This window comes from Candidatus Zixiibacteriota bacterium (assembly GCA_026397505.1).
Taxonomy (GTDB): domain Bacteria; phylum Zixibacteria; class MSB-5A5; order GN15; family PGXB01; genus JAPLUR01.
In genome coordinates, this window is the sequence record JAPLUR010000046.1 from 1 (window position 1) to 57,671 (window position 57,671).

Below are 57,671 nucleotides of genomic sequence, written 5' to 3' on the forward strand. Positions count from 1 at the left end.
TCGGCGGCATACTCTCGCTTATTATCGCCTTTTTTGCCTTCAGATTGAAGGCACTTTCCGGAAGCGGCGCCGTAGGAACTGTTCTGGTCGGCACGATTGTCTTTGGATTCGGCGGAATACTTTTCGCCGTTCCCTTAATCTTTTTCTTTGTAAGCTCGAATCTTCTTTCGGCAATAAGAACAGCCCGGAAAAATTCGGTAATCAGTATATTGGGGAAGAGTGGGCCGCGTGACTTGAAACAGGTTCTTGCCAATAGCGCGGCGGCTGCGGCTATGGTTCCCATTTATGCCATTACCGGCGAAATATTCTGGTTTTTTCTTTATCTGGCGGCGGTCTCTGAGGCCGCGGCCGATACTTGGGCAACCGAATTGGGGACGCTCTCAAAGCACAGTCCGATATCAATTGTCACTTTCCGAAAAATCGATCCCGGTCTCTCGGGCGGTGTGACCGTTTTGGGAACTCTGGGGGCAATGGTGGGGGCGGCGGCCACTGTTGGCAGCGGCTATCTGACCATGATGCTGATGAATCAGAAAATGAATATTGCAGATATGGCATGGCCGGTAGTCATGCTTTTCGGTTTTATCGGCTCATTGAGTGATTCTTTCATTGGCGGGGCGTGGCAGGGGCAGTACCGCTGCTCAATCTGCGGGAAGATCGTTGAAAGAACTCTCCATTGCGGGCGGGAGACAATTCTACACCACGGTTATCGTTTTATCGGCAATGATCTGGTCAACTTTTTCGGCACCGTCTCAGGCATGCTGCTGGTCGGGCTGTTCTTGAAGGTTCTCATACAATTTTGAGTGGAGTTTCCCAGTCTGCGGCCAATTGTTCTTGTCATAGTATCCTTATAATGTGGACTGGAAAACGTGATAATTCGGGAGAAGTTATAAATGGATTTTGAATTCAATGAAGATCAACTGGCGGTGCAGTCGCTTTGCCGCGATTTTGCCCGGAAAAATATCGCCCCCGATATTAAGGAAAATGACCGGGAGCAGAAATTTGACCCATCCATTTTGAAGAAGATGGCGGAGTTGAACATTCTTGGGCTCTGTTTTCCGGAAAAATACGGCGGCGCGGGAATGGATTATATCTCGCTCGGCCTGGCCTGCGAGGAATTGGAATATGTTGACACCTCCGCCCGAGTGATTCTTTCGGTGCATATCGGGCTCAATTCGCTGACTCTTCTTTCCTGGGGCAACCAATTCCAGAAGGAAAAATATCTTGTGCCGCAGGTGAAAGGGGAGAAGATTGCCACTTTTGGCCTGACGGAACCGAACGCCGGATCTGATGTGGTCGGCATCCAGAGCACGGCTGTTAAGAAGGGGGGCAAGTATATCCTGAACGGCGAGAAAATGTGGATAAGTCTGGCCGATGTGGCCGACAATTTTCTTATTTTTGCTTGGAGCGACCAGGAGAAGAAAAGGCTTCGCGACCACAGCGGGATAAGCTGCTTTATAGTCGAGCGCTCGTTTTCCGGTGTAAGCAGCGGCCCCATTCATGGTAAGCTTGGAATCCGGGCCGGCAATACCGGCTGGATCGCGCTGCAGGATGTGGAAGTCCCCGAGGAAAATCGTCTGGGCCATGAGGGTGAGGGATTTGGAATTGCCATGTTTTGTTTGGAGCAGGGACGGTACACGGTGGCGGCCGGATCAACCGGACTGATAAAGGCCTGTCTTGATGCCTCTATCCAATACTCGTTCACGCGGAAAACATTTCAAGCGCCGATTGCGGAGCACCAGTTGGTAAAAGAGATGATAGCCAATATGGAAGGGGGTTACCAATATGCCCGTCTTCTCTGGCTTAAAGCCGGCTGGCTAAGGAATAAAGGGTTGCGAAGCACAAGAGAAACTTCGCTGGCCAAGTGGATTGCCTGTCAGGAGGCGGAAAAAGCCTCGGCCGATGCGGTCCAGGTTCACGGCGCCTATGGCTATTCCGACGAATATCCGGTGGAAAGGTTCTACCGCAATTCCAAGGGAGCATCGATATATGAAGGGACGCGGGAGATTCATAAGCTGATGCAAGCCGATTACACCCTTGGTTTCCGGGTTGATAAACCGCGCCGCTGTAACCTGCCCTCGTGGCCATTCCCGGAAAACGTCTGATCAATAATCCCGGGAAAATAGTTCCTATTCTGAGTGCAGCAGCGGGCAACTCCAAGAAAAGATTAGCCCGTCGGCGATTTGATGCGTAATATGACAGATTAGAATGATAAATTGCAGTCCATTTTTGGCGATTTATGAGTATAGAAGAGGAATTAGGACAGAAATGGTTGACAAAATCGATTGGAAATATATTTTAAGATGAATTTCTTGAATCCGGCATCTTTGAGTGAACAATGATTTTTAATATTGGAGGATAAATGTCTGCGAATCAAGCGGCCAATAAATCAAAATTGAAGCAGATCGGTCTCTCCGAAGAAACTCTTCTGGGACTTTATACCAATCTGATGAGGACCAGACTGCTCGATGAAAAATTCCGCAAGCTTTTCCGTCAGGGAAGGTTTGCCGGTACATATTTCTCGGCGGTCGGGCAGGAGGCCACCACGGTCGGGGTTACTTACGGCCTTCGTGATGAAGATATTATCGGCCCCTCGCATCGGGAAATCGGGGCCGCGGTCACCAAGGGAATACCTTTCCGGGAGATTGTCGCTCAGGTTTTTGCACGCTCCAGCTCGCCCGATAAAGGGAAAACCCACCCCTGCCATTACGGCTCACGCGAGAAGGGGATAATCAATCCAGCCTCGACTGTAGCCGGGCAGACAGTGGTTGCCACCGGCTGCGCCATGGCTTTCAAAATTCAAAAGAAGGACAATGTGGCTGTCGCTTTTTTTGGCGAGGGCTCGACCGCCCGAGGCGGGTGGCACGAGGCGCTTAATTTTGCCGGTATCCATAAACTGCCGATGATTTATGTCTGCCAGAATAATCTCTGGGCCGAATCGGTCCCCGCGACTCTTCAGGGCGCTATCGAGCATTTTGCCGACCGCGCTAAAGCGTATGGATTTCCCGGTGTGACAATTGACGGCAACGATGTTGTGGTCGTGCACAAGACTGCTCAGGAAGCAATTGCCCGCGCCCGGGCCGGTGACGGGCCGACTCTGATTGAATGCATGACCTACCGCTGGTACGGCCATTCCGAAATCGATCCGGCCAATTATCGCCGTTCCGAGGAATTGGAAGAGTGGAAGAAAAAGGATCCTATCGCGAGAGCGGAGCTGCTTTTGACGGAGTTAGGCCTTCTTACCGTCGAAAAGCGGGAAGTGCTAGTCGAACGGATTGAGCAGGAAATGGAAGAGGCGATCAAATTCGCCGAGGAATCCAAATATTCCGAACCCGAGGAAGCCTATTGCGATGTTTACTCGGATAAGTTCCCGGTCAGAAGAGAGGAATATTAGGCGGTCATAAGATGAAAATAATTCTGAGAGTTCAGGAGATAAAATGAAAACGACGACATTTATCGAGGCTATTACGGAAGCAATGGCCGAGGAAATGGCACGTGATGAAAGTGTTTTTTTGATTGGCGAGGATATCGGCCTCTACGGGGGTGTTTTCAAAGCGACCAAGGGGCTGATGGATCGTTTCGGGACAGAGCGGGTTATCGATTCCCCCATTTCCGAGGCTTATATAATCGGGGGTTGTGTCGGTGCGGCGATGGTCGGAATGCGCCCGGTGCCCGAAATACAGTTCGCCGATTTCATCACTCCGGCCATGGACCAAATTATCCAGCAGGCGGCCAAGATTCGTTACCGTTCCGGCGGCGCCTGGACCTGCCCGATGACGGTCAGAGTCTGTTGCGGCGGTGATGTCGGCGGCGGATTGTACCATTCGCAGATCAACGAGCAATGGTTCTTTTCTCAGCCGGGTCTCATCGTGCTGATGCCCTCGACGCCGTACGATGCCAAAGGGCTTCTTAAATCCGCCATCCGCGGAGAAGACCCGGTGATCTATTTCGAGCATAAGAGACTGTATCGCTCTATCAAGGAGGATTTGCCCGATGATGATTTCACGGTTCCTATCGGCAAGGCCGCCATTAGAAAAGAAGGGAAAGATATCACGCTGGTCGCCTATGGGCTGATGTGCCATAAATCGCTTGAGGCTGCAGCCGCCTTGGAAAAAGAGGGTATTTCGGCAGAGCTGATCGACATGCGGACTCTTCTCCCCTGGGATAGAGAGACCATTTTTGAGTCGGTGAAGAAAACTTCCAAGGTTGTTCTGGTGCAGGAAAATTCCAAGACCGGCGGTGTCATGGCCGAGGTCGGGGCGTCCATTGCCGAGGAGTTGTTCGATTATCTTGATGCTCCCGTGACCCGGGTTTGCGGGCTGGATGTGCCGATGCTTCCTTTCGCCCCGCCTTTGGAGCATTACTTCCTGCCGAACGCCGAGAAGATTATCCGCGCCGTAAAAAAAGTTCTGGAATATTAGGGAGGAAAGATGGAATATAAAGTTATTGTTCCGCCGCTGGGAGAGTCGGTTGTCGAGGGGACCATTGTCAAGTGGCTCAAAAACGAGGGTGATAAAATAAAGGTCGATGACCCCCTGGTTGAAATCATGACCGACAAGATCAATATCGAAATTCCCTCGCCCCATAACGGGGTGATGAAACGGCATCTGGTTCCTCCCGATACGCTGGTGCAGATCGGGGCGGAAATCGCCATAATGGAGATAGAAGGAACGGCAGTCGGAACAAAAGCTTTCCAGACGCTGCCCGAAAGCGGCAAAGAGGCGATTCCCCGCGAGCAGGATGTCAAAGCGCCGCCGGAGGAGTTTGTCGGCACGACGGCCCATCACGAGCAGATGGGTATCCATGCCGATCAGAATGCCATTGACGCGGGAATCAAGGCGGTCAAGTCATCGCCGGTGGTTCGCCGTTTGGCCAAAGAGCATTTCATCGATCTGCGTCTGGTGCGCGGCACCGGTCGCGAGGGACGAGTCAGCAAAGAGGATGTCATCAGATATATCAACAGCCGCCATCAGGTGGATGTCAAGAAACCCGATTTTGCCTGGCCCGATGACGAACCGGAAGAGCTTATCCCGATTACCGGCGTGCGCAAGGTAATCGCCGACCATATGGTCAAATCGGCTTTTACCATCCCTCATGTTACGACTTTCGATGAATGCGATATGTCGAAGCTGATCGCGTGGCGCAAGGAGTATGTCGATAAAATTGAAAAGATGCACGGTGTGCGTGTGACCTATCTGCCGTTTATGGTCAAAGCGATAATATTTGCCGCCAGGGAATTCCCCTGGATGAACGCTACTTTTGAAAAAGACGTTTTGCATGTGAAGAAATATTTCAATGTCGGTATGGCGGTGGCGCGACAGAATTCGTTGATTGTTCCGGTGGTTAAGCACTGCGAGCAAAAGTCCATACTTCAGATTGCCAAAGAGATGCGCGATCTGGCCGACCGGGCCAATGCCGACAAGTTGACGGTCGGTGAAATAACCGGCGGCACTTTTTCCATTACCAATGCAGGTCTTCTGGGTGCACTCGGTTCGACGCCGATTATTGCTCATCCGCAGGTGGCCATTTTGGGAGTGCATAAGATAGTCGAACGACCGGTGGTGTGGGATGGGCAGATTGTGATCCGGCCGATTCTCAATTTCGGTCTCTCTTTTGACCACCGCGTGGTCGACGGCGCTTATGCCGTCCAGTTCCTGCGCCGGACGATTGAATATCTGGAGAACCCGGATAGCTGGCTTCTGGGAGTTGTTTAGGACACGGATATTTTGTATTATGGTTGAGGCGCATTTATTTGCCTTATACTATTTTGAAAAAGGATATTGATATGGCAGAAAAATATAAACTGGTCGTAATCGGAACCGGCCCGGGCGGATATGTCGCCGCCATCAGAGCAGCGCAGTTGGGCATAAAAACGGCCGTGGTTGAAAAAGAATACATCGGCGGGGTTTGCTTGAACTGGGGGTGTATTCCCTCCAAGGCGCTTCTATATGTGACAGAGTTGAAAAGAACGGTCGAGGGGGCGTCTCGTATCGGGCTGAAAAGCCTGGCAGTGGAAATCGATCTCGACAAACTCCGCAGGCATAAGGATGATACGGTCAAGCGGCTTACCAGCGGCGTCAAATTTCTTATGGAGAAAGCGGGAATAAAAGTATATGATGGTTATGCATCATTTCTTTCTCCGACGGAAATTGAAATTGCCGCTGATGGCGGTAAAACCAAACTCGAAGCCGAATATTTTATCATCGCCACCGGGGTCGAGCCGATAGATCTGCCCATGATCAAGATGGACGGGAAGACAATTATCGGCGCTCGCGAGGCAATCGATATTCGGTATGTTCCGCCGACCATGGGCGTGATCGGTGCGGGGCCGATCGGATTAGAAATGGCAACCGTGTATAATACTCTTGGTTCCAGGATAACGGTCATCGAACTTCTCGATAGCGTTCTTCCCATGCTCGATCCGGAAATATCCTCATCGGCCGAGAAGGCTCTGCGCAAGCAGGGGATGGAATTCTATTTATCATCGAAAGTTGTGGCTTCCCGGAAGAAGGGTGACAAGGTTGAAGTTGATATGGAGAGTCCGCAGGGAAATAAGACTTTCACTTTCGACATGGTTCTGGTGTCGGCCGGGATGAGACCGAATACGGCCGGGCTGAATCTCGACAAAGCCGGTGTGAAAACCGATACCAGGAAATTCATTTCGGTTGATCAGAGAATGCGGACTAATGTGTCCAATATATTTGCCATTGGCGATGTCACCGGAGGATTGCTTCTGGCACACAAGGCCTCGCATGAGGGAATTGTCGCCGCCGAGGCGATTGCCGGTTCGAATATGGGCGCCGACTGGAAAGCGGTGCCGTATGCGGTTTTCACCGACCCGGAAATCGCGGGAATTGGTCTGACCGAAAAAGAAGCGGCCGCGTCAGGGAAAAAGATCAAGGTCGGCAAGTTTCCATATCGTGCGGTAGGGAAAGGTATTGCCACGCTGGCCACGGAAGGTTTTGCCAAAGTTATTTCCGATGCCGAGACCGATGAGATTTTGGGAATACATCTGTTCGGCCCCCATTCGGGGGATATTATCTTTGCCGGAACGGCGCTGATGGAGTTTGACGGCACCGCGGAGGATTTGGGGCATATAATGGGGATTCATCCCACTCTTTCCGAAGCGCTGATGGAGGCCGGCCTGAACGCCAACAAAAAGGCGATACATATAATAAATTAAATCCTGTCGCCGGGTGCACGGGCGCACGATATTACGCTCCAACTCCCTTTTCGGGCCGAAAGGGAAACGCCCTGGTTCTGTTGGATTTTGATTGAAAACCCTCCTTCTTTCACTTGTTTTGAGCAACTTGCCTTCATTATATTCCGTAGTAATAATTAGATGATGGAAAGCGGAATGAAGAAAATTCTCACATTTCTAATGCTACCGTATCAGAAGGAGATTCTCCTCTGGGGGGCGGCGCTGATTGCGCCGGCTTTTATTGACCCGGCGAAGCAGCATTTCTCATTCTGTCTTTTCAGAAATATCGGAATCGATTTCTGCCCCGGGTGTGGATTGGGGAGAGCGATCGCGCTTTTCTATCACGGCGATATCGCCGGTTCCTTTTTGTGTCATCCGCTCGGCATAATTGCTGTCATAATATTGTCACTTAGAATAGTATCGCTTATATGTAAATCGCCGGGTCTGACCGGCCTTAGAATGGGAGAATATCATGGCTGACCTTTATCAGTTGCTACCGGAATTGCAGGTGGACGAAATGATCTTCGTGAGCGGCCTGCTTAAGAATGTCGATGAGGAGACCGCCCGCCGCTTCGCGACCGTATATCGCTCGCGAAGAAAGGAACCTCAAACCGTCCTGTTGATGTCTTTGATCGGTTTTGTGGGGATCGCCGGTGTGCATCGTTTCTATCTGGACCAGATAGGCATGGGCCTGCTATATCTTTTTACCGCAGGCATTTGCTTCATCGGGACAATCATCGACATTATTAATCATAAGGATCTGGCCTTTGAATATAATCAGAAGAAGGCACAAGAAGTTTTTTACATGATTAAAGGTTCTGCTTGAGGCCGATACCGGATCTATTCAGTGTCTTAAATTCATAACCATCATATAGGGATTTCTTGAGCATGTCTTTCGCTTCATGGATAAGGGAATTTCCCGGAGCCATCACTATTTGCAATGCCGATGGTATCATTCTGGAAATGAATGACAAGGCTGATGAGACTTTCAAGCAGGATGGGGGCGCGGATTTGATCGGCAAGAACCTTCTCGATTGTCACCCGGAGCCGGCCCGCAGCAAACTGCGCGATTTGATGAAATCGCGCAAAGTGAACTGCTATACAATCGAAAAGAATGGTATCAGGAAAATGATCTATCAGTCGCCATGGTACAATAACGGTGCATATGGCGGCGTAGTGGAGTTCTCAATAGAAATTCCTACCGAAATGCCGCACTTTGTGAGACAGTAAATCGCTTTCAAGTTTAAGTGCGGCCATTTTGAGTTCGACAAGTCCTGGTGTCCGGGCACTTGATTGGAACCGCGACCGAAACACGATAAGAGGAATCAATAATCCACTTCCTGGTGCATCTGAAACGCCGTTTCGCCATTTGGCCGAAAACGGTAGATCACCAGACCGGCTTGACCGGCTGCGACAAAGAAGGTATTAGCGACAGCGTCGACATCATGAGCCATGTCGGGAGTCGGGATGCTTCCGGCGAGCATGGGATATAGCGGATTTTCTATGTTCACAATCTGCAGACCGCCTTCCCAGCCGTCGGCAATGAAGATATATTTTGAATACAGAGCGAGCGAGAGTGCCTGGCCGGGCGTATCATAACCGGCAACCTGATAGGGATCGCCGGGATTGGAAATGTCGAAGATCATAAGGCCGCCGAAGTTGTCGGCCAGGTAGGCATAATTGCCGACAATGGCTATATCCCGCACCTGATCGGGCGTGCGGCATGTAGCTAGAAACCAGGGGTTTCCAATAACGGAAAAATCGACTACTACCAGACCGGATGCTCCGGCCGCAATGAATACGTAACTTCCGCTTACGGCCGCCCCGTATGCGGCATCTTTGGTTTCATACTTCGAAAGTTCGTGTGGAGTTACCGGATCTTTTAGATCGAGAATCTGAAGGCCGGGGCTGCAATCGTTGGTTACAAAGGCAACATTGGCGGCCAGAGTAACCGAAAGCGCCTGTCCGGAGGTCGCGAAACTCCCGGCAATAATTGGATTCCCCGGGTTCGTTATATCAATGATTTGCAGGCCGCCTTCCTCGGCGGCAATATAGGCATAATTCCCGTTCACATCCAGGTCAAGGGCCTTCCCCGGTGTCGTGATATGTCCTCTGATTTGGGGTTGTCTTAAATTCGTAACATCGATAATCTGGAGGCCCGAGTCATGATCGGCAACATAGGCGAGATCTCCAATTATCTTCACGGCCAAAGCATAGTCAGAAGTCTTGCAGATTCCCAGTTGCTCTATCGCCGTCTGACCCGCCTGAAGTGTTCCCATGGCGACATTCGACACAGAGGACCACTGGGTGAGTTCTTCATCACGGGCTTTCAGAGCAATCCAATAAGTCTCGCCGGGAGCGAGATTGGCGATGAAAATTTCCTCCTGTTTTCCTGCCGCCTGAGGATTGGGCAAGGCGGTCATCTTGACCGCATATTGCCAGGTGTTCAAATTGATGGGGAAATCGGCATATCGCATATCATATTCGGCGGCCTGCCCGGTGTTTCCGTCATCGCCCGGCGCGGTCCAGGATAGCGTCATGCTTTTGAGTTCTGTCTCGACCACAGCCAGGTCGGTGACCGGAGCGGGGGGAATAGTGTCCTGGGGAGTTGTCGTCCGGGCGCTGTCAACAGTTGAAATGGTCGACCAGTTAGGAACCCCATCGGCCGTGCGAAGCGCAAAATAATAAAGCGTGCTATTTGAGAGATTCCTGATTATTAAATTCTCGGGAGAGCCAGCCCTGCCGGGCAATGGTTCGCCCACGGCTCTCAAGGCACTGTTCCAATTTTCTTCCGATATGGGCTCGGTGAAATATCTAACATCATATTCGTCTGCCCGCCCAATCCTGCCATCATCACCGGGAGCCAGCCAAGTAATTGTCGCCGTGGTAGAAGTCGTCGCTTTGACCGCCAGATCGGTTACCCGCGATGGCGGCGTGACATCGGCCGGTATCGGCAGAGGTTCCGTTACCTTCTGGCAGCTGATCGCGAGACAGAAAAGAAGAGATAAGGCCTTGATAAAGCGCATGGATTGAATCTCTGCTGTTTAGTGCGTCTGATTCAGAGACGCCCGAAATGGCAATCCTGTGCAAAACGACCTTGAATCTTTTGGATGCCAAGCTGTTACTAAAGCCCCATAAAGCCGGATACTCAGACTATTTTTATCGCCATACCCAGACCGTCGTGAATTGGGATGAGGGAAGAAAGGATATCCTTTGAGTTGAACAGCCCCCGGTTGAATTCGAGGATAGCCCGGCTGGCCGCAGTCGGTTTTCGATGCAGAATCCGCCCGGACCAGAGGACATTATCGGTGATAAAAATACCCCCCCTGCGGAGGCGCGGAACAGCCAATTCAAAGGCCTCAGGATATGATTCCGTGTCGATATCATTGAGAATAATATCAAAAGGGCCGTCGAATTTTCCGATTATTTTCAGGGCATCGCCTGCGTGAAATTCAACTTTCGATTTACAACCGCCCCGTTCCAGGTAATCCAGCCCGCGCTGACGGTTATCTTCGGACATATCGGTGCAGATTATTCTGCCCCCGCCGGTCATGCCGCCGGCAAACCAATAGGCGGAATAGCCGTACCCCGATCCCATTTCAAAAATTGATCTGGCGTTTGAGGCCAGAGCCAACTGTCTCAGGAAACGCCCCGCCATGGCGCCGATAATGGGGAAATGATGCCGCCGGGCATGGGCCTCCATCTCCTTCAGAACCGGGTCATCAGCCGAGGGCAAATTGGCGATATAATTTTCAATTTTGGGTTCAATAATGTTCATAAAGCACCTTGCTAACTGGGTTCTTCATATCGAACTAAGCATTTACAGCCTAAATAATTCTGCCGGCAGCCAAATCGTTTATGAATTGCGCTGCATTTCTTATCATCTCAATATCATAATCAAAAAGGGTCGCGAAATTCTTGGCCAGGGAATCATTGACCTGCCGCTGACTGATATTTCGCCCCAATATTTCCGATAGCGAGCCGACTGAATAGTCTATTATGCCGCAGGGATTGATTAATCGGAAATATTTGAGATCCGTGGTTACATTAAGAGCCAGACCATGGTAAGTAATCCAGTGGGCGACGGCCACGCCGATAGCGGCCAATTTCTTATCGCCGACCCAAACCCCGGTCAATCCCGATTTTGTCCCGGCCTCCAGCCCGAATTCTCCGAGAGTGGCCGTGACCAATTTCTCCAGATCCCGGAGATACTGATGCAAATCGCGTCCGCGAAAGTTCAGGTCAACGATGGGGTAGAGGACAGTTTGACCGGGGCCATGAAAAGTGATATCGCCGCCTCGTTCGACTTTGAAGAGCCCGATTCCTTTTTCCCGCAAGAATTCCGGGGTGACCAGGAGGTTTTCCATAGTAGTCCCTCTTCCCATGGTGATTGTCGGCTCATGCTCGGTGAAGATAAGACAATCGGGAATTCGTCCTTCATGCCGCAGTGACACCATTGATTTCTGGAGCAGCCGGGTGTCATCATATCCGGTTCGCCCCAAGTCTATCCGGAGCAGCCTTTTGCGTGAAGAACTCGACATATGGTCAATATAGAGGCCTTTTGTCGGATCGAAAAGGATTTTATTAGGGGCCGGGGAGGTTGACAATTCTGAATTGAGCCCGAGGCTCAATGCCTCAAACGTTATTTGAGGCGGGTGCAGTTTCTTGGCGGGTGCGCAAGCTGTAAACTAAAGTCTTGCTTACAGATGTCGAAAATATTATGTGTTATAGGATGTTTTGGGAAAAGTGGGAACCGGGGGCGGGTAATATTGTTAAAGACAAATAGATACAGGAAAGAGAAAGATATTTTGAAAAAAGTTATTTTTTTCTCTTGACAAGATAATGGATAGTAGTTATTATCCTTGCCTGCCTGAAATATGGCAGTTTTTTATCAGACTGGTTCTTTGAAAACTTAATAGCAAGTACCGAGCAAGAAGAATGATTCTTGTCGGTAGTGTGGGTCTCAATGTCTTTAAGACATATTTTGAGATCGTAGTTCGAATAACGAAGTGTTTCGTAAAAGGAACAACCTTCGAGAATATGACATCGCAAATAAGAGATGTAATATTACGGAGAGTTTGATCCTGGCTCAGAACGAACGCTGGCGGCGTGCTTAATACATGCAAGTCGAGCGAGAAAGTGCCCGCAAGGGTGCGAGTAAAGCGGCGAACGGGTGAGTAACACGTGGGCAATCTGCCCTCAAGCCTGGAATAAGCCTTCGAAAGGGGGTCTAATACCGGATAACATCTTCTGACGGCCTCGTTGGGAGATCAAAGGCGGGGAAACCTGTCACTTGGGGATGAGCCCGCGCTCCATTAGCCTGTTGGTAGGGTAACGGCCTACCAAAGCTATGATGGATAGCCGGCCTGAGAGGGTGATCGGCCACACTGGGACTGAGATACGGCCCAGACTCCTACGGGAGGCAGCAGTAGGGAATATTGCGCAATGGACGAAAGTCTGACGCAGCAACGCCGCGTGGGTGACGAAGCTCTTTGGAGTGTAAAACCCTGTCAGCGGGGACGAACCGATCGGAGAGTAACTGCTCCGGTCCTGACGGTACCCGCGGAGGAAGTTCCGGCCAACTCCGTGCCAGCAGCCGCGGTAATACGGGGGGAACGAGCGTTGTTCGGATTTACTGGGCGTAAAGGGCGTGCAGGCGGATTCTCAAGTCGGATGTGAAAACCGTAGGCTTAACCTACGGCCTGCATCTGATACTGTTAATCTTGAGTACGGGAGAGGAAAGTGGAATTCCAGGTGTAGCGGTGACATGCGTAGATATCTGGAAGAACACCGGTGGCGAAGGCGGCTTTCTGGACCGATACTGACGCTGAGGCGCGAAAGCCAGGGGAGCAAACAGGATTAGATACCCTGGTAGTCCTGGCCGTAAACGATGGGCACTAGGTGTTGAGGGTATCGACCCCCTCAGTGCCGCAGCTAACGCATTAAGTGCCCCGCCTGGGGAGTACGATCGCAAGGTTGAAACTCAAAAGAATTGACGGGGGCCCGCACAAGCGGTGGAGTATGTGGTTCAATTCGAGGCAACGCGAAGAACCTTACCTGGGTTTGACATGTACTGCTGGGAACTCTAAGGAGACCGCCGGTGATAAGCTGGAGGAAGATGGAGATGACGTCAAGTCCTCATGGCCCTTACATCCAGGGCTACACACGTACTACAATGGCCGGTACAGAAGGCTGCAAGACCGCAAGGTGGAGCCAATCCGTAAAACCGGTCTCAGTTCAGATTGAAGTCTGCAACTCGACTTCATGAAGTTGGAATCGCTAGTAATCGCGAATCAGCAGGTCGCGGTGAATACGTTCCCGGGCCTTGTACACACCGCCCGTCAAGCCACGGAAGTTGGGAGCACCCGAAGTCGTTTGCCTAACCGCAAGGAGGGTGACGCCTAAGGTGAAACCGATGACTGGGGCTAAGTCGTAACAAGGTAGCCGTAGCGGAAGCTGTGGCTGGATCACCTCCTTTCTAAGGAGTTAGCTCTTGATCTCTCTATAAGAGTGGCAAGGGCTAGGTCGACACACTCCCGGTAGAGTTTTTTTCTGCCGGTACTTGCTATTACCTATAAATCTTGGGCTTAAGATTGGGTTCAAAAGCTTTTGGGCCTATAGCTCAGTTGGTTAGAGCGCGCGCCTGATAAGCGCGAGGTCAGTGGTTCAACTCCACTTAGGCCCAGATTGATTGGGGATGTAGCTCAGTTGGGAGAGCGGTGGCTTTGCAAGCCACAGGTCGCCGGTTCGATCCCGGTCATCTCCATAATAAGGCAAATTGATTTTGCCTCTTAAAGCTCTTTGACAACTTCATATTGTTAGCGTATGTCAATCCTTATTCTGCGGATTGACATACGGGCATCTTCCAATAGGTTGCACAGAAAATACCTTTGGTGAACTTGAGAAAGGTTTTCGATCAAGTTACTAAGGGCACTCGGTGGATGCCTTGGCACGGGAAGGCGATGAAGGACGTGGTAAGCTGCGATAAGCTTCGTCTAGGTGCAAACAACCTTTGAGACGGAGATTTCCGAATGGGGTAACCCATCCGTCTTCATCGACGGATATCGCCCGCTGAATACATAGGCGGGTGGAAGCGAACGAAGGGAACTGAAACATCTCAGTACCTTCAGGAAGAGAAAATAATAATGATTCTCCTAGTAGCGGCGAGCGAACGGGGAACAGCCTAAACCGATTGGCGCGTCAAAGCCTGCGTGCGTTGCGCTGTCGGTGTTGCGGGAACCGGAATCGGTCTGAATGCAGTCAGGCCGGGAAGTTACAAACAGTCTGTTTAGCTGAATGATCTGGAACGATTTGCGGTACAGGGTGAAAGCCCCGTAGGCGAAAAACTGACTGCTTCCCTTATCTGGTTTCCCAAGTATCACGGACTACGTGGAGGTTCGTGTGAATCCGCCAGGACCATCTGGTAAGGCTAAATACTATCCCGTGACCGATAGTGAACTAGTACCGTGAGGGAAAGGTGAAAAGAACCCCGGGAGGGGAGTGAAATAGTACCTGAAACCGTGTGCCTACAAGCGGTCGGAGGAAAGGTTTCTCTTCGGAGAAACCGGACTGACGGCGTGCCTATTGAATAATGATCCGACGAGTTACTTCTCTGTCGCAAGGATAAGCCAAACACTGGCGCATCCGTAGCGAAAGCGAGTCTGAATAGGGCGACCAAGTGGCAGGGAGTAGACCCGAAGCCAGGTGATCTATGGATGGCCAGGATGAAATTTCGGTAAAACGAAATGGAGGTCCGAACATACCAACGTTGAAAAGTTGGATGATGAGCTGTCCATAGGGGTGAAAGGCTAATCAAACCTGGAAATAGCTGGTTCTCCTCGAAATAGCTTTAGGGCTAGCCTCGAGCTATAGAGTAATGGAGGTAGAGCACTGAATGGGCTAGGGGCCCCACAAGGCTACCAACCCCAATCAAACTCCGAATGCCATCACTTGTTCCTCGGGAGTCAGGCAGTGGGGGATAAGCTTCATTGCCGAAAGGGAAACAACCCAGACCGTCAGCTAAGGTCCCCAAGTCGTGCTAAGTGTCAAAGGAAGTGAGATTACTTAAACAGCTAGGATGTTGGCTTAGAAGCAGCCATCATTTAAAGAGTGCGTAACTGCTCACTAGTCTAGTGGTCTTGCGCCGAAAATGTATGGGACTATGCACGGCACCGAAGCTGCGGAATCGTTTCCGGTTCGCCGGAAGCGGTTGGTAGGGGAGCATTGTGTGCTCCTTGAAGGTCGATCGTAAGGTCGGCTGGAGGGCACAGAAGAGATTATGTCGGAACGAGTAGCGATAAGGCAGGCGAGAATCCTGCCCACCGAAAACCTAAGGTTTCCTGGGGAAGGTTCGTCCGCCCAGGGTTAGTCGGCCCCTAAGCCGAGGTCGAAAGGCGTAGGTGATGGAAAGCAGGTTTAATATTCCTGCACCGGTAGAGTCGCGTTTTAATCTATGGGGTGACGCAGTAGTGACGGTCAGTCCCGAGCTGGTTTTCGGGATCTAAGCCGGTAGGTGGGGAGCGCAGGCAAATCCACGCTCCTAACACCGAGAGGTGATGGGGAGGACTTCGGTCCACAAACTGACCTTAATCAGACTGCCAAGAAAAGCCTCTATGATAGTTGCTTTGCCGACCGTACCGCAAACCGCCACAGGTAGGTGAGGAGAATATCCTAAGGTGCGCGAGCTAACCCATGTTAAGGAACTAGGCAAATTGACCCCGTAACTTCGGGATAAGGGGTGCCGTGAGTAAGTGAGGCGGTTTTCCCGCGGAGCTGAAAGCGGTTTCAAAAAAGAGGCCCTGGTGACTGTTTACTAAAAACCCATGTCTCTGCTAAGCCTCATAAGGCGATGTATAGGGACTGATACCTGCCCGGTGCTGGAAGGTTAAGAGGAGAGGTCAACCGCTTTCGGGTGGTGAAGCTTTGAATCGAAGCCCCAGTAAACGGCGGCCGTAACTATAACGGTCCTAAGGTAGCGAAATTCCTTGTCGGGTAAATTCCGACCTGCACGAATGGTATAACAATTGGGGCACTGTCTCAACATGGGACTCGGCGAAACTGTAGCAGCGGTGAAGATGCCGCTTACCCGTATCGGGACGGAAAGACCCCGTGAACCTTTACTATATCCTGGTATTGGTATTTGGTCAAGCATGTGTAGGATAGGTGGGAGGCTTTGAAGCTGGTCCGCTAGGATCGGTGGAGCCACCGTTGAAATACCACCCTTGTTTTATCGGATATCTAACCTTGAGCCTTGAATCAGGCTCGGGGACACTGCCAGGTGGGTAGTTTAACTGGGGCGGTTACCTCCAAAAGCGTAACGGAGGTGTGCAAAGGTTCCCTCAGGCCGGGTGGTAATCGGCTATAGAGTGTAAAAGCACAAGGGAGCTTAACTGCGAGACCTACTAGTCGAGCAGGTGCGAAAGCAGGCTTTAGTGATCCGGCGGTTGTGCATGGAAATGCCGTCGCTCAACGGATAAAAGGTACTCTGGGGATAACAGGCTTATCGCGTCCGAGAGTTCATATCGACGACGCGGTTTGGCACCTCGATGTCGGCTCATCGCATCCTGGGGCTGAAGAAGGTCCCAAGGGTTTGGCTGTTCGCCAATTAAAGCGGTACGTGAGCTGGGTTTAGAACGTCGTGAGACAGTTCGGTCCCTATCTGATACGGGCGCAGGATACTTGAGGGGAGCTGATCTTAGTACGAGAGGACCAGATTGGACCGACCGCCAGTGCACCTGTTGTCGCGCCCGCGGCATAGCAGGGTAGCTGCGTCGGGAAGGGATAAGCGCTGAAAGCATATAAGCGCCAAGCCCACCCCAAGATTAGGTATCCCTTACCGTAAGGTAACTGAAGGCTCCTGGAAGATGACCAGGTTGATAGGTCACAGATGTAAGCATCGTAAGGTGTTGAGTCGAGTGATACTAATAAGCCGTGCGACTTGATCGATTAAATTTCTTTCTCATAGGCCAAAGGTCATTTTCTTTGCAACCTGTTGAGAGATGCCCGCAAATGCGCTTAATGTGCGCGGCAGATGTCCTCATCTGCCGAAATTCGAAATACGCTGACAATATGTCGTGATAAATATTTTCCGGTGGCGATAGCGGAGGGGAAACACCTGTTCCCATTCCGAACACAGAAGTTAAGCCCTCTGGCGTCGATGGTACTGCTCGGGTGACTGGGTGGGAGAGTAGAAAGCTGCCGGGAGTAAATAGAGAAGCCCTCTTGAAAAAGAGGGCTTTTTTATTGACTTTTGCGCGCGGATTGATAGATTTAAACAGGCGTAGTTTTGCCAGAACTGCCTTACAGGTGGGATTTAGAAGTGATTTAATAGCACTCATCCGATGCGCGGATTATTAGTTAATCAAGATGGAAATTCTATATTTATTTATCGGTGCACTCTTCAGCTGGATTATAGCCCATTATTATTACCGGCGCTCTGCTTTAGAGGAGCCAAAGTGGGCGGCGCAATTGCTGAAGAAGCTGCATGAAACAACTAACAGAGCAGACGCGGTTGGTCTGCTTGCAACGACTGCCCAGTCCGCGGCTACTCCCAATTATTCATTTGAATTGATGGCCGACGAAGATCCAATATTGGCGCTTGCTGGACTGAGAATTGAGATTGAGAAACGCCTGACGCAATTGGCCGAAGCTAACAATATAAGTGCCCAGCGTGCTGGAGTAAGTAGATTGCTGAAGATTTTGGGCGAACGTGGCCTGCTTTCAAATGAGGAAGGAATTGTGCTCGCCGATCTGGTGGGATTATTGAATATCGCTGTTCACGGAGGGAAGGTGGATAAGAGAATAACTGCTTGGGGTCTTGATGCAGGAAAAAGATTCCTGGTCGGCTTGGATCGTCGATCGGGGAAAGAATAATTATACACAATAAATGGATGCCCCACTCAATAAAAGGATTTGATATAACATTCGGTGAACAAAATACATAAATGTCGAAACCGCAGAAAATTATAAATTTTTGCAGATGATGGAGGGGTAATACGAATGGGAAAGCCAGAATTGGAAGGACTTTTTAGGTTCCGCGGGGTCTTAGGCTTCCCGGCGTCAAGGAGGAAGGCGTGACCCTGCGGCATAAGAAGGAGGAATGTCCCATTGCATATGAATGATTATGAGTTTTGACCTAGTGCTTGAAATAACAATCCCACAGCCCGCGGTGGCGGGTGGGTTACCCGGCTATTATTAACTGGCGTGAGCAATATCATGAGAAACATTGTCTTCTTATTAGTTCTACTGTCCAATATCTCTTATGGTAAGGATTATGGGATCGGCGTTATCTATTTTTCTGCACATGGAGTAAATTCATCATCATTTCAGACTGATTCTATGTCAATCTTCGCAGAGCCGTCGAGATCTTCAAAGATCATAGCAAAGCTCCGACAAATTGCGCCCAAGGGAGACAAAGCTCCATATCAATATATAGTAACTCCGTCCATGCGGGGCGTTTCAAAAAACATTGTTGAGTTTGCTTACGAGGAGTCGGGATTACCTTTTGATAGTGTCAATGAAACCCGGAATTGGGTAAGAGCTGTCTATGGATTATCAGATTCAAATATCTCTTATAAAGGCTGGGTTGAAGTACAGTCACCTCATACCGAGATTATTTTCTGGTCGGTGAAATTGAAACAGAGGGACGTGTTTTTCCTTTCAATCTCACCTGTCCCTAAGTTTTTTGACGAGCCCAACGGAAATGAGGTCGAATTCCCATTGGTAGAATTTAAATATGGTGAACGTAGGTATAATTATATCATGCATCCCCTGAAATCTGAGGGAAGTTGGCTTCAAGTTCTCGTTGTTACACCAAGTGATTTCTGTGAAAATCCTCTTAATCCAAAGAAGAAGATTTTGTGGATTAGATATTTGGATGATAGTGGTCGCCCCTTGGTGTTTTATTATTCGCGTGGTTGCTAAATGGACCGGTGGCCCGCCATTCATGGTGGGACAAATCCAACCGGCCGGGTGGCCCACCCGCTTGGGGAGTTAAGTAGGTCAAGACCCCTCGGCGGTCTTGACTATCTTCTTGGTTTAATATTATGAACGCTCCGGGTCGCACCTCGCACTCCGTGCTCGGCAAGGCCCCACGCAACCTTGGAATTTGTTATTCGCGCACCAGCAGCACATTTATGGCCTTTACGACAACTCTAACCTTGTCCCCCTTCTTAATACCGAGCTCCTTCAGCGAATCGATCGTCATCACGGAACTCATTACCGAGTCGGCCGGAACATTCACCGTCACCTGACACATCAGCGAACCTTTCTTGATACCGGTCACCTTCCCGATCAACTGATTGCGCGCACCGTATTTCATATTTTCCTCGCCAATAAATGGTTACTGCTATTGTATGCTGTAAAACAAAGCAAAAATTCGTCTTATCGGGCACAATTTATCCTTTTTCCTTTCATGTGGCAAGAGGAAATTGGGCGGGGTCATACCTCGCACTCCGTGCTCGGCAGGAACCGGCGCAAATCCCAATCCAATTTTATTGGAATTTCGGTTGACTTGGCGGTTCGTGGCCGGATTGAAGTCTGCGGCTTACATAATCCGGCAAGCAGATATTGAAAATCCCTTTTCAAATTCCAATAATTGCTTTACTTTATTATTCCTATGGCCCGGAGTTCCCGATGAATTCCCCTTTGAGGAGAGGAATGAGAGCCATGACAATCTTAGTAAGTACTTTAAATTAGGTCCAGAGGAGGATTGATTCATGCCAGCCTATGTTTCATCAGACAATATCGTCTCAAAGTCAAAGGAATGGCTTAATCAGATTGCCGCATTCAATACTCACCAGATGTCGCTAAATATAGACAAGGCCGCCCTGCTGGTAATCGATATGCAGAAATTCTTTTTGGATCCCAATTCCCCAACATACACGGAAAGCGGCCCGGCTATTATTCCCTCAGTCAAACGTCTGATCGCGGCCTTCCGTGCGGCGGGTCGTCCGGTAATCTATACCAAACATGTTCATCATCCCGATTTCATCGATGCCGGAATCATGAAATGGTGGTGGGATGGCGCCTGTCTGGAGGGAAGCCCTGAAAGCGAAATAGATGATGATATTGCCCCGCTCGCGAATGAGAAAATTATCCTTAAACATCGCTACTCGGCTTTCTATAATACCGATCTCGAAACGATTCTCAGATGTCTTAAAATTGAAGATTTGGTGATTACGGGAGTAATGACCAACATGTGCTGCGAATCAACCGCCCGTGATGCCTATTATCGCGATTATCGGGTTTTCTTTTTGGCGGATGCGACCGGAAGCATCAATGAGGAAATGCATAAAGCAAGTCTTCTCAATCTGGCGTTTGGCTTCGCAATGGTGACATCGGCTGAGTCTATTATCAAGCAGATTCAGGCCGGGTAAATCAGGTTCCGAAAACAGGAGGATATTTATGAATGGTTTCTTGAAAGAATGGGATAATACCATTTACCCGGAGATGATCCGCAATCTGCCGGAGGTGGATGTTAAGATCAACGGTATCCGCGGTTGGCTGATGCAGGCAGGGAAGAAGCAGGTGGTTTTCTTTGATATTCAGGCCGGTTCTATTGTTCCGGCGCATGCTCATTGCGCTCAATGGGGAATTATGCTCGAGGGGGAAATGGTTCTCACAATCTCCGGGGAGGCGAAGACATATCACAAGGGTGACAGCTATTTTATCCCCGAAGGAGCGGTTCATTCGGCCACCTTTCCGACCCAGATCAATGTCATCGACATATTCGACTCCGCCGACCGGTACAAGTCAAAATGATTTGAGATAACATAGAAGTGCACGATGGCCATTTTGCCGTTTTCATCTGCACCGGGCAATGAAATATTCGTACGGTCGAGATCGTGAAATATAAGAACGGGCACGAACCGGATGGTTCGTGCCCGCTTGAGGCAAAACAAGAAGGCGTAATAATTCGATTCCAGACGAATCCTTATTTTATAATCAATTCGGCTTCCAGTCGGGATCGAAGGCATGGCCGCTGGAAGTGACGGTTAATCGGGTTTGCCGGCTTCCGTCGGCTTTCATAATGTAAATCTCCATATGACCGTCCCGCCAGGATACAAATGCGATCCGCAATCCGTCTGGCGACCACTCGGCATCATCCTCATTTTGAGAACTGGTCGTAAGGCGCACGGGGCCGGTGCCATCGGCGTTCATGGTGTAAACTTCGAAATTCCCATCCCGGTTGGAAACAAATACAATTTTGCCGCCATCAGGTGACCAGGAGGACCAATAGTCATCGGAAGTGTTGTCCGTCAATTGCACCTGGTTGGCACCGGAAGTATCCATCACAAATATCTCGTAATCGCCGGCAAGCCCGGAGTAAAGGACTTTTTCACCATCAGATGACCATCTTGGCCCGAAGCCGATAGCCGAGCCGACCCGGTGCAGATCACTGCCATCAATATCTACCATCCAGATATCCGAGTGATAGTCGGAAGGATACATCCTGGCGAAGAGCAACTTGGTACCATCGGGCGACCATTGCGGACACCAATCCCAGGCACCGGGAATATCGGTCACACGGGTCACATTGCCGCCGTCGGCATCCATAATAAAAATCGACCAGGTATTTTCGGATTCAAAATGTGTGTAGAATGCTATTTTGCTGCCGTCGGGAGACCATTCCGGGGCCATGTTACGTCCCGGCAGAGCCGTCAGTTGCTGAAGATTGCTGCCATCACAATCTATCGTATATATCTGATTATTTCCGTCCGGTGGAGTAATGGTGTAGGCGATCCTGCCCACGCAAGGGCGCAACTTCTCTATGAAGGCGGTATCGCACCAGTAAATATCTTTGGCCGAACCGTTCCACCGACCATAGAAGAAATATTTGCCGTCCGGTGTAACTGTCGGACAGAAATCGTCTCCCACGGTATTGATACTGCTTCCGAGATTAATTGATTCCGTCCATGAACCGTCTTCGTTCCGGAAGCTGATATAGAGATCGGAGGCACCATACCCACCCGGTCTATTCTGGGCGTCAAATATCATATAGCTTTCATCGGCTGCTATATATGGATGAGCCTCATAGTACCCTTTGTTTATGGCCGTTCCGAGGCGCTGCGGCATGAAGTACTGGCCGTCGACAAATCGCGACAGATATATGCAGGGAGGTACGACGCTAACGTTAGTGAAGTACATATTGCCGTTCGAGCTTTGAGTAGAATACATGACCATTATGTTGTTGAAGGGCACGCCAAGATACTGCGGATCCGACCAATCGGAATCGATTCTGGTGACAAACCAGTTACAATTATAAGGTACCGCCGTTTGGTATCCCGAACAAGGCCGGGTACTGCTGAAATAGAGCCTTTGGCCATCGGGAGTCATTAGCGGCTCCATGTTCTCATAATTGCCGCAGAAAGGTGCTATTGCCGGATTTGTCCATGAACCGTTCACAATTTCAGAGAAATAGATTTCATTTATGTTATCTCCTCCCCTCCGGGTAAAGTAGAATTCCTGGAACGAGGGATCGAAAGATGCCACAAACTCTGTTTCAGAACCGGAGATAAGCCCCGGGGCGAAGATTTGTGGTATGGAGTCAGGGGGGACCTGGCCCAGATATTTGGAGCAGGCCGGCTTGGGGCCGCCCTTATAAAGAAAATTAATCATATAGGTAATATCAGAAATGTTCACGATCCCGGAATTATTGACATCGGCGGCCACGAGCGTGTTAGGTGACTGGCCGCCTTTGTAAAGGAAGTTGATTAGAAAGGTTATATCTTTGATATTAACTATCATGTCATTGTCGGCATCACCGCAAACCGTGGCGGCAATGGCATTGTTAAAAGAAGAAATACCTGTCAAAAAAAGGATTAACAGGAATAAGCGCATCGCAACCAAACGGATTCTCATAATCGTTTCTCCCTAGTTTAAACTCGAATAATGTGTTGTCATAGAATTAGTTTTATGAATATGAGAATTCTTGCAAGTTATTTACCCGGATTTTGAGATTTTCCGATAATGGAATTGCGGAATGATGAAAATCAGCTTGCTATAAAGGGAAAAAGACTATTTTGCGTTTTCAAATACAATTATTATACTACTGCTGAATTAGCAGGTTCGCGTTTATATTGGATATCAACGAGTTACAAAAATCGGCCGTCGCCGGCGGCAATCCCGAAGCGGAAAAGCAGCTATTTCTGGAACTGTCTGCAAGATTCCGTTTCTTTGTAAAACGGAGTATATGGAATAAAGAAGATGGTGAGGAAGCCGTCCAGGACGCCCTCGCTGTTGTTTTTAGCAAGTACAAAGAGATTGTTTACGAAACCAGCTTTGTGGCCTGGGCCCATAGGGTGTTGCAGAATGTGGTTATGAATCACAACTCAAAAAGAGCCCGGCGAAAAAGCGATACGAACAGCTTTGATGAAGATGGTCGAAGCGATTTCGGCCGTGACTCCGACCCTTTATTTGAAGCCACGCTTCTGGAATGTCTGCGGAAAGTAAGCCAGAGGAGCCTTCAGTTTGCCCGCGCCCTTAATCTCAACTATCAGGGTTATGGCGTGGAGGAAATCTGTGCCAGGCTGGAATTGACCAAAAGCAATTTCTATTCGGTGCTTTCGCGCGCACGGGCCATGTTGACACTTTGTCTGCAGAAAGGGAGCTTATAGTCATGAGCCGGTGTATTGATAAGAAGTTCGAAAAGTTGTTGAGCGCCTATGAGCTGGGGATGCTCGATGAGAAGGATAAGGACGCCTTCGAACTTCATCTCTATGAGTGTGAATACTGCTTTAAGAAGGCCACCGAGTTTGAAAAAGCCGCCGGGTATATTCAGAGAAACCCGGCTGTCAAAGATAGTATCCGTCAGATTGCCGAGTCGGCAATGGAAGCGGCAAAAGAGGACCATTCCCTGTGGCATTCCGTTGTCAGCAGAAGAGTGTGGCCGAAATTGGTCCCGGCGGCGGCGGTTGTAATAATCGTTCTGATCTTCCTGATTCTGCGCCCCTGGCAGATAGAGTTTCGGACGCAACAGGATGCTTGGGCGTCGGCCAATCGGTTGGCCATAGTCGATTTCAGAAATCTCAGCGATCCTCAGGATACTTCTCGCCTAGGACTCATCTTATCCAATCTGCTCACGACCGATCTGTCCGAATCACAGTCCGCGAAAGTGGTTTCCAATGAACGCATTAATGATGTTCTAAAATTGATCGGGAAAACACAAGATGATATGGCAAACCGGGAGACCGCCACAAATATGGCTAAGAGGGTTGGGGCACGGTGGATATTGTACGGTTCCTTTATCGACAAGGACGATAAACTGACGGTCACGACGCAATTGACCGAGGCTCGAAGCGGCGAGGTTTTGAAGGGGCGCCGCATGACAGCCGAGGCGAATGAGGATATATTCGCTCTGGTGGACAAGCTGGCGCTTCAGATCAAGAAAGATCTGTCATTTCCGGCTGAAGTCCCCTTTGAGCCGGTACGATCCATATCCGAGATTACAACGCGTTCTCCTGAAGCGTATCGATTGTACCTTGAAGGAGTGGAGAATTATCAAAAACGCTATTACTCCGATGCGAAGGAGTGTTTCAATAAAGCCCTGTCCTTTGATACCAGCATCGCTATGGCCTACTATTATATGGCCAAAATGGGCGACCAAAAAATGATCTTCAAGGCCAAGCATTTCGCGAAAAATGCCACCACTCTGCAACGTCACTATATAGAATCATCCGTCTTGCTGGCCCAGGGGAAAAGAGATACCGCCATCGCCTTGCTGGAACAAATAGCAAGGGATTATCCGGACGAAAAAAATGCCTATCTCGCATTGGGAGGTTTGGAATATCAGAATGTCCGGTATGATTCCGCCATTGCGAACTTCAATGAGGCGATAAAAATCGATTCGCTATTCAAGAATCCCTACAATGAACTTGCTTATGCTTATCAGGCGATCGGCAATGTTGAAAAAGCCCTGGAATCGATAAATAAATATATTGAACTATCTCCCGATGAGGCGAATCCTTATGACACGCAAGGTGAATTGTACGCAACCAACGGGATGCCCGATAAAGCTATTGAATCATACCGGCAGGCTCTTAGAATCAAACCGGATTTCATGACCTCATTCCTGGCTGTCGGATACCTCCATTTGTTGACAAGAGACTATGACAGGGCCGACAGTTGTTACCGGCATCTGGAATCAATCGGCGATGGATATAACCGCGCCATGGGGCGGGTCTATCGGGCTCTCATTCCGTACAATCAGGGGAAAATTTCAGCCGCGCTGAAATTCCTGGACAGCTGTCTGGTGCTGAACAAGAGCGAAAAAATAAAAGGGATAACCCAGCAGATTCTATACATGAAGTCCTTTATTTACCAGGGGAATAATGATTTCACTCGGGCTCTTGCTACATATTACGAAGCTCTGAATACCGAACAGAAAGAGACGCCGGAGAAACTTCAGATGAATGTTGATATATTTACCCAGCTGCTGGCACAGAACGGGAGGCTTGACAGCGCCCGGAATTATGCCGAACAGGTGAATGAATTTCAGAAAAAGAGTGGTTTCGCGCAATATTCATATTGGTATGGGACGGCGGCAATAGCCTTTGCAGAGGGTGATATTCAAACCTGTATTAAAGATCTGGAAAAAATTGGGGATAATTATGGGAAGCGCTATTTCATCGCACACTATCTTCTGGGGAGGGCCTATCTGGTCGCCGGTGATTTCGCCGGCGCAATCAGAGAATTCGAAAATCAGATCAATGTATACAACTATTCACATGCCCGGCACGCGATCTGGAATGCCGACATGCACTACTATTTGGGAGTTGCATACGAGGAATCGAAGCAGGTCGACAAGGCTATCAAGCAGTATCAATTGTTTCTCGATATCTTCAGAAATGCCGATCCTGAGGTAATGTCAAGATATGATGCCGCCCGGCGGCTGGGTCGGCTTCTGAAGAGCCGGTAGTTTCCTATATATTCCACAAATCAGAATGGTGCAAAGCCGGCATCAGACCAATAATCTTCTTTCAACTCGTCCTGCTGGCGAAGCAGCGCGCGATAATGCCCCGATTCCCAATCGGCCAGTTCGGCAAGGAATTTCTTTATGTCGGGGTCAGCGGCGGCGGCAGCCTGATCTTTATAGAAATTCATTGCGTCCATTTCAAGCTGCACTCCGATCGATAGCGCGCTCATCTCGTAATGGGCATCACCAATGCGTGACCGAATGCTATCGGAGAAAATCGGGAATCCTTCCGAGAGGTCGAGACGCGGCCCGAGGCTCAGGGAGCGATCCGGCTTTCCGGTTTTCAGGATGGCGTCATACTGCTTCTTGAGAAATTGCATGTGGTCCATTTCCTCGGCGGCCAGGGTTTCAAAAACCTTCCTCCCCTTGGGATCGCTGGTGCTGTGAGCGGCCATCATATAAAAACTATGGCCGTGACGTTCGGCCTGAATTGCCTGCAAGAGTCCTTCGGTAATCTCCATCTCAAGTCCTTTCCAAAAAAACGGAATTTTATCCCTTAAAACTAATATTCGGCCCCGACTTCCGCAAGATGTTTATGACGCCCGGACATTTTGTCGCTGTATTTAGGAATACCCCGTCGGTCAGGGGCATCCGACTGTTCAAATTTTGCGCATGGCGCCATGATTGGACATTCCGTGATAAAGAATGGGTGTCAAATTCCGAAAATTAGAGTAGGAATTATCATATCCGGCTTTGTGGATAAGTCTCAAATAATATACGGAAGGAAAACTTATGGTATTCAAGTATCCCAACGCAAACAGAGGGTTCACTCTCATTGAATTGGTGGTGATTATTGTTGTTCTGGGTATTCTGGCAGCGATTGCTGTCCCGAAGCTTTTCTCGGTGACCAAAGAAGCCGAGAAAGCCTCGTTGGCCAATATGGTATCCAGTCTGGAATCGGCCCTGGCCACATACACGGCCAGGCAGTTTGTCAAAGGGCAGCCCATCGCGGTTCATAATCCTTTTGACGATCTCTCGAATACGCCCACCAATTATAAAGGTGTCAATGACCCGGTTACCGTGGCCAATACTCCTGATGGCTACTGGTCGTGGCGTCCGAATGGAAATTGGATAATGTACAATCCCAAATCGCCCGTCAGCGGCGGCTGGCTTAATGGAGGCGAGCCTTTCATCATCTATCAGGTACAGGCAGTAACCGATGGGGTCGATACCGTTGGACTTAAATTGACCACCACTCCGGTTTATTCATTTACCTGGTAGAAGCTGTTATAGTTTGACAGGCAGTTGCGATTATTCCGGCGCAGGGTGATGTTCTGGCATTAATCCTGCGCCGTTTGTTTTTTTACTGTTTCCTATTTCTCAAAATATCCTTATCATCCATTTGATTCTTTAAACCACTATAAAGGATAATGCTATGGATACAGACCTGATGATTGGCATTCTGGGAATGGTTTTTCTATTGGTTGCCTTTGCCCTGAATATCATTAAGAAGCTGAGCCAGGATTCGGTCACATATATCGGACTGAACATACTCGGGGGCGGGCTTTCCACCTATTACGCGATTGTGCTTGCGGCCATACCTTTTGTTATTTTAGAATCTATCTGGACACTGGTGGCATTATATAAGCTCGTCTTTGAGAGAAAGAAATAGGGCGGGGAAAATGGATTATACAATTTTACTGGGATATGCGGCCGGAGCGTTAACCACGCTGGCTTTTCTTCCCCAATTAATTAAAGTCTGGAAATCCAAATCGACGCATGATATTTCGCTGGCGATGTTCATCGTCATCTGCACGGGGATATCCCTATGGCTGGTTTATGGTATTCTGATTGACTCGCTTCCGATCATTCTGGCCAATATAGTCACTTTAGCCATCGCCGGGATGATACTGCTGCTGAAAATAAAGTACAAATAGAGTAAGGTCCTGGTTCTTTGCCCGCGTCACATTATCTGTTTTTATCTCTTTCGTTCATGAGTGTCATAATTTGCCTCCGCCCTTTAGTTATAACTCCTTTAAATATTCTTTAACCACTCTGGCGGAATTGACCGCCGCCACTTTGAAAAACTGCCCGATTTCGGTTCGGGCGGTGGCCGAGCCGGAACCACCGGCCAGATCGGATGCGGACCGAAAGATTATGAACGGTACCCCGTTGATAGTGCAAACCTGCGCCACCGCCGCCGATTCCATATCGGTTACCAGCGCGCCAAAATTGGCTGAGAGCCACTGCCTTTTCTCGACATTGTCGATAAAAGCATTCCCGCTGACGCCCACGCCGCCGACTTCCAGGCGGGGAATATGAGAGCCGATACTATCGAAACTGAAAGTATTGAGGGCAAGTTTTGCAGCTTTGTCGAAAAGAATGCTGTCGGTCATAAGATATGCCATCTCGATGATGCTGTCGGCTTCGGGCATGTAAACATCGGGCGGGGAGGGTTTAAACCCCTCGGCGCCCCAGTAGCCGTAATCGTGGGTGGCCCACTTGCGGCAGACAACAATATCGCCGATATGCACGGTGCTGTCGATGCCGCCGGCGATGCCGGTAAATATGACCGCACGGGGATGAAATCGGTCGATAAGCCCCTGGACAGTCATGGCGGCGTTGGTCATGCCGACTCCCGACTCGGCGAGAATGATATCCTTCCCGGATAGTTTGCCGATATGGATCGTCCTGCCGAGGATTTTAGCGGTGGAATCAACCGTCATCTCTTTGGCCAGCAACTGCCCCTCGGTGGAGAAAGCGTAAATAATCAGATATGGACTTAATTGTTCTGCCTGAGTAAAATTGGCGGCGAAAATAAGAATGCCGAGGAATAGAATTGATCTTCTCTTCATACCTGCCTCCCGGATTAGTGGTTTCAGTCAGTAATATATATTTTGTGCCGGTGAGTGCAAGAGAAATGAAAGGAGGCATGGCCGGATTCCTTCTGGTCGTCAAGAGAGACTTTTGACCGCGCGAAATGCGAAGAAAGGGGCTTGCGGACAGAAGTGGATATCTGCCCCGCAAAGAATTAAGGAGGTTCTATGGGTGTGCCTTTCGAACGATGTAATGCACTACTGCTGCGATCCACAATAAAACAGTGGCAATGATTATCGCCACTAGCAATGTTCCTAGAAATGGGTTGCCAGCGCTTCTCGAAAGTAGCATTAATTGCCATGAAGTTACTGCAAATGCCCAAGTTATGCCGGTCTTACCCACTGTCAAGAATAGCCGATGAAATTGTCTGGTGATGATATCCCGATTGTCCTTCCTGCCCATTAGTCGCTCATATATTGTTCTTCCCTTCCAATTCCGATCGGAGAACGATGACAGCAGGATAAGAAGTATATTTCCATTCAGAGATATTATGAAAAATAATATTGCGTATCCCTTTCCCAACGGTGCTCTCCCACTCTGCGACAGTCCAATGATACCGTTGGGTTCAGCGGTCCAGTTCCCCAAGATGATCCATACGAAAAAGATTAGGGCTAGTATAGATAGAAAATCCAAAAATATAAGAAATTTGGAAATGGTATCAATTTTCTTCATATCGCTCTCCGGGTTTGAGCCTAATCCATTAACTGGTATCCCACCCATTGCATATGCTTTGAGTCTGACAGCGCGGAGAAGAGGAGGGATTGAGCTTGCGGGCAGATGTGGAGATCTGCCGCGCACATAGTAAGGAAAATGAAAGGCGGGTGGCCGAATTCTTTCTGGTCGTCAGGAGGGACTCCTGACGGCGCATATAAGATGAAATTTGTAAGCTGATTCACTCGAGCCAATATATCAACACTCCGTTATGAGTTTCTTCATCCTTGGGATATGTTCCCCGGGTACGGATAAACGCATAGTGACCAGTTCTGATAACCTCTTCAATATAATAATTCTTATAGAGACCGCCGGGGTAACGCCAAATCAATTTGGCTTTCAGGTTAAAATAGGGATCATCGAAATTTTCAGCAAGGAGACGGTGTTGAGCGCTTTGGTTACCCACAGCGTCAGCCTCAGCCCAAAGCCGTGAGAAGGCTGTGTCATATACTGGTGATCGCACTGTGTCGGTTGTGAAATTCACAATGAATACGCCATTGACTTGCGATAGATAATGCATGAATGCCAAAGTGTCGCCCACCGTAAGGGCCTTATCCCAAATGGGCACAGTGGGACCGTCCGGAACCGCCGTTTTGTGTTCGGCAATTACTCCCTGAGAACTGAGAGTGAGGTAGTAAATATGCCAATTTTCACATTCCCCCTCAGTAACTGCCATAAATGCAAGCGTACATGTGTCTCCTTCTGTCCTGCCCATGAAAACGAAGGAGTCATAGCATGGAAGCCATGCTATGGTAGGGATTGAGCTGGCAACTATAGCCCCCAGTGTCAGTAAAAGCAAGACCGTCACATATTGAAATTGCTTCAATTTTCCTCCCATAGTTGATAGGCAAAACTGGTACTGGTACCCCACCCAACGGGTGGGAATTTTAGGGTCTTCGGACGGCATCACTTTTCAGCACGCCTATCTATCTGCCAAGATGCAAATCACGCCTGGCAGGCTACGCAATGAGGAGGCGGTTGACTCGCTTCGGATTTCTCATCGCCGCTGGCATGGTGCTTCGGAGCCGGACCTACCGCACTGCGGCACACAACCCAACCCTATACTGCACTTGGTCGTGTGCTGATCTTGAGGCCGATCCTAACTATTACTTTGGCTTACGTTTGGGTTTGGGTTTATCTTTTGGTGGTAATTGTTTCTCTTTCATTTGCGTTTTCACCTCCTTTAATCGCAAGTCCTTTTTGAATATCGAAAATCGTAGTGCATTGCCAGCCGATTTCTCGATTCTTCTTTTCCACGTTCTTTATGTGCGAATAAGCCATCACAACTTCTACACCGGCGTTTATTATGAAATCGTCATGAAAGTACTCCAGTTCCCCGGGCTCCAATTCCGCTTCTTCTTCCGCCCACTCTATTTCATGACTGTCCAACAGTGGCCATTCTATCTCGGACATGTTTTTGTGGACTGAATCATTATTAGTTTCTAAGCCAGCAGTTATTTCTTCTGACAAAGGAGTAATCTGCTGGAGCCATGTTTCGCGGTGACGAAGTTGAATAAGAATTTCACCTATATTATTGAATGTAGTTTTAATATGAATGAGAATTTTGTCTTCAGACAATTTCACGCGGGAAATATCATGATTTATCACAGCTTTGGGGTAAGGCGCTCTTTTCTTTATGAACCGTCGGTAGGTCCAAATGCCGCCTATTACGAGTGCAGCAATTTCAGCAATATTGGTTAATATGTCTGTCCAGGTTTTGGTATCTGCTATTGACAAATACATATTTTAGAGCCTCTGGATTCTATTCGCATTCATCAGTCCTCTATTCCTGGGCTTGCGATACAGGTATTTCCACCTGCCCGGCATTCACTACTTCATTTCCGAATCGCCCTGCTGCTTTATTCAATACCCCCGACAGGAATCGAACCTGTATTAACGGCTTCGGAGGCCGATGCGTTATCCATTACACCACGGGGGCATTCTCTCGGTCTTGAAACCCGATCAATACCACAAATACTACACATTTTAACCCCGCTTTGTCAACTGTAGTTTTCAGAAAAGGGGAGACCGACAGATTAGACCGATTTCCGCCTTGACCCAGGCCGTTTTTATGCCTTAACTTGAGCACTTGAGCCGTTTAGCTCATATAAAACGAAAGGAATCGAAATGAAGAAATTTTTAATGTCACTAATATTTCTCTCTGGATTAGCCGGAATAACGCAAGCTGCCACACCGCCTCTAATAACAAAGCCTGCTGTGCCGAAAATCGCCAACAGATTCGCCGACACACTCAATGCGGCACCAGCCGAGCGTAAATTTAGAGTCTGGGTATTCTTCGCGGATAAGAAGATTTTTGATGAAGCAGCTTATAAGAAAGCGATAGATAATCTGGAAAGCCGCTTTTCTCCCCGGGCAATGGAGCGACGGCAGAAACGTAACGCAAGCCCCACGCTCGATTTCTATGATATCCCAGTCAGCGCCGAATATGTTCGCGCGCTGCAAGAAGCCGGCATGGAGGTCAAAAATGAATCGCGATGGCTGAATGCCGTTTCCGGATATGCCGATTATGAAACACTCCAGAGAATCAGCGCCTTTCTTTTTGTAATGAAGATCAGGCCGGTGGCCGGCGCGGTCAAAGAGCCACTTCCGCCGGTCGAGACGCCGAAACTTGATGGCATCCCCTTGCCCGATTCGCTCTATGGGCCGTCGCTGACCCAGCTTAAACTGATAAATGTGCCGCTGGTACATCGGTTCGGATTTACCGGGAAAGGGGTTCTTATTGCCCTTTTCGATACCGGGTTTCGTCTCGATCACCCTGCTTTCGACAGCCTGCATCTGGTGGCCAAACATGATTTTATCAATAACGATACTTCGGTAGGCGAAACCGTCTGCAGCGACCCTAATAACCCCAATCCTCGCCATGGGACGCTTACTCTCTCGGCCGTTGCCGGATTTGACCCGGGGCATTTGATCGGGTCGGCCTACGGCGCCGATTTCGCGGTAGCCAAGACCGAAGATCCCTGTGATGAGGTGCCCTCGGAAGAGGACAACTGGGTGGCGGCGGCCGAATGGGCCGATTCGCTGGGGGCGGATATTATTTCCTCTTCACTGGGATATTATGACTGGTATACTTATGCCGACCTGAATGGCCATACGGCGGCTATTACTATTGCCGCTGAAAGAGCGGTCTCGCGGGGAATTGCAGTATTTAACTGCGCGGGAAATACGCGCAGTTGCGGCAATCCCGATTTATGTTTCTATTATATCATTCCTCCCTGCGATGGCGATTCGGTGATGGCGATCGGCGCCGTGGATGGACTCGGGCATATCCTGGCTTTCTCCTCCGCCGGCCCGACCTACGATGGGCGGATCAAGCCGGACCTGGTGGCGATGGGTTTTCTGGTTTACTCCGCCGATCATCTGGGAGGATACACCCTGGCAAGCGGAACCTCACTGGCGGCACCCCTGGCGGCAGGCGCCGCCGCCCTTATCTGGGAGGCTCATCCCGATTGGGGGCCGGTTCAGGTCGGAAATGCCATGAAACAGTCGGCCGACCGTTATAATAATCCCGATGACCTCTATGGCTACGGCCTGTTTGATACCTATAAAGCGGCCGATCTTTTCAGAATAGACTCGATTCCACCGATTATTCTGGCGGTGGGTGATTCCCTGAATCTCAGGATAATGGTTTCGGGGATGGAGGGGTATATTCCGGAATTAAGCGCCGAAAATCTTCCACCGACCGCAATACTCGTTGACAATCAAGACCGCACCGGCGACCTGAAATATAAGGCCGAAAAAGAAGATAGTGGCACCCGGAGCATCGTTTTTATAGCCACCCTTGGCGCCGGCGAGTACCGGCTGGCGGTCAGTCTGACCGTTCTGGCCGGCCGGGGGGTGACTTTCGGTCCCAATCCTTTCAGTGATTCGCTGACCATTTTTCTCGGCCCGGCGGCCGGCCGGCCGGTGGAAATTTCAATTCATAGCGCCGACGGAGAGAAAGTTTGGGGAAAATTGTCCGATAATTATAATAGTGAAAGAGGGACAGTGACTTGGCATGGAGTCAACGACCGGGGTGAGAAAGTGACGCCAGGTGTATATTACATGATTGTGAAAACAGCAAAATCGACCGAAAAGGTCAAGCTTTTTAAAAAATAGTCGCTAATGACATATTCAATTACCGAGCGCCGGAAAGCGGATTGCGAACTTCAACGATGCGCCGTTTTTAAAATAGATTTTAAGGGGCGACTTGTATTCATAGATGAACTGGCCGAAAGGCTCCTGCAGTTGCCCGGTGAGAATCTGTTTGGCCGCCATATCAAGGAGTTCCTGACCGAAGAATCCTACACCGCCCTGATGGCCTTTCTCAAGCGGAGTCGCCACTTTGAGACGGTCTTTGAGGCCTTCGACCTGGTTATTGTTGATGTCTCCGGGCGGGAGCATTTTTTGAAAGCGATAATATCCCTTAACTTCATCGGCGGTAATCCCTCCAATTACCAGATCATTCTCGTTCCACCATCGGTCGCAATCCAATCGCCGGGGGAGAGTGTCGGGACCGACCAGCTCCTGGTTTTCCTGTGCGAACTGATTGCAGAAACAAGGAGTGATGTGGACTGGGGACAGCTGACCGAGATCTTCACCATAATTCCGGAACTCCTCAGAATCGGGATATATCGATTCGACGGAGAGACATTGCACCTTCTGGCCGCATCATCCCCGAGCGGAAAAACCGAGCCACCGGTAGATATGAATGTCATCGATGAAAACCATCTCAAAGTTGTACATCATCGACAGAAATTCATGGGCAGTATCAAGGACCCGGCGGCGGCTCTGACCGAGATGATGCCGCAGACGGCGGAGATCTGCTATCCGCTCATTCATGGCGACCGGTGCTGGGGAATCATTCGTCTGTTCTGCAGCGGTGACGTGGCCGAGCTGGATCGAATGCTGCGTCGTCCGGTGGCCTTTCTGGGGCATGCCCTTTTCTCCTTTATCAATCAATAATGGGTTATCGTCATGGAAGAGACTCAACAGATTGCCGAAATCCCTTATGATGAGAACAACGCGGGAGAAGAGAATCACCGGGGAAAACAGAAATTAGTACTACGGATGCGTCAGCCGCAGAGGCCCCGTGGCGATCAGATCGCCTCGATAATAGTCGCACAGACCGCCGCCACACTTAGTCATGAAATCAATAATCCCCTTATGGCCATAACCGGTCTGGTGGAAATTCTCCGGAAAGAACGGCAGAAATTACCGGGCGATGTGGTCGAGAAGATTGAACAAATAGGGTCTGCGGCCGAGCGGATCAGAAAAGTGACCGAGAAACTGATAGAGGCCGATACCCTTCATTATCGGGAGACACCCTCGGGGCGAATTATCGATCTGGATTCGCTGCTTAAGGATGAGCCGGCCCGGTGACTGACGGCGGATAATACTGTCGTCAATAAATCCCTTGACATAAGCGAATGGTTGGATATATTAGCCCCTTGCCAACTGGGGCCGTAGTTCAGTTGGGAGAACGCTTGACTGGCAGTCAAGAGGTCAGGGGTTCGACTCCCCTCGGCTCCAAAAAACTTGAAGCCGTCGGCGTTAATGTTGACGGCTTTTTAAATGGATGCGAGAATCAGGATGAAGCAGAAATATTTGGCCGGGGAAGATCCCAACTACGACCTCTTTGCGACCATCCAGGTTATGACTGTCCCGGCGATTCCGGTTTCCGGTGGAGATGAATCCAATCCGATTTCCGCGCAGCTGCCCTCCCTGCCGGAGCTTTTCAGGTTATTCGGGGTAATCAATCGCCGTTATTTTCAAGGGACGCTTCCGGAAGCAAAAATATCGTATTCCAAGCGAATGCTGATTGCCGGATCCTATACGCCGGTAAAAAGGGAGATTAAAATTGGGATAAGATATCACCGCCTGTTTCCGAGTGAAATAGACGATACTTTGAAGCATGAAATGATTCATATTCTTCATCCCGATCACAACCGGGAGTTTCGGCTCGAGGCGAAGCGGATAGGGGCTTCGTTAAAGGCCAAAAGTCATCCACAGCTTCGAAAACCGCCTGTTTATATTTATGTTTGTCCGAGATGCGGAAAAGAGTATCCGCGGCAGAAGCGACTTCGGATGGCCTCCTGCGGGGCCTGTTCGGTGCGGGGAAAATTCGACCCGCGCTGCAAACTCAAGCGGCTAACCCGTTGATATTTAGATAGATTATGCGGAAACCTATGGCTGGCTCCAGTGTTCTATAAGACCTGGAGATGAGATGATAGGAAGGATTGTGAGGATAATTTTGAACGCAGCCGGAAAATATCCCGTGAATTGGAAAATTGCATAAAAACCTTGACAGGGTTTGATTATTGTGTATATTCAAAGGCTTTTAAAGAATTGGAGATAGCTAAAACCGGAATATTCCGGGGGAAAGATGAAGACGTTTATACCAAAGATTGAAGAATCAGACAAGAAATGGTACCTGATCGATCTCAAGGGTGCTACGCTGGGTCGAGCAGCGGTCGAGGCGGCCAATATTTTGCGGGGCAAGAATAAGCCGATATTTACGCCGCACCTTGATACCGGTGATTATTTGGTGGTCATCAACGCGGCCCAGGTGTCGGTGACCGGCAACAAAACAAAGAATAAATTGTACTACCATTATTCCGGATATCCGGGCGGGTTGAAGGTTACTCCCTATGATAAACTTCTCAAATCGAACGCCCGTGATATTTTCACCCATGCTGTTACGGGGATGCTGCCGAAAAACCGCTTGGGCCGGAAAATGATTAAGAAGCTGCATGTCTATGCCGATGAAAAGCATCCGCATCAGGCGCAGAAACCGGAAGTGTGGAAATTATCTGAATCCTGATAGAGAAAGCAAATGAGCGAAACAATTTTTTCGGCAACCGGAAGAAGAAAAGAATCGGTCGCCCGTGCTATAGTGAGGGTTGGGGGTGGCCACTTTGTTATTAACGACAAGACTCCCAAGGAATATTTGGGGCGGGGCGTTCTGGTTGATATTATCAATCAGCCGATGAAGGAAACCGACACGGTTGGCAAGCTGGATATTGTTTGCCAGGTCAACGGCGGCGGATTAGCCGGCCAGGCCGGAGCTATCCGTTTGGCCTTATCCCGTGCCCTTGCCAAGCTGGACCCCGACTTGCGTCCGGTCCTGAGAAGAAAAGGATATCTGACCCGGGATCCGCGAGCGGTGGAACGGAAGAAATTCGGTCGGCCCAAAGCAAGAAAACGGTTCCAGTACTCAAAACGGTAATTATAAATATCCGGTTGCGGCCGGAAATGAGCACATTCTGCTGGAGGTCCGGGGGTCCTAATCAGGTCCGGATTGGGTGGCAGGATGGAAGCATAACCAATTAGAAAGGTCTACTGATGGTCACTCCACAAATCAAAGAATTGCTTGAAGCGGGTGTTCACTTCGGTCATCAGACCAGACGATGGAACCCCAAGATGAAGCCGTTCATTTTCACCGAACGGAACGGCATTTATATCATCGATTTGAACAAGACACTTGATGCCATCAAGATGGCTTGCCAGAAAGTCAGGGAAGTTGTCTCCCGCGGGCAATCGATACTTTTTGTCGGCACCAAGAAACAGGCCAAGGATGTTGTCAGGGAAGAGGCCATTCGCGCCGGACAGTTTTATGTCACCGAGCGCTGGCTGGGCGGCATGCTGACTAATTTCTCCACGATCAAAGCTTCCATCAAGAAACTCAAAAACATGGAGCGGACGAAGGAAGAAGGGGAGCTGCAGAAATACACCAAGAAAGAGATTTCCCATTTTGAGCATGAGATGGAAAAACTCGAAAAAGCCCTGGGCGGTATTAAGAATATGAATTATCTCCCCGGATTGGTCATTGTTGTCGACGCGAAGAAAGAGAAAATTGCCGTGGCCGAGGCTTCACGCCTGGAAATCCCCGTAATCGGGATTATTGATACCAATGCCGACCCCGACCCGATTGATTTTCCTATCGCGGCCAATGACGACGCCATCAAGTCCATCCGCATAATAACGCGGACTATTGTCGACGCGATCATCGACGCGCAGCATACCATTTCGGATCAGGAGATTGCGGCGGCGGTGGAGGCCAAGACAGCCGATAAGCGGAGCAGTTATGTTTCAGCCGGTGAAGAGGATATCTAAAGAGGAAAGCGATTCATGGAAATATCAGCACAGAAAGTAAAAGAGCTTCGCGAGAAGACCGGCGCCGGCATGATGGACTGCAAGAAAGCCCTGATGGAAACCGGCGGCGACTTTGATAAAGCCAGTAACTATTTAAGGGAAAAGGGGATTGCCAAGGCGGCCAGCCGGGCCGGGCGGACGGCCAATGAGGGATTGGTGGTTTCTTATATACATCCCGGCGATAAACTGGGGGTTCTTCTGGAGGTCAATTGCGAGACCGATTTTGTCGCCCGGACCGACGATTTCAGAGTTTTCGCGAAAGATGTCTCGATGCAGATCGCGGCGACGAATCCCCTGGCCATAAAGCGTGAAGATGTTGACCCCAAAGTGGTCGAAGCGGAATCCGAAATTTATCGTCAGCAGGCTCTCAATGAAGGAAAACCGGAGAAGATTCTGGATAAGATCGTGAGCGGTAAGCTGGATAAGTTTTTCGCCGAGACCTGTCTCATGGAACAGCCTTTTGTCAAAGATAATGAGAAGACGATTACCGACCTTTTGAATGATCTGATTGCCAAAATCGGAGAGAATATTACCATTAAGCGGTTTGCCCGCTTCCGGCTGGGTGAATAATTATGGAGTCCGACCGACGTCCGCGATATCACCGGATACTCTTAAAGCTTTCCGGCGAGGCATTAGTCGGTTCGCAATCATTTGGTATTGATCTCGATACCATTGAATATATCTGCGCCGAAATTAAAGAGATTAAGGACCTGGGGCTTGAGATGGGTATTGTTGTCGGCGGCGGCAATATCTTTCGCGGTGTTGCTGCCTCGCGCACCGGCATGGATCGGGTCACGGCCGATAATATGGGGATGCTTTCCACGGTTATCAATTCACTGGCGCTTCAGGACAAGCTGGAGCAGTTGGGAATATTCACACGGGTAATGGCGGCGGTCAATATTGAATCATTTGCCGAGCCATATATCCGGCGCCGCGCCATCCGGCATATGGAAAAGGGGCGATTGGTCATTTTGGCGGCCGGCACCGGCAATCCCTATTTCACCACCGACACGGCGGCGGCCTTGCGGGCAACGGAGGTCGATGCCGAGGTCTTGCTCAAGGCCACCCGGGTTGATGGCGTTTATTCGGCCGATCCGGAAAAAACGCCCGATGCCCTGTTTTATCCCCGGCTGAGCTATATGGAGGTGGTGCAGAAGGAACTGGAAGTAATGGATTTGACTTCCGTCACGCTCTGCAAGAATAATGGCATTCCGGTCATCGTTTTCAATATCAACAAGGCGGGGAACCTGAAAAAGGTGGTTATGGGCGAGCCGATCGGAACAGTCATTTCGTAGTACCAATTAGGAATCTCTTAACCCTGGTCAAAGGAGTTATCCAATGACTGATAAGATTTATAACGATAGCGAAGAAAAGATGAAGAAGAGCTATCAGTCCATCCAGAAGGAATTCGCAGGGCTGCGTACCGGCAAAGCCTCGGCATCACTTCTGGATAACGTTCGGGTCGATTATCATGGGACTATCAGGCCGCTTAATCAGTTGGCCTCAATATCGGCGCCCGAAATTCGTCTTCTTATAGTCCAGGCATGGGACAAGACCACTGTCGGTGAGATTTCCAAGTCCATTCAGAAGGCCGACCTCGGCCTCAATCCTCAGGTCGAGGGGAAAAAGGATAAGGCTATCAACGAGGATGACCATAAAAAAGGAGCCGAAAAGATACAGAAATTGACCGACCATTATATCAGCATGATTGACGACTTAATGGGCAATAAAGAAAAAGAGATAATGGAAGTCTGATTACTCTCGATACAAGCTATGCGACCGGCTGAAGGGGACTTCGGCCGGTCGTTTTCATTTAATTCTCTCCCATTTGACAGATTTAAAAGCCATTTGATCTCCGGATTAATGGTCGTAATTGTGATTGCGGCCAAATGATATTTTGTACCAAAAGAATTTGACAATGGGCAAAAAAGGCATATATTAAAAGTCTTTGTTAGATAAGAGACTGTAAGAAATTTGGCAGTTTGCGGTTGACAGGAAATTAAATCATATAAGCAGTAATAGACTTGGAGATCTTTATGGCAAACGTACCAGTATATAAGAATTATATCGGCGGTGAGTGGCTGGAATCAAGATCGGAGCAGACTTTCGAAAACCGGAATCCGGCCAACATGGATGATCTGGTCGGTCTCTTCCAGAAATCGACGCCTGATGATGTCAATGAGGCTGTAAAAGCAGCCCGCGAGGCCTATAAGAAATGGCGTCTCGTTCCGGCGCCGAAAAGAGGCGAAATAATTTATCGCATTGCCATCAGACTGGCCAAGGAAAAGGAAAGGCTGGCCCGCGATATGACACGCGAAATGGGAAAAGTCCTCAAAGAAGCTCGCGGCGACGTACAGGAAGCAATTGATATGAGTTTCTATCTGGCCGGCGAGGGCCGGCGGATGTTCGGCCAGACAACTCCTTCGGAACTGTCCAATAAATTCATGATGTCGATCCGGCAGCCGCTGGGAGTCTGTGGCATGATTACCCCCTGGAATTTCCCCATGGCTATTCCCTCGTGGAAGATCATGCCGGCGCTGGTCTGCGGTAATACCGTGGTAATCAAACCGGCCACCGACACGCCGCTTTCTGTGTACAACTTTGTCAAAATTATGGAAGAGGAAGGACTCCCGGCGGGAGTAATTAATCTGGTTACCGGCTCCGGACGTGATGTTGGTGAGCCGCTGATGCGCCATAAGGATATTGGGGTGATCAGTTTTACCGGTTCGACCGATGTCGGGCGCAGGGTTTCCGAAGCCTGCGCTCCCGATTTCCGTCACTGCCATCTGGAGATGGGCGGCAAAAATTGCATCCTTGTTATGGATGACGCCAATGTTGACCTGGCGGTCGAGGGCGCTCTCTGGGGTGCGTTCGGCACGACCGGGCAACGCTGCACCGCCTCGTCGCGTCTGATAGTACAGAAAAAGGTGATCAAAGAATTTACGGAGAAACTGGTGGCGCGAACCAAAGCTCTCAAAGTAGGCAACGGACTGGATGAAGCGATTGACATGGGGCCGGCGGTCAATGAGAGCCAGATGCAGTCGGTATTGAAGTATATGGATATCGGAAAGAATAAAGACGGCGCCAAGCTTCTCTGCGGCGGCGGTCGCCTGACCGGCCCCGGATATGACAAGGGGTATTTCACGATGCCGACCATATTCGGCGATGTCACACCCAACATGACCATATTCCGGGAAGAGATTTTCGGCTCCGTGACTTCCATCACCGAATGCTCATCTCTGGAAGAAGCGATTGAAATGGGCAATAATACCATCTACGGTCTGTCATCTTCGATATATACTCAGGACGTAAACCGGGCCTTTATCGCCATGCGCGACCTGTTTACCGGCATTTTCTATGTCAATGCGCCGACGATCGGCGCCGAAGTACATCTTCCGTTCGGCGGCACCAAAGAGACGGGTAACGGTCATCGCGAGGCCGGCACCGCCGCCCTGGATGTTTTCTCTGAGTGGAAATCGATCTATGTCGATTTCTCCGGCAAGATACAGAAGGCCCAGATTGACGAATAAAATATGGGGCGGATGCCGCCCTATCATGGAGTAATCGGGTTTATTTATGGCACGGTGCAAATTCATAAAGGGGAGAAGCGGGTGGCTTTTGTTTCTCTACCTGATCATATATATCTGGTTATTGTCCAGCATATGAATCACCAATCCGGACGGTTTGATTGTAGTATGAATATATAACCAGATTGAGGAGATACGGAAATGAAAAGAAAGAAAATCATAATCATGGGCGCGGCGGGAAGGGATTTCCACAATTTCAACGTGCTTTACCGCAATAACAAGGATGTTGAAGTGGTCGCATTCACCGCCACCCAGATTCCGGAAATAGAAGGGCGCCGTTATCCCCGGGCGCTGGCCGGTCCGCTCTATCCCAAGGGGATTCCCATTTATCCCGAGGAAGAGCTTCTGGATCTCATTGTCGAGCATGATGTCGACGAGGTGATCTTCTCCTACTCGGATGTCACTTATGAATATGTTATGGACAAGGCCGCCTATGTGATGGCGACCGGCGCCCGTTTTGCCCTCGAAGGGGGCGCGCCGACCATGATTAAATCAAGCAAGCCGGTGGTGGCGGTTTGTGCTGTCCGCACCGGCTGCGGCAAATCGCAGACCACCCGCCGGGTGGCGGCCATATTGCTTGAGATGGGCCTGAAAGTTGTGGCCATTCGGCACCCCATGCCGTACGGCGATCTGGCCAAGCAGGCTTGTCAGCGCTTTGCCTCTTACGCCGACCTCGAGAAGCACAAATGCACTATCGAGGAGCGTGAGGAGTATGAACCGCATATCGACCGCGGCATTATTGTCTATGCGGGTGTCGATTACGAGATGATTGTTCGTCGGGCCGAAAAGGAAGCCGATGTCATTCTCTGGGACGGTGGCAACAATGACATGCCGTTCTATCAGCCCGACCTGTTTATCACGGTCGTTGACCCACACCGACCGGGACATGAAATCAGCTATTATCCCGGGCAGAACAATCTGCTGCTGTCGGATGTCATCGTGATCAATAAGATTGACACGGCGCCGCCGGAGGGGATCAATGAAGTGCGCGATAATATCCAGTATTACAACCCGGATGCGATTGTGGTTGATGCCGCTTCGCCCATCTCGGTCGAGGATGCGTCGTTGATTCGGGGAAAGAAAGTGCTGGTTATTGAAGACGGCCCGACGACCACTCACGGCGAGATGAAATACGGCGCCGACATGATGGCGGCGATCAAGTATGGCGCTGCCGAAACGGTCGACCCGCGCCCTTATACGGTCGGCACGATTAAGGCCACCTTTGAGAAATATCCCGAAATCGGGCCGTTGCTCCCGGCCATGGGGTATTTTGGGAAGCAGTTGGCCGATCTCGAGAAAACCATTGAACAGACCAAGTGCGATAGTGTCATTGTGGCCACCCCGATTGACCTTCGCCGGGTAATCAAGATAAAGAAACCCTCGGTGCGGGTTTTCTATGATCTGCAGGAAATCGGCAAGCCGGATCTGGCGGACATATTGCATGATGCATTTAAGCCGGTCAAGAGCAAAGCCAAAGCAAAGAAGTGAATGAGATGACCAAGCTGAACGGCAAAACGGCGGTGATCGCGCTGGGGGGCAATGCCATTACTCAACCCGAGGTTGAGGATACCATTGCCAATCAGTTTGCCAATACCAGAAAGTCGCTGGATGGTATTGTGGAGCTGGCTCGCGCCGGATATAAGCTGGTAATTACACATGGTAACGGCCCGCAGGTTGGCAATGCCATCCTGCGGGTGGAATTAGCCCGCGGTCAAGCGCCGATTCTTCCATTGGGCGTCTGCGTGGCCGACACCGAGGGCGGCATGGGATATATGATTGAGCAGTCCCTGCAGAATCGCCTCAGGAAAGAAGGGCTCAAGCGTCCGGTGGTGACTATTATCACCCAGATTCTTGTCGATCGCAACGACGCGCAGATCGCCGATCCCTCCAAATTCGTCGGGCAGTTTTATACCGAGGAAGAAGCCGGGCGCTTCGCCCGGGAACGGGAATGGGTGGTGAAAAAGGATGCCAATCGAGGCTGGCGCCGGGTAGTGCCCTCGCCGCAACCCCTCTCAGTGGTCGAATCGGATACAATCAAGAAACTGGTTGAAAGCGGGACGATCGTGATTGCGGCCGGCGGCGGCGGGATTCCTGTCTATATTGACGACAAGGGAAATCTGGAAGGACTTGATGCCGTTATCGATAAAGATCTTGCCTCGGCGGTACTGGGGCTGGATATAAAGTCTGAAATATTGATTATTTTAACCTCGGTGGAAAAAGCAGCCATTAATTTCGGCAAGAAGGATGAAAAGTGGCTCGATTGCATTTCTGTCTCGGAGGCCCAGAAATATCTTGATCAGGGACATTTCCCCCCCGGTTCGATGGGTCCCAAGATTAAGGCCGCTATCCAGTTTATCCGAGGTGGGGGGAAAGAAGTCGTAATTACTTCCATCAATTATGCCGGACGCTCTCTTCAAGGAAGCGCCGGAACAAGGATATTGCCCGATTGATCATGTGCAAGCTGTCAGATACGGTTGTCGAGGCCCTTCTTAAGAATGGCCATATCTACGAAGTCGGAGGAGCGGTTCGAGATCGATTCCTGAATTTGCCTTCCGGAAAGGACCGCGATTATCTGGTCTGCGGCATATCATATCAGGAGCTTTCTTCAATCCTCAAAGACTTTGGGAGAGTAGATTTAGTGGGGAAATCCTTCGGTGTCATCAAATTCACTCAGTTCCGCGGCGAGAAGATGTACACTTTTGATGTCGCCCTTCCTCGAAGGGAATACTCCACCGGGGTCGGCCATAAGGATTTTGAGGTCTCTTTCGACCCTAATATAAGAGTTGAAGACGACTTGATAAGACGCGATTTTACGATCAATGCCATGGCTATTTCGCTGGATACCGGCGATCTGGTTGACCCGCTGGGCGGAATGATCGACCTGAGGAACCGCTTAATTCGGATGGTTTCGCCGGTCTCTTTCAAGGAGGATCCGCTGCGGATGCTCCGGGCGGTGCAATTTGCGGCGCGTTTCCGGTTTGAAATCGAGCCGGCAACTTTCGCGGCCATGCAGGAACGTGCTCATCTGATAGTATCGGTTTCGGCGGAACGTATTTCCGAGGAATTGAACAAGCTTTTGGTGCAGGCCGATGAGCCTTCGCACGGTTTCCGCCTGATGCAGAAATCGGGATTGCTGAAATATGTCCTTCCGGAGCTTGAGGCTACGGTTGACGTCGATCAACCGGGACCTTTTCATGCTTACGATGTTTTTGAACATATCATCCACACCATAGATGCCGCGCCGCGAGTGCTGGTCATTCGCCTGGCGGCTCTTTTCCATGATATCACCAAGCCGCAGGCCAAGCGATTGGTTGAAAGAGGGGCTACTTTTTACGGTCATGAGACGACGGGGGCCAGACTGACCGCCAAAATTATGAAACGGCTGAGGTATTCGACCGATCAAACCAGAGCCGTATCGGTGCTGGTGGATCGGCATATGTTCAATACCTCTATCGGCGATAAGGGGCTGCGGCGGTTGATTCGCAAAGTGGGGCAGGACCTGATTTTTGATCTGTTGGAATTGCGACGGGCCGATGTGGCCGGACAGGGGAAAGGGGGTACGACGGATGATGTCGATCAGCTCGAGCAGGAAATTAAAGCTGAGTTGGAGCGCAGACCGCCATTCGGCTTGCAGGATTTGGCGGTAAACGGCAGAGATATAATGGAGATTTTCCAGATACCGCAATCGCCGCTGGTGGGGAAGGTGCTCAATTTTCTTCTGGAAAAAGTACTCGATGATCCCAATGATAATAATCGTGAGAATCTGATTGAGATGGCTCGGTCATATCTCGCCAACCTTCGATATAGAAATAGTGCAACTCAATAAATGGAGATGTTTGCATGAAAATACATGAGTATCAGGCCAAGGAGATATTCGCCGCGGCCCAAATTCCGGTGCCGCTGGGCCAGGTGGCCTCATCGGTGGCTGAGGTAGCCTCGATAGCCGAATCGTACGGCCGGCCGGTGATGATCAAAGCGCAGGTGCATGTCGGCGGACGCGGCAAAGCCGGCGGCATCCAGTACGCCGCAAATGTTGAAGCCGCCCGTGTCTGGGCCCAGAAGATTCTGGGTATGGATATCAAAGGTTTGACGGTCAAGAAGGTCCTGGTGACCGAAGCGGCCGATATTGCCAGCGAATCTTATGTCGGGATCATCATCGACCGGGCGCAGAAAAAACCGGTGATAATGGTTTCCGCCGCCGGCGGTATCGATATCGAAGAAGTCGCCGCCAAGACCCCGGAGAAAATCATCAAAATGGCGGTTGACCCGACTACCGGACTCAAGGCTTATCAGGCCCGGGAATTGGCCGGCAAGCTTTATAATGACCCGGCCCTGGTGCGCCAGGCGGCCGATGTCATTATGAAGTTGTATGATGTCTATTGGAAAGTGGATGCCTCGCTGGTCGAAATCAATCCGCTTATTACCACCCCCAGCGGTAAAGTGGTCGCCCTTGATGCCAAGATAAATATCGATGACAACGGCCTGTACCGCCATAAAGATGTGGCCGCTATGCGCGACCTTGATGCCGAGGATCCCTCCGAGGTTGAGGCCCGCGACGGCGACCTGTCTTTTGTCAAGCTGAGCGGTAATATCGGATGCATTGTCAACGGCGCCGGACTGGCCATGGCCACCATGGACCTGGTCAAGTATTATGGCGGCGACCCGGCCAATTTCCTTGATATCGGCGGTTCATCGAATCCGCAAAAAGTCCTCACCGCCATGCGTATCATCCTTCGTGACCAGAATGTCCGGGCCATTCTAATCAATATTTTCGGCGGTATCACGCGCTGTGATGATGTGGCCAATGGCATTGTAATGGCTTACGAGGAACTGAAACCGGAAATACCGATCGTTGTTCGTCTGACCGGAACCAACGCAGACAAGGCGAAAGTTATTCTTAAGAAAGTCAATCTGGAATCGGCCGACACCCTTGATAATGTGGTCAAGAAAGCAATTGCGCTGGCCGAGATTGAGCCGATGGCGGAAGGGAGGATACAATGAGCATCCTCATTAATAAAAAGACGAAAGTCATAGTGCAGGGAATAACCGGGCGCGACGGTTCTTTTCACGCCGAGCAGATGAAGAAGTACGGTACCAATGTTGTCGGCGGGGTAACTCCCGGAAAAGGTGGTACCGAGGTCAATGGTATTCCCGTTTTTAACAGTGTGGCCGATGCGGTGGCCAAAACCAAAGCCAATACTTCGGTCATATATGTGCCGCCGTCATTTGCCATTGATGCCGTTTATGAGGCGGTCGATGCCGGGATATCGCTGATCGTCTGCATCACCGAGGGCGTCCCGGCCAACGATATGCTGAAAGTCTATGATTATGTAAGAAGCCGCGGGGCACGGCTGATCGGTCCCAACTGCCCCGGATTAATCTCGCCCGGCGAATCGAAAGTCGGAATCATGCCGGGAAGCATTGTCAAAAAGGGGCCGGTGGGAGTCGTTTCCCGCTCGGGAACGCTTACTTATGAAGCAATCTGGGCGCTGACCTGCGCCGGAATAGGGCAGACTACCTGCATCGGCATCGGCGGCGACCAGATTATCGGCACCAATTTCATCGATACCCTGGAATTGTTCGAGGCCGACCCGGCCACGAAGGCGGTGGTGATGATCGGCGAAATCGGCGGCACCGATGAAGAAATGGCGGCTGAATTTGTCAGAAAGAAAATGACCAAACCGGTGGTCGGCTTTATTGCCGGAAGGATGGCCCCGCCTGGAAAAAGAATGGGTCATGCCGGAGCAATTATTTCGGGCGGTTCGGGAACGGCCAAAGAGAAGATTGAAGCTTTGAACAAGGCCGGGATTCCGGTGGCTGTCTCGCCGACGGAAATCCCTGCTCTTATCAGAGAGAAGATGCAGGCGGCGGCCAGAAAGCCTGCCGCGAAAAAGGCCGCGACGGTTAAAAAAGCAAAAGGCATCGGGAAAGTAAAACCGGGCAAAGCAATAATGACCAAAAAACAAAGAATCGCCCCCAAAGCCCGAAAGGTCGGAGCAAAAAAGAGGAAATAAGATAATCTGACTATAAATCAGAGATTATCTCCGAAGGAGAGATCATTATGACTGAGACCAATCCGAAACTTGATGTTTCGGAGAAAGAACCTTCTGCAAATGACAAATATGCAGGGAAATTACCTCCGCTGAATATATTCCTGCATTGGTGTAAGGGGTGCAATATTTGCATTGCTTTTTGCCCCAATAAGGTTCTGGAGCCGGACCGTGACGGAAAACCGATTCTGGCTCACCCCGAAAAATGCACACAATGCGCGATCTGCTGGTTGCACTGTCCGGATTTCGCCATAACCTCCAATTATAAGTAGCGGAGGAGGAAAGATGAAAAACATAAATATGGAAAAGGCCAGACTACTACAGGGAAATGAGGCCTGCGTCCAGGGGGCGCTTTATGCCGGAATCCAATTCTTCGCCGGCTACCCCATTACCCCCTCGACGGAGATCGCCGAAGGGCTGGCGCGCGAACTACCCAGGATCGGCGCGAAATTCATTCAGATGGAGGATGAGATCGGTTCCCTTGCCGCTGTCATCGGCGCCTCCAATGCCGGCTGCAAGGCGATGACCGCCACCTCGGGTCCGGGATATTCGCTGATGCAGGAACATATTGGTTACGCTTATATCACCGAAACCCCGTGCGTGATTATTGATGTTCAACGGGGCGGTCCCTCGACCGGTCTGCCGACAAAGGTGAGCCAATCCGATACCATGCAGGCCCGCTGGGGAACGCATGGCGATTATACGGCTATCGCCGTGGCGCCCTCATCGGTCAGGGAAGTCTTCGAGGAAACGGTCCGGGCCTTCAACCTGGCGGAGCGGTTTCGCACCCCGGTCACGGTTCTGACCGATGAAGTTCTCGGGCATATGCGGGAGATGATGGTCATCCCCGAAAAGGGTGAATTGGAAATAGTCAACCGCAAGAAGCCGGACGTTCCCACCGATTGGTACAAACATTTTGATTTGACGGCCGATTTTGTCAGTCCGATGGCGGCTTTTGGCGAAGGATATCGCTACAATGTCTCCGGGTTGACCCATGACCAGGAGGGGTTCCCCACCGCGGTACCTTCAGAAATAAAAGAAAAACTCGACAAGTTAAGAAACAAAATAGAGCGGTTCTCGGATGAGATCTTTAAGATGCGGACAGAGATGATGGATGATGCCAGAATCGCCGTAATTTCATATGGATCGGTGGCGCGGGCCTCCTATCAGGCGGTCAAGATAGCCCGCGAAAAGAGAATCAAAGTCGGCGCTATTCAGCCGCTGACCATCTGGCCCTTCCCGGATGCTCAACTGCGGCAGATGCTGAGCGGTGTCAAGAAAGTAATCGTAGCCGAACTCAATATGGGGCAGATGGTTCATGAAGTGCGCCGCGTGGCTCCAAAAGGAACCGAGGTGTTTTTCATGGGAAGGTATGATGGTGAAGTTATGACCCCGCAGCAAATTGTCAGCAAAATAGGGGAGGTGAAGTGATGACTACCGAAGTACAACATTCCGATATAACCCACCACTACCTGCGTGCCAAGAAGAAATTTCCGAATGTCTGGTGTGCCGGATGCGGCAATGGGATTGTCATGGGCGCTCTTATCCGGGCGATTGACAAACTCGGCTTGGACAAAGACAACGTGGCGATCGTCTCCGGCATCGGCTGCTCCAGCCGCATGCCGGTATATATGGATTTCAATACCCTGCACACGGCTCACGGGCGCGCCCTGGCCTTTGCCACCGGCGTGAAGATGGCCAAGCCGTCTATGAAAGTGATCGTGATCACGGGTGACGGCGATGCGCTGGCGATCGGCGGGAATCATTTCATCCACGCCTGCCGGAGAAATATTGACATCACCACTATATTGGTAAATAATCGCATTTATGGCATGACCGGCGGCCAGTTTTCGCCTACGACCACCGGCGGCGCCATTGCCACGACCGCCCCTTACGGCAACTATGAGAAGCAGTTTGATGTGGTCAATCTGGCCACCGCCGCGGGGGCATCATACGTAGCGCGCGGCACCGTTTATCATGTTCAGCAATTGGAGAAGTTGATTGAGGGCGGTATTACCAAGAAGGGTTTTGCACTTATCGAGGCGGTTTCCAATTGCCATACCTATTACGGCCGGCTCAATCGCGAGGGTGATGCTGTGGCCATGATCAGCTGGATGAAAGAGCATGCCATGCCGATTCAGGCAGCGGCCAAACTTCCCCCCGAAAAGATGGTGGGGAAATTCGTGACCGGACTTATTCATGAAACTAATGCCACCGAATTCTGCGAGGAGTACGACAAGCTGGTTGAACGGTTGGCGGCGAAGGAGGCGGGCAAATGACACCGAAAAGCTCAGCCAAAAAGAAAGAAGATCGTTTCGAACTACGGTTCTCCGGTTCGGGCGGACAGGGATTGATCCTGGCCGGGGTGATGCTTGCGGAGGCGGTCGGCACGGGTGACGGCAAGAATGTCGTACAGACCCAATCGTACGGCCCCGAGGCGCGCGGCGGCGCCAGCCGCTCCGATGTGGTTATTTCCGAGGGGGAAATCTACTACCCCAAGACAATGAAACTGGATCTCCTGCTGGCCCTGACTCAGGAAGCCTGTGATAAGTACTTTGCCGATCTCAAGGAAGACGGCATGCTGGTGGTCGACTCGGTCATGGTCACCCAGGTTCCCACCAAGAACTATTACAGTTTTCCCTTTGTAAGGCTGGCCCGAGAGGAGATCGGACATGTGATGGTGGCCAATGTTATCGCGCTCGGCGCCATTGCGGAGCTGACCGATATTGTCTCGCGGGAAGCCCTGAAAAAAGTGGTCCTGCGTCGGGCGCCGCGCGGTACCGAGGAGAAAAATCAAAAGGCCCTGGAACTTGGGTTTGCCATCGCCAAGAAAGTCAAAAAACAAAAGTAGACAGTGGAGAAATGTTTGGAGAGAACCCTTCTCATCATCAAACCTGATGCGGTCAGACGCAACCTGATCGGTCATATCATCGCCCGGCTGGAAATCGCCGGATTCCGGCTCAGGGAGATGCGTATGGAAACGCTCCCACCTGAGCGGGTGAGGAGATTTTATGCGGTGCATGAGGGGAAACCTTTTCTTGACTCGCTGGTCGAGTTTATGTCTTCCGGCCCGGTAGTGGCAATGCTTCTCGAAAAGGAGAACGCCATTATGGACCTGAGGACATTGATAGGTGCGACTGACCCGTTAAAGGCGGCATGCGGGACACTTCGGCAAGAGATCGCTTTGGATGTGCAGCAGAATTCGGTCCACGCCTCCGATTCGGTGGAAAGTGCCGCAAAGGAAATACCATTTTTCTTTGGATAGGCCGAATGAATGGTTGTCACGATCAGTTATGGTGACATCAAGCTGAGACTGGAATTGCCCGACCCGGTAGATTTCGACGAATTTGAATGCTTGGCGGGGGAGGATGCCATAGAGTACGATAGTTTTGTCTCTCAGTTGAAACAGGCCGAAATAGACCGCTTTAATGTATATTTGGCCGACCTTTTCATATTAAATGATGCCTTTCGTCCGACGCCGACTTCAACCATTCTGGAATGGCTGCATGCCGGGGGAAAGCTTTCCCCTGAAGCAAGGTTCTTAATCTCCACCGGCGCTCATGCTCGACCGACGGAGGCACACCTGAAAAAGATATTGGGGGCTCTGTATGGCGAATTGAAGGATCGAACGCTGGTGCATGATGCCGGGGACAGGGAAAACCTGGTGGAGGTCGGTCGGGAAGCGGGAAATCAGGCAGTTTCAGTAAATCGATATTTCCTTGAAGCGAAAAGGGTGGTGGTGATAGGCTCGGTGGAGCCGCATTACTTTGCCGGCTTCAGTGGCGGACGAAAATCGATCTTTCCCGGTCTCTGCGATTACGAGACCATTGTTCGCAACCATAACCGCGCGGTCAGCTTTGATGCCGCCCCGATGAAATTGGAGGGTAACCCTGTTGATGAGCATTTGCAATCGCTTATGAGATTGATTCCGGCAGGCAAGATTCTCAGCATTCAGGCGGTCGGCGGGAGTGGCGGCCAAATCAGAGGAATTTTCTGCGGCACTCTTGAGAGTACTTTCCAAAGGGCGGTCGATTACGCGCGCAAAATATATGGCCTCAAAGCCAGGCACGAATATGATTTGATTCTGGCTGAAGTCCGCCCGCCGCTTGACAGCAATCTATACCAACTTCAGAAATCGCTGGAAAACTGCCAGCAGGCGATTGCGGACGGCGGAACGATCATCCTCTTTTCTCCCTGCGGCGGAGGAGTCGGCTCGGAGAGTTTTTATGGACTAGCGGACAGATGGCAGCCGGGTGTTGCTTTGGACGACCGCGCCGGTGATTTCTTCGGCATTCATAAGTTACATCGCACTAAGGTCATAGGCGGAAGAATTAATGTATTTCTTTATTCCGAGCTGCCTCCGGGCGTTCCCGAAAAAGTCTATTTTAAAAGTGCTGCAAAACCGCAGGAGATTGTATATAATATAGCATCAAATAAGAAGAATCCTAGAGTCGCCCTGGTGCACGATGCCGGGCATGTAGTTTTGACAAAGGAATGACAACCTATCACTAATAAACTCTTTGGAGGAACCATGAATAAGAAAATCGCTGTTATCGGAGCGGGAAATGTCGGCGCTTCGGTTGCCCAGTATCTGGCCGAGGCCAATCTGGCCGACATCGTAATGGTTGATATCATCGAAGGAATCCCTCAGGGAAAAGCACTCGACCTGACCCAGGCCGGGCCGGTTCGGGGGTACAACTGCCACCTGACCGGGAGTAACGACTACAAGGATATCAAAGGAGCCGATATCGTGGTCATGACCGCCGGTCTGGCCCGTAAGCCGGGGATGTCCCGTGAGGATCTGCTCAAGATGAACGCCGATATTGTCGGCATGGGCGCTGACAATATCAAGAAACATGCTCCCAAGGCATTTGTTATCGTCGTCACCAATCCGCTGGATATCATGACTTATCATGCTTTCAAGAGAACGGGTTTCGCGCCCCACCGCGTCTGCGGCCAGGCCGGCATTCTCGATTCCACCCGTTTTCGCACTTTCGTAGCTATGGAGTTGAATATTGCCATGTCCGACGTGCAGGCAATGGTAATGGGCGGCCATGGCGATACCATGGTGCCGCTTCCTCGCTATACCACGGTCGGCGGCGTACCTATCAGCGAGCTTATCCCGGCCGAGCGGATTCAGGCCATATCCGACCGCACCCGTGACGGCGGCGCGGAAATCGTGAAGCTGCTCAAGTCCGGTTCGGCCTATTATGCCCCCGGGGCGGCCACGGTTGAGATGGTGCGCGCCATCCTGCTCGATGAAAAGAGACTGATCCCGGTTTCAGCTTATCTGAACGGAGAGTACGGCATGAAAGACCTCTATATTGGCGTTCCCGTTGTCCTCGGCGCCGGCGGTGTGGAGAAAGTGATCGAATTGAAACTGAATAAGAAAGAGCTCGATATGCTTACCAAGTCGGGCACAACATACAAAGGATTTCTGAAAGAAATCGGCTACTAAGGAGAGACAGCATGGCGGCAAAATTCAAACATATTAAAATCCCCACTGATGGGGTGAAGATCACAATCAAGAACAAGAAACTGGTCGTCCCCGATCACCCCATTATTCCGGTTATCGAGGGTGATGGTATTGGGCGCGACATTATGAAAGCGACCCGTCGGGTGGTCGACGCCGCGGTCGAAAAGGCATACGGCGGCAAAAAGAAGATTGCCTGGATGGATATCTATGCCGGCGAAAATGCCCAGAAACTGTACGGCGAGGTGCTTCCCCAAGAAACCTTTGATGCCATCAAGCATTATGTGGTATCGCTCAAAGGGCCGCTTACCACTCCGATCGGCGGCGGGTTCCGCTCCCTCAATGTCACCCTGCGCCAGGTGCTGAATCTGTACGCCTGTGTCCGCCCGGTGCGGTATTTTGAGGGTGTTCCGGCCCCGGTGAAACATCCCGAGAAAATGGACGTGGTGATTTTCCGCGAGAATACCGAAGATGTTTACGCCGGTATCGAATGGGCCAAGGGTACCAAAGAGGTAAAGTCGGTTATCGATTTCCTCAACAAGAAATTCAAGGTGGGGATCCGGGCCGATTCCGGAATCGGTATCAAGCCGATTTCGGTCACCGGTACCAAGCGGCTGGTGCGGAAAGCCATTCAGTATGCGATCGATAAGAAACGCCCCTCGGTCACTATGGTGCACAAGGGGAATATCATGAAGTACACCGAGGGCGCATTCCGCGACTGGGGATACAAGCTGGCCACGACCGAGTTCCGCGACAAGGTGGTCACCGAGGAGGAGCTGTACTCAAAGTACAACGGTAAGGTCCCGGACGGAAAAATCATTATCAAGGATCGTATCGCCGACTCGATGTTCCAGCAGATTCTCACCCGCACCGATGAGTACGAAGTTATTGCCACGCCCAATCTCAACGGCGATTATCTTTCCGATGCCTGCGCTGCGCAGGTGGGCGGGTTGGGAATGGCGCCCGGCGCCAATATCGGCGATTTCGTGGGGCTGTTCGAGGCGACGCACGGGACGGCGCCCAAGTACGCCGATAAGGATATGGTCAATCCCGGATCGCTCATTCTCTCGGCGGTGATGATGCTCGAATATATGGGCTGGGAGGAAGCGGGGAAGATGATCGAGAAGTCGATTGAGTTGACGATCAAGAACAAGACCGTGACGTATGATTTGGAGCGGCAGATGGAGGGAGCGACGAAAGTCTCTACCTCCGAGTATGCCACGCATATAATCAACAACATGCGTTAGTAATCTCGATTGCATTGTGATTTATGCCCGGTGGGTTCCTATACCCATCGGGCATTCTTTTGTCATCCTTCTCTATTCCGTCAGGTCCTTAATTCCCCCGGCGACAACGGGGGAATGGTGACCTGACGGCAATTCTTTCTTACTTGCGGCGTCAGGAACCCATTCCTGACGCCAATTCTCTTTTGGCTTATGGGCATAATTATAGCTCTTGTAGGTCGGAGTTTCGAATGATTCCGGCTTTCGTCGGATGAATGAGAAACCCGACATTCTTCTTAATTCCCGGTCATGTAGGGCACGAGCCCGCCGTGGTGGGTGCTCGTGCCTTATAATTATCGAGGTTGTAGTGATTTTACGACATGCCGAGCAGGCAAAATATAATGGCTTGACAGTTCAAAAAAGATATGTATATTCATTATTGGTAAAAGGCTGACACCAGAGGAGAAACAGAGATTGTCTGGAAGCAGAACCCGTGAACGGGTTTATCTGGAAACCATATAAACAGTAGTTTGGCAAGGGTGACTAACGGACCTGAAGAAAGGACGTTACCCAATGGAACGATACAAAGACATCGGCGGCGACTCGGGCGTTGCCGCATACGAGATCGGAAGTGATTCGATCACAGTTCAGTTCAAGGATGGCGCGGTCTACCTCTACACCTACGCAAGCGCGGGCTCCGATGCGATCGAGACCATGAAGGGACTCGCCGTCAGCGGAGATGGGCTGAACAGCTACATCAACAGGAACGTACGGAAGAAGTATGCTGCGAAGCTGGGATAACTGCGACGGTATGAAGGAGTTGCCATATCAGGCCATGGAACGTACGCGCTTCTGACGCACACCGTTGGCTGCCAGAAGGACACATAATATGGCGAAAAATGTAAAAGTAGCTGAGGTTGACCCAGCCGGCGTCATGGGGCCGCGTCCTCGTCTCGTCAAACTGGTCGTCAAGAACTTCCGATGCATCGGGGCCACTCCAGTTACCATCGACCTAGATGACATCGTAGTCTTGGTCGGCCCGAATAATGTCGGGAAAAGCGCCGTTCTAAAAGCCTATGAAATCATCATGTCTGAGGGGTCGAATGCAGGGCATCTTTCAATTGATGATTTCCCATCTGGGAAAGTCGATCCCAGTGCATTGCCAGAAATCGAATTACATACAGTTGTTTACGACAACAGCCCTGGACCTGAATGGATTGAGAAGACAGAGGCAGGAGAGATGCTTGTTAAGGAGCTGTGGCGCTGGTCCGCTCCTGGTGTACCCGTGCGTCGTGGGTACAATGCGCAAGAGAAACGGTGGGCCACAGACGAAGACAAAGAGAAGGTACCCTGGGGTGCCGCAGGAGTCGCAAATTCGCGACGACCGCAACCGCATAGGGTCGATGCCTTTGCATCACCAGACGTACAGGCGGGCGAGATCGTCAAGCTCCTGATGACGGCAATTGAAAATCGGGTAAAATCGCATCAAGCCGACTCAAAGACAAACAAAGAGTCCGATTTCGCGAGACTCTTGGCTGGTATAGCCTCCTTACAGAAAAGAATAGTTGCCGAGAGTCAGGCGCAGATCACCGCCGTCCAGACAGACTTGTCTGGATATATAGGACGTGTCTTCCCCGGCCACTGTGTTGTGTTCGACGCTAAGCCAGAAGATGATCTTGACAAGGCACTCAATCTATTCAAGTCAAATCCGCAGCTCTTGATGGGACCCGAGAACGGATATTTGAGTACGATAGGCCGCCAAGGCAGCGGTGCACGCCGCACATTGCTTTGGACCGCGATCAGACTCTTGGCTGAAACAGGCAAAAAGAAAGACATGAGCCAACGTCCTCATATCCTGCTAATCGACGAACCTGAAATCTGTCTACATCCAAATGCTATAAGAGAGGCCTGCGATCTTCTGTATGGCCTGCCATCTCTCACGGGCAACTGGCAAGTAATGGTCACAACCCATTCACCCTGTTTCGTCGACTTTGCCAGAGACCATACGTCTATTGTGCGCGTCGCGCGGAGAGATGATGGGCTTATTACAGGGACAACCATTTTCCGACCATCCAAAGCCAACTTCGATGGCTCCGACAGAGACCTTCTGAAACTCCTGAATCTGTGCGATCCATATGTTGCGGAATTCTTCTTCGGGGGGAGATCGATCATAGTAGAGGGTGATACGGAGTACACTGCTTTCATGCACATAATTCACCTCTTCCCCGAGAAATACCAAGGCATCCATGTGGTGCGCGCACGGGGAAAAGCTACGATTGTGTCTCTCTGCAAAATTCTGAATCAATTTGGTGCGCCCTACTCGGTCCTGCACGACAGTGATCGCCCAACATACGAGAAGGATGGCAAGTATTGCGCGAATCCCGCATGGGCGCATAATGAGTCAATTCGTGTTGAAATGGCTAAGGCATCTGCTGCGACTCGACTACTTGCCACTTTGCTTAACTTCGAAAGCGCTTACCTCGGCGAAGAAGTCAAGTCTAACAAGCCATATAATGTGCTGTGCAGTCTTAAAGGCGATTCCGCAGTTGTTTCAAGAATTGCCGCGCTTCTTGACGCGTTGATCGACTTCACAAAGCCCATTCCACCCGGTGCCGTGCAATGGACGAGCGTTGATCAACTTAGGCAGGAAGTGGAGAAGATATGACGCCGGGTGGCCCGCTATTCATGGTGGGACGAATCATGACATAATATTGTCCCCCGCGCCATCAGCCGGCAAACCGGTGGCCCATAAGGCTATACAACTAACTCTGCATTGCCTCAATTTCAATCCATTTACCCCGTAAATTCCCAAATATTTCCTTCCTAACCTCTTGCCATTCAATCTCCGCAATACAAAATCTGTATCGAATCGATGGTGATTCGGCTCCCGACCCCTTATATGAAAGCATGGTTATGAATATGACTTCAATCCAAAAACAATCAACCGCCAATTCCACTGTCAGAAATTGGCACTGGAAAGGCAATGAACCTTATAAATTCATTAAGGAAAACTGCAGCGAATATTTTAAAAAACGAAGAAACAAACCCAATTTGCCGGCCGTTCACTTTATGCCTAATCTGTTGCCATACATGCAACTTACACCCAATTTGCCCGTTTTTGAAAGGCCAAAAAATTTCGTAAAACAAAGCCAAATTCGTCAAACCCATGGCAGACATGTACTTGGCTGTATTTCGTGTGGCTTTGCTCCCCTGGCTGCAAACTCCACCCCTTGTGGCACAATCAATTACGCCTGCAAACCCGCCCCCGCCACCCGACTGGATTCCCCGCCGCAACGGGGATGACAATGACGGAGCAGAGATGGCAAAAAGAAAAAAAGCCAGGAGGGCCCGCCGTGGCTGGCTTCTGGCCTGCAATACTTGGGAATGCAATATGTTGCGTGAGTCAATTTCGCAAAACCCTTCGGGATTTTGCGCTACAAAGCTGACCTATTTGACCTTTGCTTCCTCTTTGGCTGGCTCATCGA

General features: G+C 50.4%; 55 protein-coding genes, 4 tRNA genes, 3 rRNA genes and 1 pseudogene (1 of these 63 running past the window's edge). 50 read left to right on the top strand and 13 right to left on the bottom strand.

From position 1 onward, the window contains the following. The 9 genes from NT002_03300 to NT002_03340 all read left to right on the top strand — a co-directional run. Positions 1-800 (top strand): DUF92 domain-containing protein (locus tag NT002_03300; GenBank protein MCX6828297.1); only part of this gene is annotated, 800 nt, incomplete at its 5' end. 90 nt (positions 801-890) lie between these two features. Continuing rightward, the gene (locus NT002_03305; protein MCX6828298.1) at positions 891-2,102 is read left to right on the top strand and encodes an acyl-CoA dehydrogenase family protein; all 1,212 of its coding nucleotides are present in this window, start codon (positions 891-893) and stop codon (positions 2,100-2,102) included. A gap of 257 nt (positions 2,103-2,359) precedes the next feature. Next, positions 2,360-3,391, top strand: a complete 1,032-nt coding sequence (locus tag NT002_03310; protein ID MCX6828299.1) for a thiamine pyrophosphate-dependent dehydrogenase E1 component subunit alpha — start codon at positions 2,360-2,362, stop codon at positions 3,389-3,391. Between the two features lie 43 nt (positions 3,392-3,434). Next, entirely contained in the window at positions 3,435-4,418 is a 984-nt protein-coding gene (locus NT002_03315; GenBank protein MCX6828300.1) for an alpha-ketoacid dehydrogenase subunit beta, read from the top strand. 9 nt (positions 4,419-4,427) lie between these two features. Continuing rightward, a complete protein-coding gene (locus NT002_03320; GenBank protein MCX6828301.1) occupies positions 4,428-5,711 on the top strand; it encodes a dihydrolipoamide acetyltransferase family protein in 1,284 nt (427 codons plus the stop codon). A 71-nt stretch (positions 5,712-5,782) separates the two neighbouring features. Next, positions 5,783-7,180 (top strand): dihydrolipoyl dehydrogenase, encoded by a 1,398-nt coding sequence (gene lpdA / locus NT002_03325; GenBank protein MCX6828302.1) that lies wholly within the window; start codon positions 5,783-5,785, stop codon positions 7,178-7,180. Positions 7,181-7,354: 174 nt separating this feature from the next. After that, positions 7,355-7,678 carry a DUF2752 domain-containing protein gene (locus NT002_03330; GenBank protein MCX6828303.1) on the top strand — a complete coding sequence of 108 codons (324 nt, stop codon included), beginning with the start codon at positions 7,355-7,357 and terminating at the stop codon, positions 7,676-7,678. Then, on the top strand, positions 7,671-8,024 hold the full coding sequence (locus NT002_03335; protein ID MCX6828304.1) for a TM2 domain-containing protein: 354 nt from the start codon (positions 7,671-7,673) through the stop codon (positions 8,022-8,024). Before NT002_03330 ends, NT002_03335 begins: the two co-directional genes overlap by 8 nt. Before the next feature lie 62 nt (positions 8,025-8,086). Then, a complete protein-coding gene (locus tag NT002_03340; GenBank protein MCX6828305.1) occupies positions 8,087-8,428 on the top strand; it encodes a PAS domain-containing protein in 342 nt (113 codons plus the stop codon). Positions 8,429-8,523: 95 nt separating this feature from the next. On the opposite strand, the gene NT002_03345 is transcribed toward NT002_03340, so the two are convergent. From NT002_03345 to lipB, 3 genes are all read right to left on the bottom strand, one after another. Then, positions 8,524-10,224 carry a hypothetical protein gene (locus tag NT002_03345; protein MCX6828306.1) on the bottom strand — a complete coding sequence of 567 codons (1,701 nt, stop codon included), beginning with the start codon at positions 10,222-10,224 and terminating at the stop codon, positions 8,524-8,526. A 122-nt stretch (positions 10,225-10,346) separates the two neighbouring features. After that, on the bottom strand, positions 10,347-10,976 hold the full coding sequence (locus NT002_03350) for an O-methyltransferase (GenBank protein ID MCX6828307.1): 630 nt from the start codon (positions 10,974-10,976) through the stop codon (positions 10,347-10,349). Between the two features lie 49 nt (positions 10,977-11,025). Continuing rightward, positions 11,026-11,739, bottom strand: coding sequence for a lipoyl(octanoyl) transferase LipB (gene lipB / locus NT002_03355; protein ID MCX6828308.1), 714 nt, complete (start codon positions 11,737-11,739; stop codon positions 11,026-11,028). 525 nt (positions 11,740-12,264) lie between these two features. Here lipB and NT002_03360 point away from each other — a divergent pair. From NT002_03360 to NT002_03390, 7 genes are all read left to right on the top strand, one after another. Then, positions 12,265-13,676: ribosomal RNA gene (locus tag NT002_03360) — 16S ribosomal RNA — on the top strand. Between the two features lie 133 nt (positions 13,677-13,809). After that, positions 13,810-13,883, top strand: a tRNA-Ile gene (locus NT002_03365). Positions 13,884-13,891: 8 nt separating this feature from the next. Then, positions 13,892-13,964: transfer RNA gene (locus NT002_03370), tRNA-Ala, on the top strand. Between the two features lie 148 nt (positions 13,965-14,112). Further along, positions 14,113-17,143: ribosomal RNA gene (locus NT002_03375) — 23S ribosomal RNA — on the top strand. 141 nt (positions 17,144-17,284) lie between these two features. Then, positions 17,285-17,401, top strand: a 5S ribosomal RNA gene (gene rrf / locus NT002_03380). The 16S, 23S and 5S rRNA genes sit together here with 2 tRNA genes alongside, the layout of an rRNA operon. 162 nt (positions 17,402-17,563) lie before the next feature. Further along, a complete protein-coding gene (locus NT002_03385; GenBank protein MCX6828309.1) occupies positions 17,564-18,070 on the top strand; it encodes a hypothetical protein in 507 nt (168 codons plus the stop codon). Between the two features lie 342 nt (positions 18,071-18,412). Then, positions 18,413-19,120, top strand: a complete 708-nt coding sequence (locus NT002_03390) for a hypothetical protein (GenBank protein ID MCX6828310.1) — start codon at positions 18,413-18,415, stop codon at positions 19,118-19,120. A 187-nt stretch (positions 19,121-19,307) separates the two neighbouring features. Here NT002_03390 and NT002_03395 read toward each other — a convergent pair whose 3' ends face one another. Then, entirely contained in the window at positions 19,308-19,517 is a 210-nt protein-coding gene (locus tag NT002_03395; protein MCX6828311.1) for a TOBE domain-containing protein, read from the bottom strand. A 397-nt stretch (positions 19,518-19,914) separates the two neighbouring features. Between NT002_03395 and NT002_03400 the strand changes: the two genes are divergently transcribed. Together NT002_03400 and NT002_03405 are read left to right on the top strand one after the other, a co-directional pair. After that, on the top strand, positions 19,915-20,574 hold the full coding sequence (locus tag NT002_03400; protein MCX6828312.1) for a cysteine hydrolase: 660 nt from the start codon (positions 19,915-19,917) through the stop codon (positions 20,572-20,574). A 28-nt stretch (positions 20,575-20,602) separates the two neighbouring features. Next, positions 20,603-20,959 carry a cupin domain-containing protein gene (locus tag NT002_03405; GenBank protein ID MCX6828313.1) on the top strand — a complete coding sequence of 119 codons (357 nt, stop codon included), beginning with the start codon at positions 20,603-20,605 and terminating at the stop codon, positions 20,957-20,959. Positions 20,960-21,142: 183 nt separating this feature from the next. On the opposite strand, the gene NT002_03410 is transcribed toward NT002_03405, so the two are convergent. After that, positions 21,143-23,059 (bottom strand): dockerin type I domain-containing protein, encoded by a 1,917-nt coding sequence (locus NT002_03410; protein ID MCX6828314.1) that lies wholly within the window; start codon positions 23,057-23,059, stop codon positions 21,143-21,145. Between the two features lie 218 nt (positions 23,060-23,277). On the opposite strand from NT002_03410, the gene NT002_03415 reads away from it, so the two are divergent. Together NT002_03415 and NT002_03420 are read left to right on the top strand one after the other, a co-directional pair. Beyond that, the gene (locus NT002_03415) at positions 23,278-23,814 is read left to right on the top strand and encodes an RNA polymerase sigma factor (GenBank protein MCX6828315.1); all 537 of its coding nucleotides are present in this window, start codon (positions 23,278-23,280) and stop codon (positions 23,812-23,814) included. A 2-nt stretch (positions 23,815-23,816) separates the two neighbouring features. Then, positions 23,817-26,114 carry a FlgO family outer membrane protein gene (locus NT002_03420; protein MCX6828316.1) on the top strand — a complete coding sequence of 766 codons (2,298 nt, stop codon included), beginning with the start codon at positions 23,817-23,819 and terminating at the stop codon, positions 26,112-26,114. A 20-nt stretch (positions 26,115-26,134) separates the two neighbouring features. On the opposite strand, the gene NT002_03425 is transcribed toward NT002_03420, so the two are convergent. Beyond that, a complete protein-coding gene (locus NT002_03425) occupies positions 26,135-26,632 on the bottom strand; it encodes a ferritin family protein (protein ID MCX6828317.1) in 498 nt (165 codons plus the stop codon). A 271-nt stretch (positions 26,633-26,903) separates the two neighbouring features. Between NT002_03425 and NT002_03430 the strand changes: the two are divergent. The 3 genes and pseudogenes from NT002_03430 (at position 26,904) to NT002_03440 (ending at position 28,048) form a co-directional block, all read left to right on the top strand. After that, positions 26,904-27,044 (top strand): annotated as a pseudogene (locus NT002_03430) (prepilin-type N-terminal cleavage/methylation domain-containing protein). A 502-nt stretch (positions 27,045-27,546) separates the two neighbouring features. Next, positions 27,547-27,783 (top strand): hypothetical protein, encoded by a 237-nt coding sequence (locus NT002_03435; GenBank protein ID MCX6828318.1) that lies wholly within the window; start codon positions 27,547-27,549, stop codon positions 27,781-27,783. Between the two features lie 10 nt (positions 27,784-27,793). After that, complete coding sequence (locus NT002_03440; protein ID MCX6828319.1) at positions 27,794-28,048, top strand: SemiSWEET transporter; 255 nt, start codon at positions 27,794-27,796, stop codon at positions 28,046-28,048. 87 nt (positions 28,049-28,135) lie between these two features. On the opposite strand, the gene NT002_03445 is transcribed toward NT002_03440, so the two are convergent. From NT002_03445 to NT002_03465, 5 genes are all read right to left on the bottom strand, one after another. Continuing rightward, positions 28,136-28,966, bottom strand: a complete 831-nt coding sequence (locus NT002_03445; GenBank protein ID MCX6828320.1) for a 5'-methylthioadenosine/S-adenosylhomocysteine nucleosidase — start codon at positions 28,964-28,966, stop codon at positions 28,136-28,138. 187 nt (positions 28,967-29,153) lie between these two features. Next, positions 29,154-29,660: a hypothetical protein gene (locus tag NT002_03450; GenBank protein ID MCX6828321.1), complete on the bottom strand. Its 507-nt coding sequence runs from the start codon at positions 29,658-29,660 to the stop codon at positions 29,154-29,156. A gap of 220 nt (positions 29,661-29,880) precedes the next feature. Further along, the gene (locus NT002_03455; GenBank protein ID MCX6828322.1) at positions 29,881-30,525 is read right to left on the bottom strand and encodes a hypothetical protein; all 645 of its coding nucleotides are present in this window, start codon (positions 30,523-30,525) and stop codon (positions 29,881-29,883) included. 308 nt (positions 30,526-30,833) lie between these two features. Further along, entirely contained in the window at positions 30,834-31,442 is a 609-nt protein-coding gene (locus NT002_03460) for a hypothetical protein (protein ID MCX6828323.1), read from the bottom strand. Between the two features lie 124 nt (positions 31,443-31,566). Further along, positions 31,567-31,638, bottom strand: a tRNA-Arg gene (locus tag NT002_03465). 188 nt (positions 31,639-31,826) lie between these two features. Between NT002_03465 and NT002_03470 the strand changes: the two genes are divergently transcribed. The 25 genes from NT002_03470 to icd all read left to right on the top strand — a co-directional run bounded on the left by NT002_03470 (position 31,827) and on the right by icd (position 54,210). After that, entirely contained in the window at positions 31,827-33,818 is a 1,992-nt protein-coding gene (locus NT002_03470) for a S8 family peptidase (GenBank protein ID MCX6828324.1), read from the top strand. A 6-nt stretch (positions 33,819-33,824) separates the two neighbouring features. Then, positions 33,825-34,664 (top strand): PAS domain-containing protein, encoded by an 840-nt coding sequence (locus NT002_03475; GenBank protein MCX6828325.1) that lies wholly within the window; start codon positions 33,825-33,827, stop codon positions 34,662-34,664. Between the two features lie 12 nt (positions 34,665-34,676). Further along, positions 34,677-35,081 carry a hypothetical protein gene (locus NT002_03480; protein MCX6828326.1) on the top strand — a complete coding sequence of 135 codons (405 nt, stop codon included), beginning with the start codon at positions 34,677-34,679 and terminating at the stop codon, positions 35,079-35,081. 77 nt (positions 35,082-35,158) lie between these two features. Continuing rightward, a tRNA-Ala gene (locus NT002_03485) sits at positions 35,159-35,231 on the top strand. Positions 35,232-35,291: 60 nt separating this feature from the next. After that, the gene (locus tag NT002_03490; protein MCX6828327.1) at positions 35,292-35,861 is read left to right on the top strand and encodes a hypothetical protein; all 570 of its coding nucleotides are present in this window, start codon (positions 35,292-35,294) and stop codon (positions 35,859-35,861) included. Positions 35,862-36,084: 223 nt separating this feature from the next. Beyond that, positions 36,085-36,522 carry a 50S ribosomal protein L13 gene (gene rplM, locus NT002_03495; GenBank protein MCX6828328.1) on the top strand — a complete coding sequence of 146 codons (438 nt, stop codon included), beginning with the start codon at positions 36,085-36,087 and terminating at the stop codon, positions 36,520-36,522. A gap of 12 nt (positions 36,523-36,534) precedes the next feature. Continuing rightward, a complete protein-coding gene (gene rpsI, locus NT002_03500; GenBank protein MCX6828329.1) occupies positions 36,535-36,927 on the top strand; it encodes a 30S ribosomal protein S9 in 393 nt (130 codons plus the stop codon). 116 nt (positions 36,928-37,043) lie between these two features. Beyond that, positions 37,044-37,814 carry a 30S ribosomal protein S2 gene (gene rpsB / locus NT002_03505; GenBank protein ID MCX6828330.1) on the top strand — a complete coding sequence of 257 codons (771 nt, stop codon included), beginning with the start codon at positions 37,044-37,046 and terminating at the stop codon, positions 37,812-37,814. Between the two features lie 15 nt (positions 37,815-37,829). After that, positions 37,830-38,423 carry a translation elongation factor Ts gene (gene tsf / locus NT002_03510; protein ID MCX6828331.1) on the top strand — a complete coding sequence of 198 codons (594 nt, stop codon included), beginning with the start codon at positions 37,830-37,832 and terminating at the stop codon, positions 38,421-38,423. 2 nt (positions 38,424-38,425) lie between these two features. Beyond that, on the top strand, positions 38,426-39,148 hold the full coding sequence (gene pyrH, locus NT002_03515) for a UMP kinase (protein ID MCX6828332.1): 723 nt from the start codon (positions 38,426-38,428) through the stop codon (positions 39,146-39,148). Positions 39,149-39,191: 43 nt separating this feature from the next. Further along, positions 39,192-39,608 carry a ribosome recycling factor gene (locus tag NT002_03520; protein ID MCX6828333.1) on the top strand — a complete coding sequence of 139 codons (417 nt, stop codon included), beginning with the start codon at positions 39,192-39,194 and terminating at the stop codon, positions 39,606-39,608. 281 nt (positions 39,609-39,889) lie between these two features. Continuing rightward, positions 39,890-41,383, top strand: a complete 1,494-nt coding sequence (locus NT002_03525) for an aldehyde dehydrogenase family protein (protein MCX6828334.1) — start codon at positions 39,890-39,892, stop codon at positions 41,381-41,383. Between the two features lie 198 nt (positions 41,384-41,581). Then, positions 41,582-42,928 (top strand): cyclic 2,3-diphosphoglycerate synthase, encoded by a 1,347-nt coding sequence (locus NT002_03530; GenBank protein ID MCX6828335.1) that lies wholly within the window; start codon positions 41,582-41,584, stop codon positions 42,926-42,928. Between the two features lie 5 nt (positions 42,929-42,933). Then, complete coding sequence (arcC, locus tag NT002_03535) at positions 42,934-43,890, top strand: carbamate kinase (GenBank protein ID MCX6828336.1); 957 nt, start codon at positions 42,934-42,936, stop codon at positions 43,888-43,890. Positions 43,891-43,892: 2 nt separating this feature from the next. Beyond that, positions 43,893-45,266 (top strand): CCA tRNA nucleotidyltransferase, encoded by a 1,374-nt coding sequence (locus tag NT002_03540; GenBank protein MCX6828337.1) that lies wholly within the window; start codon positions 43,893-43,895, stop codon positions 45,264-45,266. Positions 45,267-45,280: 14 nt separating this feature from the next. Further along, a complete protein-coding gene (gene sucC, locus NT002_03545) occupies positions 45,281-46,441 on the top strand; it encodes an ADP-forming succinate--CoA ligase subunit beta (protein ID MCX6828338.1) in 1,161 nt (386 codons plus the stop codon). Continuing rightward, positions 46,438-47,454, top strand: a complete 1,017-nt coding sequence (sucD, locus tag NT002_03550) for a succinate--CoA ligase subunit alpha (protein MCX6828339.1) — start codon at positions 46,438-46,440, stop codon at positions 47,452-47,454. Before sucC ends, sucD begins: the two co-directional genes overlap by 4 nt. Before the next feature lie 47 nt (positions 47,455-47,501). Beyond that, the gene (locus tag NT002_03555) at positions 47,502-47,762 is read left to right on the top strand and encodes a 4Fe-4S binding protein (protein ID MCX6828340.1); all 261 of its coding nucleotides are present in this window, start codon (positions 47,502-47,504) and stop codon (positions 47,760-47,762) included. Positions 47,763-47,775: 13 nt separating this feature from the next. Continuing rightward, complete coding sequence (locus tag NT002_03560) at positions 47,776-48,921, top strand: 2-oxoacid:acceptor oxidoreductase subunit alpha (protein ID MCX6828341.1); 1,146 nt, start codon at positions 47,776-47,778, stop codon at positions 48,919-48,921. Continuing rightward, positions 48,921-49,769: a 2-oxoacid:ferredoxin oxidoreductase subunit beta gene (locus NT002_03565; protein MCX6828342.1), complete on the top strand. Its 849-nt coding sequence runs from the start codon at positions 48,921-48,923 to the stop codon at positions 49,767-49,769. Before NT002_03560 ends, NT002_03565 begins: the two co-directional genes overlap by 1 nt. After that, positions 49,766-50,341, top strand: a complete 576-nt coding sequence (locus tag NT002_03570; protein MCX6828343.1) for a 2-oxoacid:acceptor oxidoreductase family protein — start codon at positions 49,766-49,768, stop codon at positions 50,339-50,341. Before NT002_03565 ends, NT002_03570 begins: the two co-directional genes overlap by 4 nt. Positions 50,342-50,356: 15 nt before the next feature. Further along, positions 50,357-50,755: a nucleoside-diphosphate kinase gene (ndk, locus tag NT002_03575; protein ID MCX6828344.1), complete on the top strand. Its 399-nt coding sequence runs from the start codon at positions 50,357-50,359 to the stop codon at positions 50,753-50,755. A gap of 9 nt (positions 50,756-50,764) precedes the next feature. Next, on the top strand, positions 50,765-51,988 hold the full coding sequence (locus NT002_03580; protein MCX6828345.1) for a lactate racemase domain-containing protein: 1,224 nt from the start codon (positions 50,765-50,767) through the stop codon (positions 51,986-51,988). A 33-nt stretch (positions 51,989-52,021) separates the two neighbouring features. Continuing rightward, complete coding sequence (mdh, locus tag NT002_03585) at positions 52,022-52,948, top strand: malate dehydrogenase (protein MCX6828346.1); 927 nt, start codon at positions 52,022-52,024, stop codon at positions 52,946-52,948. A gap of 11 nt (positions 52,949-52,959) precedes the next feature. Beyond that, complete coding sequence (gene icd / locus NT002_03590) at positions 52,960-54,210, top strand: isocitrate dehydrogenase (NADP(+)) (GenBank protein MCX6828347.1); 1,251 nt, start codon at positions 52,960-52,962, stop codon at positions 54,208-54,210. A 72-nt stretch (positions 54,211-54,282) separates the two neighbouring features. Here icd and NT002_03595 read toward each other — a convergent pair whose 3' ends face one another. Continuing rightward, on the bottom strand, positions 54,283-54,477 hold the full coding sequence (locus NT002_03595) for a hypothetical protein (GenBank protein ID MCX6828348.1): 195 nt from the start codon (positions 54,475-54,477) through the stop codon (positions 54,283-54,285). A gap of 282 nt (positions 54,478-54,759) precedes the next feature. Here NT002_03595 and NT002_03600 point away from each other — a divergent pair, with 282 nt between their 5' ends. Together NT002_03600 and NT002_03605 are read left to right on the top strand one after the other, a co-directional pair. Then, positions 54,760-54,987, top strand: a complete 228-nt coding sequence (locus tag NT002_03600) for a hypothetical protein (protein ID MCX6828349.1) — start codon at positions 54,760-54,762, stop codon at positions 54,985-54,987. 88 nt (positions 54,988-55,075) lie between these two features. Further along, positions 55,076-56,851: an AAA family ATPase gene (locus NT002_03605; GenBank protein MCX6828350.1), complete on the top strand. Its 1,776-nt coding sequence runs from the start codon at positions 55,076-55,078 to the stop codon at positions 56,849-56,851. Between the two features lie 782 nt (positions 56,852-57,633). Here NT002_03605 and gltA read toward each other — a convergent pair. Next, a protein-coding gene (gene gltA / locus NT002_03610) for an NADPH-dependent glutamate synthase (protein ID MCX6828351.1) crosses the window boundary here: on the bottom strand, positions 57,634-57,671 show its 3' portion. Its footprint extends 1,432 nt past the window's final position; 38 of the gene's 1,470 nt are visible here — the last part of the coding sequence; its start codon lies off the right edge, out of view; its stop codon occupies positions 57,634-57,636.

Bases quoted from the DNA above. Each gene is read 5' to 3' on its own strand.
- lipB (MCX6828308.1), bottom strand. From the start codon at position 11,739: ATGTCGAGTTCTTCACGCAAAAGGCTGCTCCGGATAGACTTGGGGCGA.
- sucC (MCX6828338.1), top strand. From the start codon at position 45,281: ATGAAAATACATGAGTATCAGGCCAAGGAGATATTCGCCGCGGCCCAA.
- NT002_03440 (MCX6828319.1), top strand. From the start codon at position 27,794: ATGGATTATACAATTTTACTGGGATATGCGGCCGGAGCGTTAACCACG.
- NT002_03305 (MCX6828298.1), top strand. From the start codon at position 891: ATGGATTTTGAATTCAATGAAGATCAACTGGCGGTGCAGTCGCTTTGC.
- mdh (MCX6828346.1), top strand. From the start codon at position 52,022: ATGAATAAGAAAATCGCTGTTATCGGAGCGGGAAATGTCGGCGCTTCG.
- NT002_03350 (MCX6828307.1), bottom strand. From the start codon at position 10,976: ATGAACATTATTGAACCCAAAATTGAAAATTATATCGCCAATTTGCCC.
- NT002_03525 (MCX6828334.1), top strand. From the start codon at position 39,890: ATGGCAAACGTACCAGTATATAAGAATTATATCGGCGGTGAGTGGCTG.
- NT002_03425 (MCX6828317.1), bottom strand. From the start codon at position 26,632: ATGGAGATTACCGAAGGACTCTTGCAGGCAATTCAGGCCGAACGTCAC.
- rpsI (MCX6828329.1), top strand. From the start codon at position 36,535: ATGAGCGAAACAATTTTTTCGGCAACCGGAAGAAGAAAAGAATCGGTC.
- NT002_03530 (MCX6828335.1), top strand. From the start codon at position 41,582: ATGAAAAGAAAGAAAATCATAATCATGGGCGCGGCGGGAAGGGATTTC.
- NT002_03445 (MCX6828320.1), bottom strand. From the start codon at position 28,966: ATGAAGAGAAGATCAATTCTATTCCTCGGCATTCTTATTTTCGCCGCC.
- NT002_03480 (MCX6828326.1), top strand. From the start codon at position 34,677: ATGGAAGAGACTCAACAGATTGCCGAAATCCCTTATGATGAGAACAAC.
- NT002_03600 (MCX6828349.1), top strand. From the start codon at position 54,760: ATGGAACGATACAAAGACATCGGCGGCGACTCGGGCGTTGCCGCATAC.
- NT002_03460 (MCX6828323.1), bottom strand. From the start codon at position 31,442: ATGTATTTGTCAATAGCAGATACCAAAACCTGGACAGACATATTAACC.
- icd (MCX6828347.1), top strand. From the start codon at position 52,960: ATGGCGGCAAAATTCAAACATATTAAAATCCCCACTGATGGGGTGAAG.
- rplM (MCX6828328.1), top strand. From the start codon at position 36,085: ATGAAGACGTTTATACCAAAGATTGAAGAATCAGACAAGAAATGGTAC.
- NT002_03420 (MCX6828316.1), top strand. From the start codon at position 23,817: ATGAGCCGGTGTATTGATAAGAAGTTCGAAAAGTTGTTGAGCGCCTAT.
- NT002_03470 (MCX6828324.1), top strand. From the start codon at position 31,827: ATGAAGAAATTTTTAATGTCACTAATATTTCTCTCTGGATTAGCCGGA.
- NT002_03520 (MCX6828333.1), top strand. From the start codon at position 39,192: ATGACTGATAAGATTTATAACGATAGCGAAGAAAAGATGAAGAAGAGC.
- sucD (MCX6828339.1), top strand. From the start codon at position 46,438: ATGAGCATCCTCATTAATAAAAAGACGAAAGTCATAGTGCAGGGAATA.
- NT002_03320 (MCX6828301.1), top strand. From the start codon at position 4,428: ATGGAATATAAAGTTATTGTTCCGCCGCTGGGAGAGTCGGTTGTCGAG.
- NT002_03410 (MCX6828314.1), bottom strand. From the start codon at position 23,059: ATGAGAATCCGTTTGGTTGCGATGCGCTTATTCCTGTTAATCCTTTTT.
- NT002_03405 (MCX6828313.1), top strand. From the start codon at position 20,603: ATGAATGGTTTCTTGAAAGAATGGGATAATACCATTTACCCGGAGATG.
- NT002_03560 (MCX6828341.1), top strand. From the start codon at position 47,776: ATGAAAAACATAAATATGGAAAAGGCCAGACTACTACAGGGAAATGAG.
- NT002_03395 (MCX6828311.1), bottom strand. From the start codon at position 19,517: ATGAAATACGGTGCGCGCAATCAGTTGATCGGGAAGGTGACCGGTATC.
- NT002_03475 (MCX6828325.1), top strand. From the start codon at position 33,825: ATGACATATTCAATTACCGAGCGCCGGAAAGCGGATTGCGAACTTCAA.
- NT002_03580 (MCX6828345.1), top strand. From the start codon at position 50,765: ATGGTTGTCACGATCAGTTATGGTGACATCAAGCTGAGACTGGAATTG.
- NT002_03595 (MCX6828348.1), bottom strand. From the start codon at position 54,477: ATGTCGGGTTTCTCATTCATCCGACGAAAGCCGGAATCATTCGAAACT.
- NT002_03315 (MCX6828300.1), top strand. From the start codon at position 3,435: ATGAAAACGACGACATTTATCGAGGCTATTACGGAAGCAATGGCCGAG.
- NT002_03335 (MCX6828304.1), top strand. From the start codon at position 7,671: ATGGCTGACCTTTATCAGTTGCTACCGGAATTGCAGGTGGACGAAATG.
- NT002_03400 (MCX6828312.1), top strand. From the start codon at position 19,915: ATGCCAGCCTATGTTTCATCAGACAATATCGTCTCAAAGTCAAAGGAA.
- NT002_03310 (MCX6828299.1), top strand. From the start codon at position 2,360: ATGTCTGCGAATCAAGCGGCCAATAAATCAAAATTGAAGCAGATCGGT.
- NT002_03605 (MCX6828350.1), top strand. From the start codon at position 55,076: ATGGCGAAAAATGTAAAAGTAGCTGAGGTTGACCCAGCCGGCGTCATG.
- lpdA (MCX6828302.1), top strand. From the start codon at position 5,783: ATGGCAGAAAAATATAAACTGGTCGTAATCGGAACCGGCCCGGGCGGA.
- NT002_03555 (MCX6828340.1), top strand. From the start codon at position 47,502: ATGACTGAGACCAATCCGAAACTTGATGTTTCGGAGAAAGAACCTTCT.
- NT002_03340 (MCX6828305.1), top strand. From the start codon at position 8,087: ATGTCTTTCGCTTCATGGATAAGGGAATTTCCCGGAGCCATCACTATT.
- NT002_03345 (MCX6828306.1), bottom strand. From the start codon at position 10,224: ATGCGCTTTATCAAGGCCTTATCTCTTCTTTTCTGTCTCGCGATCAGC.
- NT002_03330 (MCX6828303.1), top strand. From the start codon at position 7,355: ATGAAGAAAATTCTCACATTTCTAATGCTACCGTATCAGAAGGAGATT.
- arcC (MCX6828336.1), top strand. From the start codon at position 42,934: ATGACCAAGCTGAACGGCAAAACGGCGGTGATCGCGCTGGGGGGCAAT.
- NT002_03570 (MCX6828343.1), top strand. From the start codon at position 49,766: ATGACACCGAAAAGCTCAGCCAAAAAGAAAGAAGATCGTTTCGAACTA.
- rpsB (MCX6828330.1), top strand. From the start codon at position 37,044: ATGGTCACTCCACAAATCAAAGAATTGCTTGAAGCGGGTGTTCACTTC.
- tsf (MCX6828331.1), top strand. From the start codon at position 37,830: ATGGAAATATCAGCACAGAAAGTAAAAGAGCTTCGCGAGAAGACCGGC.
- NT002_03385 (MCX6828309.1), top strand. From the start codon at position 17,564: ATGGAAATTCTATATTTATTTATCGGTGCACTCTTCAGCTGGATTATA.
- NT002_03390 (MCX6828310.1), top strand. From the start codon at position 18,413: ATGAGAAACATTGTCTTCTTATTAGTTCTACTGTCCAATATCTCTTAT.
- NT002_03540 (MCX6828337.1), top strand. From the start codon at position 43,893: ATGTGCAAGCTGTCAGATACGGTTGTCGAGGCCCTTCTTAAGAATGGC.
- NT002_03435 (MCX6828318.1), top strand. From the start codon at position 27,547: ATGGATACAGACCTGATGATTGGCATTCTGGGAATGGTTTTTCTATTG.
- NT002_03490 (MCX6828327.1), top strand. From the start codon at position 35,292: ATGAAGCAGAAATATTTGGCCGGGGAAGATCCCAACTACGACCTCTTT.
- pyrH (MCX6828332.1), top strand. From the start codon at position 38,426: ATGGAGTCCGACCGACGTCCGCGATATCACCGGATACTCTTAAAGCTT.
- NT002_03565 (MCX6828342.1), top strand. From the start codon at position 48,921: ATGACTACCGAAGTACAACATTCCGATATAACCCACCACTACCTGCGT.
- NT002_03450 (MCX6828321.1), bottom strand. From the start codon at position 29,660: ATGAAGAAAATTGATACCATTTCCAAATTTCTTATATTTTTGGATTTT.